The sequence below is a fragment of the Flavobacterium flevense genome (assembly GCF_900142775.1).
GTDB classification, from domain to species: domain Bacteria; phylum Bacteroidota; class Bacteroidia; order Flavobacteriales; family Flavobacteriaceae; genus Flavobacterium; species Flavobacterium flevense.
This window is the reverse complement of record NZ_FRCC01000008.1, coordinates 115344-173014: the sequence shown is the minus strand read 5'-3', so window position 1 is coordinate 173014 and position 57671 is coordinate 115344. Positions and strand designations below refer to the sequence as shown.

General features: G+C 31.7%; 56 protein-coding genes (2 of these 56 cut by a window edge). 1 reads left to right on the top strand and 55 read right to left on the bottom strand.

The window, feature by feature from the left end; translation table 11 throughout:
* The 27 genes from BUB89_RS14020 to BUB89_RS13885 all read right to left on the bottom strand — a co-directional run.
* Positions 1–230 carry the 5' portion of a glycosyltransferase family 4 protein gene (locus BUB89_RS14020; protein ID WP_073246084.1) on the bottom strand. Its footprint begins 892 nt before the window's first position, so only the first 230 of its 1122 coding nucleotides appear in the window; its start codon is at positions 228–230; its stop codon lies off the left edge, out of view.
* Positions 227–1228, bottom strand: coding sequence for a glycosyltransferase family 2 protein (locus BUB89_RS14015; RefSeq protein WP_073246082.1), 1002 nt, complete (start codon positions 1226–1228; stop codon positions 227–229). Before BUB89_RS14015 ends, BUB89_RS14020 begins: the two co-directional genes overlap by 4 nt.
* A complete protein-coding gene (locus BUB89_RS14010) occupies positions 1225–2247 on the bottom strand; it encodes a hypothetical protein (protein WP_073246080.1) in 1023 nt (340 codons plus the stop codon). The genes BUB89_RS14015 and BUB89_RS14010 overlap by 4 nt, the downstream gene beginning before the upstream one ends.
* Positions 2241–3098, bottom strand: coding sequence for an FkbM family methyltransferase (locus BUB89_RS14005; protein WP_073246078.1), 858 nt, complete (start codon positions 3096–3098; stop codon positions 2241–2243). Before BUB89_RS14005 ends, BUB89_RS14010 begins: the two co-directional genes overlap by 7 nt.
* A complete protein-coding gene (locus tag BUB89_RS14000) occupies positions 3088–4635 on the bottom strand; it encodes a glycosyltransferase family 2 protein (RefSeq protein ID WP_073246076.1) in 1548 nt (515 codons plus the stop codon). Before BUB89_RS14000 ends, BUB89_RS14005 begins: the two co-directional genes overlap by 11 nt.
* Before the next feature lie 81 nt (positions 4636–4716).
* Positions 4717–5868 carry a glycosyltransferase family 4 protein gene (locus BUB89_RS13990; RefSeq protein WP_073246073.1) on the bottom strand — a complete coding sequence of 384 codons (1152 nt, stop codon included), beginning with the start codon at positions 5866–5868 and terminating at the stop codon, positions 4717–4719.
* A 135-nt stretch (positions 5869–6003) separates the two neighbouring features.
* Positions 6004–6903 (bottom strand): hypothetical protein, encoded by a 900-nt coding sequence (locus tag BUB89_RS13985; protein ID WP_073246071.1) that lies wholly within the window; start codon positions 6901–6903, stop codon positions 6004–6006.
* Positions 6904–7201: 298 nt separating this feature from the next.
* A complete protein-coding gene (locus BUB89_RS13980; protein ID WP_073246070.1) occupies positions 7202–8635 on the bottom strand; it encodes an MBOAT family O-acyltransferase in 1434 nt (477 codons plus the stop codon).
* Between the two features lie 230 nt (positions 8636–8865).
* A complete protein-coding gene (locus BUB89_RS13975) occupies positions 8866–10275 on the bottom strand; it encodes a CDP-glycerol glycerophosphotransferase family protein (RefSeq protein ID WP_073246068.1) in 1410 nt (469 codons plus the stop codon).
* A 189-nt stretch (positions 10276–10464) separates the two neighbouring features.
* Positions 10465–10812 (bottom strand): GIY-YIG nuclease family protein, encoded by a 348-nt coding sequence (locus BUB89_RS13970; protein WP_073246066.1) that lies wholly within the window; start codon positions 10810–10812, stop codon positions 10465–10467.
* Between the two features lie 432 nt (positions 10813–11244).
* Positions 11245–12120 carry an N-acetylneuraminate synthase family protein gene (locus BUB89_RS13965; RefSeq protein WP_073246064.1) on the bottom strand — a complete coding sequence of 292 codons (876 nt, stop codon included), beginning with the start codon at positions 12118–12120 and terminating at the stop codon, positions 11245–11247.
* A 921-nt stretch (positions 12121–13041) separates the two neighbouring features.
* Positions 13042–13368 carry a GIY-YIG nuclease family protein gene (locus tag BUB89_RS13960; protein WP_073246063.1) on the bottom strand — a complete coding sequence of 109 codons (327 nt, stop codon included), beginning with the start codon at positions 13366–13368 and terminating at the stop codon, positions 13042–13044.
* A gap of 333 nt (positions 13369–13701) precedes the next feature.
* The gene (locus BUB89_RS13955; protein WP_073246061.1) at positions 13702–14859 is read right to left on the bottom strand and encodes an acylneuraminate cytidylyltransferase; all 1158 of its coding nucleotides are present in this window, start codon (positions 14857–14859) and stop codon (positions 13702–13704) included.
* A gap of 313 nt (positions 14860–15172) precedes the next feature.
* Complete coding sequence (locus BUB89_RS13950; RefSeq protein ID WP_073246060.1) at positions 15173–15997, bottom strand: polysaccharide pyruvyl transferase family protein; 825 nt, start codon at positions 15995–15997, stop codon at positions 15173–15175.
* A complete protein-coding gene (locus BUB89_RS13945) occupies positions 15997–17202 on the bottom strand; it encodes a hypothetical protein (RefSeq protein WP_073246058.1) in 1206 nt (401 codons plus the stop codon). The genes BUB89_RS13950 and BUB89_RS13945 overlap by 1 nt, the downstream gene beginning before the upstream one ends.
* A gap of 1 nt (position 17203) precedes the next feature.
* Positions 17204–18334: a glycosyltransferase gene (locus BUB89_RS13940; RefSeq protein ID WP_073246056.1), complete on the bottom strand. Its 1131-nt coding sequence runs from the start codon at positions 18332–18334 to the stop codon at positions 17204–17206.
* Between the two features lie 103 nt (positions 18335–18437).
* On the bottom strand, positions 18438–19511 hold the full coding sequence (locus BUB89_RS13935; RefSeq protein ID WP_073246054.1) for a glycosyltransferase family 2 protein: 1074 nt from the start codon (positions 19509–19511) through the stop codon (positions 18438–18440).
* Complete coding sequence (locus BUB89_RS13930) at positions 19512–20987, bottom strand: hypothetical protein (RefSeq protein ID WP_073246052.1); 1476 nt, start codon at positions 20985–20987, stop codon at positions 19512–19514. It abuts the gene before it with no gap.
* A 2-nt stretch (positions 20988–20989) separates the two neighbouring features.
* A complete protein-coding gene (locus BUB89_RS13925; RefSeq protein WP_073246050.1) occupies positions 20990–21769 on the bottom strand; it encodes a glycosyltransferase family 2 protein in 780 nt (259 codons plus the stop codon).
* Between the two features lie 4 nt (positions 21770–21773).
* On the bottom strand, positions 21774–22802 hold the full coding sequence (locus BUB89_RS13920) for a glycosyltransferase family A protein (protein ID WP_073246048.1): 1029 nt from the start codon (positions 22800–22802) through the stop codon (positions 21774–21776).
* Entirely contained in the window at positions 22803–23699 is an 897-nt protein-coding gene (locus tag BUB89_RS13915; protein WP_073246046.1) for a glycosyltransferase family 2 protein, read from the bottom strand.
* A complete protein-coding gene (locus tag BUB89_RS13910; protein ID WP_159434580.1) occupies positions 23693–24541 on the bottom strand; it encodes a glycosyltransferase in 849 nt (282 codons plus the stop codon). Before BUB89_RS13910 ends, BUB89_RS13915 begins: the two co-directional genes overlap by 7 nt.
* A gap of 5 nt (positions 24542–24546) precedes the next feature.
* Entirely contained in the window at positions 24547–25548 is a 1002-nt protein-coding gene (locus tag BUB89_RS13905; RefSeq protein WP_073246042.1) for a glycosyltransferase, read from the bottom strand.
* Positions 25538–26398 (bottom strand): class I SAM-dependent methyltransferase, encoded by an 861-nt coding sequence (locus BUB89_RS13900; RefSeq protein WP_083552804.1) that lies wholly within the window; start codon positions 26396–26398, stop codon positions 25538–25540. Before BUB89_RS13900 ends, BUB89_RS13905 begins: the two co-directional genes overlap by 11 nt.
* A gap of 20 nt (positions 26399–26418) precedes the next feature.
* Positions 26419–27054: a CmcI family methyltransferase gene (locus BUB89_RS13895; RefSeq protein WP_073246038.1), complete on the bottom strand. Its 636-nt coding sequence runs from the start codon at positions 27052–27054 to the stop codon at positions 26419–26421.
* Positions 27055–27057: 3 nt separating this feature from the next.
* Positions 27058–28353 (bottom strand): ABC transporter ATP-binding protein, encoded by a 1296-nt coding sequence (locus BUB89_RS13890; protein WP_073246036.1) that lies wholly within the window; start codon positions 28351–28353, stop codon positions 27058–27060.
* A gap of 394 nt (positions 28354–28747) precedes the next feature.
* A complete protein-coding gene (locus tag BUB89_RS13885; RefSeq protein ID WP_073246034.1) occupies positions 28748–29617 on the bottom strand; it encodes an ABC transporter permease in 870 nt (289 codons plus the stop codon).
* Between the two features lie 703 nt (positions 29618–30320).
* Here BUB89_RS13885 and BUB89_RS13880 point away from each other — a divergent pair.
* Positions 30321–31061 carry a tyrosine-protein phosphatase gene (locus tag BUB89_RS13880; protein ID WP_073246033.1) on the top strand — a complete coding sequence of 247 codons (741 nt, stop codon included), beginning with the start codon at positions 30321–30323 and terminating at the stop codon, positions 31059–31061.
* Positions 31062–31668: 607 nt separating this feature from the next.
* Here the strand turns inward: BUB89_RS13880 and BUB89_RS13875 are convergent.
* The 28 genes from BUB89_RS13875 to BUB89_RS13740 form a co-directional block, all read right to left on the bottom strand.
* On the bottom strand, positions 31669–33603 hold the full coding sequence (locus BUB89_RS13875; RefSeq protein ID WP_073246031.1) for a polysaccharide biosynthesis protein: 1935 nt from the start codon (positions 33601–33603) through the stop codon (positions 31669–31671).
* 99 nt (positions 33604–33702) lie between these two features.
* Positions 33703–34854: a DegT/DnrJ/EryC1/StrS family aminotransferase gene (locus BUB89_RS13870; RefSeq protein ID WP_141384556.1), complete on the bottom strand. Its 1152-nt coding sequence runs from the start codon at positions 34852–34854 to the stop codon at positions 33703–33705.
* An 18-nt stretch (positions 34855–34872) separates the two neighbouring features.
* On the bottom strand, positions 34873–35826 hold the full coding sequence (locus BUB89_RS13865; RefSeq protein ID WP_073246029.1) for an MraY family glycosyltransferase: 954 nt from the start codon (positions 35824–35826) through the stop codon (positions 34873–34875).
* A gap of 65 nt (positions 35827–35891) precedes the next feature.
* Positions 35892–36764: a glucose-1-phosphate thymidylyltransferase RfbA gene (gene rfbA, locus BUB89_RS13860; protein WP_073246027.1), complete on the bottom strand. Its 873-nt coding sequence runs from the start codon at positions 36762–36764 to the stop codon at positions 35892–35894.
* A gap of 38 nt (positions 36765–36802) precedes the next feature.
* Positions 36803–37192, bottom strand: coding sequence for a GxxExxY protein (locus BUB89_RS13855; RefSeq protein WP_073246150.1), 390 nt, complete (start codon positions 37190–37192; stop codon positions 36803–36805).
* A gap of 37 nt (positions 37193–37229) precedes the next feature.
* Complete coding sequence (gene rfbB, locus BUB89_RS13850; protein WP_073246025.1) at positions 37230–38276, bottom strand: dTDP-glucose 4,6-dehydratase; 1047 nt, start codon at positions 38274–38276, stop codon at positions 37230–37232.
* 46 nt (positions 38277–38322) lie between these two features.
* Positions 38323–38715 carry a GxxExxY protein gene (locus BUB89_RS13845; RefSeq protein ID WP_073246024.1) on the bottom strand — a complete coding sequence of 131 codons (393 nt, stop codon included), beginning with the start codon at positions 38713–38715 and terminating at the stop codon, positions 38323–38325.
* Positions 38716–38729: 14 nt separating this feature from the next.
* Positions 38730–39596, bottom strand: a complete 867-nt coding sequence (gene rfbD / locus BUB89_RS13840) for a dTDP-4-dehydrorhamnose reductase (RefSeq protein ID WP_073246023.1) — start codon at positions 39594–39596, stop codon at positions 38730–38732.
* Between the two features lie 463 nt (positions 39597–40059).
* On the bottom strand, positions 40060–40608 hold the full coding sequence (rfbC, locus tag BUB89_RS13835) for a dTDP-4-dehydrorhamnose 3,5-epimerase (RefSeq protein ID WP_073246022.1): 549 nt from the start codon (positions 40606–40608) through the stop codon (positions 40060–40062).
* Between the two features lie 2 nt (positions 40609–40610).
* The gene (locus tag BUB89_RS13830; RefSeq protein WP_073246021.1) at positions 40611–41507 is read right to left on the bottom strand and encodes an NAD-dependent epimerase/dehydratase family protein; all 897 of its coding nucleotides are present in this window, start codon (positions 41505–41507) and stop codon (positions 40611–40613) included.
* A 14-nt stretch (positions 41508–41521) separates the two neighbouring features.
* Positions 41522–42676 carry a glycosyltransferase gene (locus BUB89_RS13825; protein ID WP_141384559.1) on the bottom strand — a complete coding sequence of 385 codons (1155 nt, stop codon included), beginning with the start codon at positions 42674–42676 and terminating at the stop codon, positions 41522–41524.
* 126 nt (positions 42677–42802) lie between these two features.
* On the bottom strand, positions 42803–43669 hold the full coding sequence (locus BUB89_RS13820) for a glycosyltransferase family 2 protein (protein WP_073246018.1): 867 nt from the start codon (positions 43667–43669) through the stop codon (positions 42803–42805).
* Positions 43670–43689: 20 nt separating this feature from the next.
* Entirely contained in the window at positions 43690–44574 is an 885-nt protein-coding gene (locus BUB89_RS13815) for a glycosyltransferase family 2 protein (protein ID WP_073246016.1), read from the bottom strand.
* Between the two features lie 34 nt (positions 44575–44608).
* The gene (locus BUB89_RS13810) at positions 44609–45730 is read right to left on the bottom strand and encodes a hypothetical protein (protein ID WP_141384561.1); all 1122 of its coding nucleotides are present in this window, start codon (positions 45728–45730) and stop codon (positions 44609–44611) included.
* 46 nt (positions 45731–45776) lie between these two features.
* Positions 45777–46751 (bottom strand): UDP-glucuronic acid decarboxylase family protein, encoded by a 975-nt coding sequence (locus tag BUB89_RS13805; protein ID WP_073246012.1) that lies wholly within the window; start codon positions 46749–46751, stop codon positions 45777–45779.
* A 33-nt stretch (positions 46752–46784) separates the two neighbouring features.
* Positions 46785–47747 carry a glycosyltransferase gene (locus BUB89_RS13800; protein ID WP_073246010.1) on the bottom strand — a complete coding sequence of 321 codons (963 nt, stop codon included), beginning with the start codon at positions 47745–47747 and terminating at the stop codon, positions 46785–46787.
* On the bottom strand, positions 47740–48888 hold the full coding sequence (locus BUB89_RS13795) for an NAD-dependent epimerase/dehydratase family protein (protein WP_073246009.1): 1149 nt from the start codon (positions 48886–48888) through the stop codon (positions 47740–47742). Before BUB89_RS13795 ends, BUB89_RS13800 begins: the two co-directional genes overlap by 8 nt.
* Positions 48873–49448, bottom strand: a complete 576-nt coding sequence (locus BUB89_RS13790; RefSeq protein ID WP_073246007.1) for an acyltransferase — start codon at positions 49446–49448, stop codon at positions 48873–48875. Before BUB89_RS13790 ends, BUB89_RS13795 begins: the two co-directional genes overlap by 16 nt.
* Positions 49429–50124, bottom strand: coding sequence for a CatB-related O-acetyltransferase (locus tag BUB89_RS13785; protein ID WP_083552801.1), 696 nt, complete (start codon positions 50122–50124; stop codon positions 49429–49431). Before BUB89_RS13785 ends, BUB89_RS13790 begins: the two co-directional genes overlap by 20 nt.
* Positions 50121–51290, bottom strand: coding sequence for a hypothetical protein (locus BUB89_RS13780; RefSeq protein WP_141384564.1), 1170 nt, complete (start codon positions 51288–51290; stop codon positions 50121–50123). Before BUB89_RS13780 ends, BUB89_RS13785 begins: the two co-directional genes overlap by 4 nt.
* Positions 51280–52827: a lipopolysaccharide biosynthesis protein gene (locus BUB89_RS13775; RefSeq protein WP_083552798.1), complete on the bottom strand. Its 1548-nt coding sequence runs from the start codon at positions 52825–52827 to the stop codon at positions 51280–51282. Before BUB89_RS13775 ends, BUB89_RS13780 begins: the two co-directional genes overlap by 11 nt.
* A gap of 6 nt (positions 52828–52833) precedes the next feature.
* Positions 52834–53388, bottom strand: a complete 555-nt coding sequence (locus tag BUB89_RS18350; protein ID WP_073246003.1) for an acyltransferase — start codon at positions 53386–53388, stop codon at positions 52834–52836.
* The gene (locus tag BUB89_RS13765) at positions 53375–54154 is read right to left on the bottom strand and encodes a HisA/HisF-related TIM barrel protein (protein WP_073246001.1); all 780 of its coding nucleotides are present in this window, start codon (positions 54152–54154) and stop codon (positions 53375–53377) included. The genes BUB89_RS18350 and BUB89_RS13765 overlap by 14 nt, the downstream gene beginning before the upstream one ends.
* On the bottom strand, positions 54154–54765 hold the full coding sequence (hisH, locus tag BUB89_RS13760) for an imidazole glycerol phosphate synthase subunit HisH (protein WP_073245999.1): 612 nt from the start codon (positions 54763–54765) through the stop codon (positions 54154–54156). The genes BUB89_RS13765 and hisH overlap by 1 nt, the downstream gene beginning before the upstream one ends.
* Positions 54762–55907, bottom strand: a complete 1146-nt coding sequence (locus BUB89_RS13755; RefSeq protein WP_073245997.1) for an N-acetyl sugar amidotransferase — start codon at positions 55905–55907, stop codon at positions 54762–54764. Before BUB89_RS13755 ends, hisH begins: the two co-directional genes overlap by 4 nt.
* 34 nt (positions 55908–55941) lie before the next feature.
* Positions 55942–56685: an oxidoreductase gene (locus tag BUB89_RS13750; protein ID WP_073245995.1), complete on the bottom strand. Its 744-nt coding sequence runs from the start codon at positions 56683–56685 to the stop codon at positions 55942–55944.
* The gene (locus BUB89_RS13745; RefSeq protein ID WP_073245993.1) at positions 56678–57601 is read right to left on the bottom strand and encodes a Gfo/Idh/MocA family protein; all 924 of its coding nucleotides are present in this window, start codon (positions 57599–57601) and stop codon (positions 56678–56680) included. Before BUB89_RS13745 ends, BUB89_RS13750 begins: the two co-directional genes overlap by 8 nt.
* Positions 57598–57671: the 3' portion of an acylneuraminate cytidylyltransferase family protein gene (locus BUB89_RS13740; RefSeq protein WP_073245991.1), read on the bottom strand. It continues 649 nt past the right edge of the window; only the last 74 of its 723 coding nucleotides appear in the window; the start codon falls outside the window, past its right edge; the stop codon is at positions 57598–57600. The genes BUB89_RS13745 and BUB89_RS13740 overlap by 4 nt, the downstream gene beginning before the upstream one ends.

The following is a 57671-nucleotide window of genomic DNA, read 5'->3' as shown; positions in this document are numbered from 1 at the left end:
CCGTTTTTAAAACTCGTCATGCTAAAATTAGAAACCTTTCTAAAATCAATATTCTGGTGTTTGTAAAAATCATCAATTGCAGTTGATGCATCAGGAATTATTGGGGCTACCACGATTAACTCATCCGCATATTTCAACCACATGTTCATTTCGCGCACATAAGGTGCATAAGCAAAATACCTGTTATCGCTCTTAGTATGTACAACATGGGTAATAATTGCAATTTTCATTCTTTAACCTTTGGTTTACTAAAAAACAAACTCATTACACCAATAGTTCTTCCTAACGCTTCTGTAAACGCTTTCATTTTATCAATTCCTGTAAATATATTACTAAATCGGATGATTGTCAAAAGTAGTGTAATAGCGTACCACTTAATTTTATCTTTTAATACCGGATTGGGATTTTTAACCCGCCACACATACCATCCATTTCTAACAACCATTTTCCCATACTGATACTGATTAGGTCTTCCTGATGCTGCATGAAAATGAGAAAGTTGCGCGTTCGTATTGCAATAATTTTTCCCAAAACTTAAAGCTCTTAAAGAAAAATCTGCATCTTCATATAGACCATAGCCTTCAAAAAATTTAGAAAATTGAATATTTTTAAAAACTGATTTCCTAAATGCCATAGACATTCCTATTAACAAATCGACTTCGTATGTCTTTCCTGTCATAGGAAAACCAGAGGTTCTTCCGTGTGAAAAGTCAGGCATTCGTCCAGAGGGAAGATTTGATGCTAAACCCAAATAATTTCGGACAACATTACGTAACCCTTCTTTGTATACATGGTTTTCAAAACAATAGTATCGATTTTTATTATATAAAACAGTTGGATTCTGTAACTTCCATTTGTATCCATTAATAGCTATGCCTCCAACACCTATAGCTTCATTTTTTATTTTAAAAGTTTTTATAATTTCTTCAAAATAATCTGTTTCTAAAACTGTATCGTCATCCAGAAAGCAAACAATTTCAGAAGAATCAGCTACCTTAGTTATTCCAAAATTTCGTTGTTTAGTCAAACCTCTATTTTCTTTCGAAACCAAAAAATAATATAAATTTTGAAATCTATTCTGTTCTAAAACTAGTGTTGTATCGTTATTTATTGAACCATCAACGATTAAAATTTCATTGGGATAAAGTGTTTGCTCCTGAACCGATTGTAACAATCGAAGTAAAGATTCGGGACGCATATAGGTACAGATAATTAACGAAAATCTCATTCGGATGCTGTATTAAAAATGGAATAGATTTTTAAAAAGTAGGCTTCTCTCTCTAAATAAATTTGCCATAATTTTCGGTTATTTTGCTGCATGAATTCAAAATCTTCGGCACTGATTTTTTGATGAAAGTCGATTAAAGCTTTTTCTATCTGCTGTTCTTTAGCAATGATACAATGCTGAGACCAGTTAATATTTTTGTCTAAAGGTAATCTAAAATCGGTATCCACAACTAAAGGAATACGTCCCATTGCTAATGTTTCATAAAACCGAACCGAAAAATTTCCCGCTCCTCGCATACAAAAAGTATAAGGATTGCGTGCTATATTTTCCAGAAAGACTATTGCTGTTTTATTCTTTTCTTCCTCAGTTTTAGAACCTGCTCTGTATTGCTTTCTGAAAATAAAATCGGTTTGTACATCAGGGCTTTTTTGTAATACTGACAACAACCGAAAACGTTTTATAGCAGAAGGATAAAAAGGTTGGTAATCGGTATCGACTTTCTTAGTCCAACGCTTGTAATTATAGATGATATAACCTAAATATTCTTTTATTTTTTTACTCCATCCATTAGAAGCATGCCCTACAAAGCCTATTCGAGGCTGTTCTTCCTTAACCAACGAACTAAAACTTTGTGGGATTTTTGTATAGGGATCTGTAATAAATGAAGGCAGGATAAAAGTATTAGCATTCAGTTTTGAATCGAAACCTCCTAACCTAAAGGTATAAACTGCATTATCACTGGTTTTGCCATAATCTCCTGCTGAGTATTGCCATACTTTTTTATTATGATTCAATGCTCCTGTTATAAAATTATTTAATTCTTGATGTTTATTATTTCGATGAAAAAAAGCTATATCAACTGGGACAATTACTATATCTGCATCTTCGATATCTGTAACTAGCTCATATTTTTCTAACAGATTTTGGTTTGGCGAATACCATAAATCAAATAGCAAAGGAAAAACAATTCTTCTGTTTTCAGGAATTAGATAGTTTTGATCTGTGTAGAGTTTTAGCATTTAAAAAAATCTTTCTTAACAAAAATAGTATTGAATTTATTTGAATTAAAACTTTCTAACCGTATCATTTCTTTATTTTTAGTATCATAAGAAATAGGGATAAAACCAAATGATGATAAATATCTAAAAATTTCTTCACTTGTATGTCCAAATTTCAAGGTGGAAAAATTTAACTCGATTATTATAAATTTCAGTTCCTCACTTTTTAATACTTTTGATGCTCCTTTAAGGACAAAAAATTCATATCCTTCTACATCTATTTTTAAAAAAGTCGCATTTTTAACTGTTGGAATATCATCTAATTTTTTTACTTCAACACTTACTACCTCTGTTTCATATTCCATTGCAACACCATTCATCACATCTTTTGTTGTTGTAAAATTTAAAAGGGAGTTTTCTTCTCCAATACCAATTTTAAAAAGACTAACTTTTTCTGATAATTTATTTAAATCTATATTTTTCTTTAATTTATTAAAAGTTAAAGGAATAGGTTCAAAAGCAATAACCTGAGCTTTACAAATTCCTGCAGCTAATAATGAAAAATGCCCAACATTGGCTCCAATATCTACAAATAATTCATTTTCTTTTAAATTATGAATCAAAAACATTGATTCTTCATAATCAAAAAGTCTAAAATATATATTCGCTACAATGCCGGCATCACCTTTTTGTGCATAAAATTTTAGTCCATCGATCCAATCGTAAACTCTTGGTTTATTGTATATATATTGAATAAAATTAAACTTAACATATCTAAATAAAGCTTTTGAAGGATTCTGCTTTGTAAGTGGATGATGTTTAAAACTTATAAATCTTTTACTTATTTTATCAAAAACATACTTAACTTTCATTTTGCTTTTTTGTTATTTTATCTACCCAGTAAACACTCCTATCCCATTTTTTTTGAAAGTTTTTATAAAAAATAAAATAATTGGCTAAAGATTCGTGTTTTAATAATTTTAAAAACAATACTAATTTATAACTTCTTAATTGTGGGGCTGTATAATGCTTTTGCAATACATACAAAATAGTTGGTGATGGTTTCGGCTGAATCGCATCATCCTCCCATTGTTTTTTAATTTTGATTCTGAAACCGCCCATGGGTGCCTTTAGATGAGTGATTCTTAAATCAGGGAAATAAATCACATCAAATCCCTGATTGCGCAGCTGCAACCCAAAATCAGTATCCTCACCATAACCAAACTCCAATGCTTTATCAAAACTTACGGCTGACAAAGAAGTTGCTTTAACAAAACTATTCCCTGAACCAAAAATCCCAGACTGATGAACCATTTTATAGTGTTGAATTTCATCAGGTTGCAAACAAGAAGTAGTCAAAACTGAAATTCCGTATTTATTTATCTTATTAATTACTTTTTTAAAAAAATCAATATCAAACCTAATATCATCATCTGCTAAAAACACCCATTCACTTTCAACTTCAGCCAATGCTACATTACGGGCATTACAGGCTCCTGCCTGATGGGTAAAGATATGTTTAATGGTAAACGGCCAGGTTTCCGTTGTAAGATAATCTAATTCGGAAATACTTTCTGCTAAAGGATTTTGCTCTACAATGATGACCTTTTCGGGCAAATGCGTTTGTTTCGCTAAATCTTGTAAAACATCATAGAGGTATTTTTTTCTTCCAATGGTGGGAATAATTACATCAATTGTCTTTTTATCTGTAATTTTTAATGTCGAATGTACCTTAACAACATCTAAATTTAATTTGATTTTTTTTCTGCTTCTAAAAAACAGAGTATAGCCCAAAGGAAGTATTAGAAATCGTTTTTCAAAAAGGAACAGATTTAGAAACAACAACAGCAACCAGCGTTTTTTGTAATGCTGTTTTACAAAACGAAACAAGCTATAATTGTTTGCCCATTTACGTTGTATTTCTTGTTGATTGTGTTTTAACAGCCGTGGTTCTGAATAACAAAAAAGCCCTTCCGGCATTCCTGATTTGGCCACAGAATTCAAAAAATATTCAAAATTAGCTTCCGGCTTTATTTTGCTCCCCAAACTATTTAGAACCGAAGCATAAATTCCGCCAGCATCACTACTCATGAGCCATGTGGGATAACTTACTTTTTTATTTACTTTAATAAAAGGAGATTCTTCAACATAACCAATAGCATCCGGAATATAATTGCGTGTGCCATTACTGTAAGAAGCCATGATTTTATGATGATGAAAAATGGATTCAAAATTAGACAAATCTAAATAGGGGTGTAAGTCCAAATGACACCATACCAGCCAATCCTGAGGAAAAGACTGAGAAAGTCTTAGCAAAACCGATGCAATAGTATCAGATGAAAAAGATAAATCTTCCTGATTCCTCATCACTTTCAGAATTTTATTGCTTTTATGGTAAACTACAATCATAATGGATTAGTCCTTTGTTTTTTAGTTGCAATTTATTCTTTATTCTTTATTCTTTATTCTTTATTCTTTATTCTTTATTCTTTATTCTTTATTAATCATTTGCTGATAGAATTCGATATTTTCTTTTACGATATTTTTTATATCAAATTTTGCTTCGATTCTTGTCCTCGCCTGCGTTCCTATCTGGTGGCATAAACTATTATTTTGTAACAACTCAATAATTTTATCTGCATACAATTGATGATTAGTCGGATGCACTAAAAAGCCACTTTCACCATCTGTAATTAATTCTTTTGACCAGCCAATATTAGAATTCACAACCGCTTTTTGCATTGCCATTGCCTCTATAGTTACCATACCTAAAGTTTCAGCAAAGGTAGGAAACACGCAAACATGCGCTTTTTTGATATACTCCTGCACTTCTGCATAGGGTTTCTTTCCTAAATAGCTTACGTTCTTCATATCATCTCTCGAAAAAAGTGCTGCTACTAAATTCCAGGTAGAAGAGGAATGTGTCTGAATATCCGCCGAATCATTACCTATTAAGACTAATTGAGCATTTGGATTTTTTTGACGTACTGCTGCAAAAATAGCCGGTAATTCAAACACCCCTTTTTTTCGGATTATTGTTCCCACATAGAGTATCAATCCGGTCTCAAATTGTGCCGGAGTTTTGTTGTCAAATTGCGCTAAATCCAGTCCGTGATGTATGGTTCGGATCGTTTTATTTTTTATTTTAAAAAGTTGCTTCGATACTTCGCCTGCAAAAGTGGTAGGAGCTATAAAAGCATCAGCTGCGGAGATTGCTAACTTTTCGAACCAAAAATTTTTTATTTTCTGTGGACGTTCTTCCAAATGGCAAAAATAAGTGTCACTACCATGAAAACGGATTATCAGTGGAATTTTGAACTTCATAAAAGCTGTAATACCTGTCCAGTCGGGAGCTTCAAGCAAATCAACTTTCTCTTTTTTTATGATCGAATTACAATAACTTTCGATATATTTTCGATGAAAATACCAGCCTAAAAAGCTGTACTTTTTATTTTTAATTAAATGGATGCTAATGCCATTTTCGTTAATTATTTCCTGAGTTTTTTGACCGTAAATGAATACTGTAACAGCAATTCCTTCAGTAACTAATGCAGTAGTCAGGTTTTTGATACTGGTACCAATACCCGCTGCATGCGTTACTTGAGTATGAGGATATTCAGGAGTTAAAAAGGCAATATGCATAAGAGTTATTTTTCTGTAACAAGTATATGAAACTTAGTTGTAAAAGAAGAATTAAGCTAATAAACTTTAAATTCACTTTTAACCCAGCTCAATTTTTTCTTTCCAAAAGAAAATTCGACTATAAGTATTCGATTCTTAAAATGAGGTTTGGATATTTGACTGCTTATTAAAAAAATCTTCTATAATTTTAGCTGTAAACATTCTTGCTCCTGCATCATTCATATGCCCACAGGAAGAGAAATACTTATCTTCAATTACTGTGTTTTCATAATTGTGAATTTCGGGATAGCTTTTTTTAACTTTGTCGAAATAATTCATCCCTTTGGTATTCTCACACATGGGCGTCATTACTGCAATTAAGTTAATATTATGCTGCCTGCAGAGTTGCTTGATTTCTTCGTAATATTTATTTTTTAAGGGCTTTAAGGTGCTGATGTCGTTTTTCATATTCCCTTTTTTATTGCCTAATGAATAATATCCTCCATGATCTAATAACTTTGATTTTTTATTAATCAAACCAAAAAATACTTCTCTAAAGCCAATTCTCGTTTCGTATTTTATATAACGATAAAAAGGTATGTAATAGAGTTCTTTGAAATCAGATTCTTTTTCGAAATGTTTTCTTACTGTTTCGGAAACATGAAAATAAGGTAAATATCTTGCAGCCACACCTTCGGCCTGATGCTCATTGGACAAATTCAAATCGGTTTCTAAAATGATATTCTTTATTTTATAATTACGTTCCAGCATTAATTTTAACATTAAAGAAGCTTCAAATAAATGTCCCCCACTCATGCCATAATTATAAGTTTTCAAGCCTTTTTGTTCAAACATTTCACTTACAAAATGGTTATTAGCACGTGAAGATCCCAGAATTACTACATCGTAATTTTGTGGTTGAGAGTTGTAAACATATTCTATTTTGTTGCGATTACTGCTTTTTAAGTAAATGGAGGTATAGCTGTAATCCAGCAATACTGCAAGCAGAATTATTATAAAGATTGTTTTTATTGTGAAGAGTAAAAATTTTTTCATTTTTTAAATTTCAATTTTTAATGGATGTTGTCTTAAATTTGCAAACCCTCTTTCTTTTTTGCTTGATCAAAAAAGAAACAAAAAAATATTCATGCATTCTTATTGTTTTTCGGTATTCATGAATCTTCGATTTCAAGTCTAACACTTCTTCGTCGGTCAAATAAGTTTTCGAATACTAAAAGAAAAGAACTCGCTACGCTCAAACAGCTTTTCTTTTTACGTATTCTTCAAACATTTGACACTCGACTGCAGAAGCTAAGGACAATACAAAATACACGTGACGAAACTTATGATCATCTTAAAACTGAAAATAAATAAATTCCTTGTAATCTGAATAGGTTCCCAAGGTTATTATGGCCGCTAAGCAAAAAGCTAATTTGATAGTTTGATATTTGCCTGAGATCGGTTCTACTTTAGTGCGATTGTTCCATTCGACAATAACAAATACTAATACCAAGATAATTAATTCGTAATTGTATCTTTCATTTGTTAGATATTGCGAGGTATAATGATTGTTTGTAAACATATTATTGATATACAAAACGGCATCGGTGATGGTTTTTGCCCTGAAAAAAATCCAGGCCAGACAAGTCAGTACAAAAGTGATTAAGATACTTGTTATTGTCTTAACGGAATTCCAGCTTTTATCTAAAACAACGGTATCCAAATTATTTCGGTTGGATTTGCTTAAAAGTAAGGGTAAAAAATACAGCGCGTTGATGAATCCCCAGGCAACATACGTCCAATTAGCACCATGCCAAAAACCACTGACTAAAAAGATAATAAATGTGTTTCTGATTTTCATCCAGAGTCCGCCCTTGCTTCCTCCCAGCGGAATATATAAATAATCACGAAACCAGGAAGACAAAGAAATATGCCAACGACGCCAGAATTCGGCTATATCTCGAGAGAAATACGGGTAATTAAAGTTTTTAAGTAAATCGATTCCGAAGAGTTTTGACATTCCCAAAGCCATATCTGAATAACCTGAAAAATCACCATAAATTTGGAAAGCAAAATATACAGAACCTAAAACTAATGAAAGCGAATTCATTGTTTCATAATGATCAAAAATGGCATTGGCATAAGTGGCACAGGTATCTGCAATTACTACTTTTTTAAATAAGCCCCAGAGCATTTGGTAAATTCCTTCTTTGGCTCTGCCAAAATCAAATTCTCGTTTTACTTTGACCTGAGGTAATAAATGAGTTGCTCTTTCGATAGGTCCTGCTACCAAAAGCGGAAAATAACTCACAAACAGTGAATAATCTACAAAATTATATTCGGCTTTGATTCTTTTGTAATAAATATCAATTACATAAGACAGACCGTGAAAAGTATAGAACGAAATACCAACCGGTAACACCACATCCAATAAAAACGGAGAAGTTTTCAAACCAAAACCCTGCATTAGCTCAGCAAAAGAAGCAGCGAAGAAATTGTAGTATTTGAACAATCCTAAAAAGCCCAAATTGATTCCAATACTCAGCCAAAACCAGAATTTGCGACCGCTTTCTTTCCGGCTTTTTTCAATTCGGATTCCCGTGTAATAATCTAAAAATGTGGAAAAAACCAATAAAAATAAAAATCGCCAGTCCCAACAGGAATAGAAATAATAACTGGCAATTATTAATAAAGTGTTTTGTGTGGTTTTGTTTTTATTGCACACAAACCAATATAAGACAAATACTATGGGCAGGAATATGGCAAAGCTTAAGGAATTGAAGAACATTTTTGAAGTTAGAAGTTAGAAGTTAGAGGTTAGAGGTTAGAGGTTAGAGGTTAGAGGTTAGAGGTTAGAGGTTAGAGGTTAGAGGTTAGAGGTTAGAGGTTAGAGGTTAGAGGTTAGAGGTTTATCCCTCGACAAGCTCGGGATAACAGTATTGAAAATATTACTCTAATGTCAGTCTGAGCCTGTCGAAGACCATTATAATGAAATTGTTTCTCAGATAAAGAAACCTTTTAATAATTATTTTGATTAACAATCTTATCAATAGCATTCCAAATTTTTTCTGAAGCCTGAATTGGAGTTTCGCCAGCCACAATTTTATACCATTTTTTTCCTTCGGGAACATTCGACAAATTACCTTTAAGGACAGCTTCAATCTGACTTTCTAAGTGGTTTTTATCGGTACAAAAAATAGCCGCTTCCGAACTTGGCATACTTCTAAAATGAACATAGTTGTAATTTTGTCCTATATCCCGAATTCCCTTTTTTAATTGAGGCTGCTCATAATTATAATATATACAAGGTTTATTATGTGCCACAAAATCAAATACGGTGGACGAACAAACATTGGTAACCAACTCCGAATGTGCACAGACATTGTGCAATAATTTCAAATCGGCTTTAGTTGGAAAAACTTCGTTCCATTGTTTGCCCATCGCCTTCCATAGCGGATCAATAACTGTAATCATATCTTTATGGGCTTCGATTACTTCATCATACCTGTGAGTTGTATCTACAGGACATTTTCTATAAATGATGCCTAAATTATATCCTTTAGAATTCAAAACCCGAACAGCATTTGCTAAATCTTCCAGATAATATTGGTCCAAAGGAGAAGTGGTCTCGTCATCACCCGAAAAACAAATGTATTTTTTTCCGGTGTCTAAATTATATTCAGAGCAAAATTCAGCTCTGCTTTGCAATAAAGAAGTATCGTAATGCGGTTCAAACTGAGGTGTTCCGGTAACAATTAATTGATTTTCTTTGATGAAAGGATAGTATTGCAGCATTTCCTTTTTCATTAAATCGCTCCAAACACAATAGTAATCGGTTTCTACCAGCTGCATCGCCTTAGGCACATTGTCCCAGGAATACACAAAAGTAAGCGTGGGAATCCCTAAATCCTGAGCTGCCAGTAAGGCTCCTATAGACTGAGTAGCACGCTGGGTTGTACAAAAAACCAAATCGGGTTTGATTTCTTGCAATTGGGCTTTACAATATCGGTATTTTGCAGTGGACCGTTCGAGTTTATTAATGCGCTTTCGGATACGGAGAATTCCTTTTTCGGAAGAATTAAAACTTATTAACAATCTGATAAAAAGCGTCATCTGCGTGTTTTTTATTCCGTTATAATTAAATGGGAATTTATAGGTTTGGTAAACAGCATCAGCAAGCTTTTTAGTTGCTACATTCAGTTCAATGTGTTTTCTAATCCGGCAAAATAATGGTGTCAACGGGTGAATCCTTTGAGTTCGAATTTTGATCTCTTCAAACCCTAGCTCTTCTTTTAATTGAAAAGCAGTATTATTCCAATATATAATTTGGTTTCCTCTTTGTTCGCCAATTTCCTTAAACTTTGTAAAAGCAAAATTGCGTAGTCCTACACCGTCAGGAAAAAAAACGAGGATTTTTTTGTTTGTCATTTACTATGAAAAGTGTTTTAAAAAATTGGAACAAAAATAAGGGTATTGGGGATATATTGGTTTTTATTTTTAGAAAAAAACAAAATAACAAAATGTAATATGATAGCGTTCTAAAATAATAGGAACACCATGGCCTCTACTTTATGTGATTTCTCCGTTTGGTCTAAATGACAAAACCCTCCTAGTGTGTCATTCCGACGCAGGAGGAATCGCATCCCTACTTTTAAATCTATCATTTAAAAACTCAAAATCTGAATTGAAAGACCGTATCAATTCTAATTTCTTTTCTCTTCTCCAACTTTTTAATTCTTTCTCTCGAAGAATTGCTTGATGTACCCAAGTATGTTTTTCATAATAAACTAGAAATTCAATATTATATTTAGCGGCAAAAGTTTTATTACTGTCTACTATATTCTGATGATGTTGTTGTAGTCGTTGTTTCAAATTATTGGTCATTCCAATATAAAAAGTACTTCTATAACTATTTGTAATTATATAGACATAATAAGTATGGTATCCCTGGTTTAGCTCATACATAGACCAATTAACTTTTAATACATTGAAAATAAATCGAATATACTAAAATTACTTTCCAGTAGGGAATTTTTCTTGTTTTATAAAATATTTTATGTGATTTCTCCGTGTACTCTAAATAAAAAAACATCTAGGTGTCATTCCGACGCAGGAGGAATCGCATCCTGCATTTCATTTCGATGATTATATTTAATACAATAAATTGTAAATACTTTTATCTTCTCTCTTTGTGGAATATCTTTATGTGATTTCTCCCTCTGGTCGAAATGACAAAACTCTCCCAGTGTGTCATTCCGACGCAGGAGGAATCACATCCTGCATTTCATTTCGATGATTATATTAAATACAACGAATTGTAAATACTTTTATCTTCTCTCTTTGTGGAATATCTTTATGTTATTTCTCCCTGTGGTCGAAATGACACTATTTGACTATTTACCCTTTCTGATTCTTCAACTTCTCTCTTTGTACCTGCTCAATGGGTAAAATATCTGTAGATTTGAATGTCAAAGCCGAATAAACGGCACTTAAATCGCGACTTAATTTACGCAAGCCCATAGGTTCTAAGGAAGCGGCATGATCAGTTCCTTTCCAGGTTCTGTCTAAGGTATAATGTCTTTCGATGATATTTGCTCCTAAAGTATAAGCAGCTATATCTATTGCGATACCCAAATGATGCCCTGAGAAACCAATGTGCTTCACTTTGTCGGCATATTTTTGTTGTAACAAATTGATATCTAACAGGCAAACATCTTCAAAAGGTACCGGATAACCCGAAGTACAATTGTACAATACCAAATCCTGATTCCGTTTCTTTTCAATAAAAAAACGCACTAAATCTTCGGTTTCCTCTTTGGTAGTCATTCCTGTGGAAATATGAATTTCGCCCTGATAATTTTCGCAAAGCCAGGACAGCATTTGATAATTATTATTACAGGCCGAAGGTATTTTAATAAACTCCGGATTCAAAGAAGCAATTTCTCTTGCTGAGGTTGTGTCCCAAACTGAAGTTGAATAAGTTATTCCTATTGACTCACAGTATTTTTTTAATTCACTGTGTTGTTGAATATCAAATTCCAGATATTCACGATGTTCACCATAAGTTGCGCCATAAGCATTAGAACTGTTGGGATGAGGGGCATTGTATTGTGCTTCAGTCAATAATTCTTTATTGTTTCTTTTTTGGAATTTCACAGCATCCGCATTGCAGAATATCTTAGCTATTTTGATCAATTCTTTAGCTATTTCCATCTCTCCTTTGTGATTACATCCGATTTCGGCAATGACATAAGGTTTTTTATAGTGGTTCATTTAGTTCATTTTGGTACAACAAATAAAATTAAATTTATTTTATAAAAATAATATAAAGCGATATTATTCGATTTACTTCTTTCACTACTTATTCTGGACTTCTTAAAGACATTGGAAAGTTGCACAAGCACTTCGACAGGCTCAGTGTGACAATGGTGGAATTTCTTATTCTACTCACTACTTGTACTGTTGTCAGTCTAAGCTTGTCAAAAACATTGGGAAGTTATAAATGCACTTCGACAGGTTCAGTGTGACAATAGTGGAATTTCTTACTCTATTAGCCATTTGTACTGTTGTCAGTCTAAGCTTGTCAAAGACATTGGGAAGTTATAAATGCACTTCGACAGGCTCAGTGTGACAATGGTGGAATTTCTTATACTATTCACTACTTATACAACTGTCAGTCTGAGCTTGTCGAAGACATTGGAATATTACAAAAGCACTTAGACAGGCTCAGTGTGACAATAGTGGATTACATATTCTATTCGCTACTTATGCAGCTGTCAATCTGAGCTTGTCGAAGACATTGGGAAGTTATAAATGCACTTCGACAGGTTCAGTATGACAATAGCGAAATTTCTTACTCTATTAGCTATTTGTACTGTTGTCAGTCTGAGCTTGTCGAAGACATTGGAAAGTTGCAAAAGCACTTCGACAGGCTCAGTGTGACAATAGTGGAATTTCTTATTCTATTCGCTACTTGCCCTGTTGTCAGTCTGAGATTGTCAAAGACATTGAAATGTTCCAAAAACACTTTTCGACAGGCTCAGTGTGACAATGGTGGAATTTCTTATACTATTCACTACTTATACAACTGTCAGTCTGAGCTTGTCGAAGACATTGGAATATTACAAAAGCACTTCTACAGGCTCCGTGTGACAATGGTGGAATTTCTTGTTCTATTCACTACTTGTCCTGTTGTCAGTCTGAGCTTGTCGAAGACTCGTCATCTTTTCCATACTCAGTGTAATTTTTTGAATATCTTACTAATTTATCCCAATCTTCATCAATTAATGCTTGTTTTTTTCTTCTACTCCAACCTTTTATTTTCTTTTCAATTACAATAGCTTGCGTAGGATCAGTAAACATTTCAAACCAAACTAACTCTACTGGTCTTCTCTTAAAAGTATAGGCCTCGATATCAATCCCTATATTGTGTTCATAGCATCTTCTTTCTAAATTATTTGTCATTCCTGTATAAAAGGATTCATCCGCACATTTTAAAATATAGACAAAATATGTTTTCATTTGTTTGGAGTTTAGGGCTACATATTTACACTATGTTAGTTTTAACAAGCACTTCGACAGGCTCAGTGTGACAATGGTGGAATTTCTTATTCTATTCACTACTTATACAACTGTCAGTCTGAGCTTGTCGAAGACATTGGAATGTTATAAAAACACTTCGACAGGCTCAGTGTGACAGTTGGATTACATTTTAGGAGACTTCGACAGGCTCAGTTTGAAAACAGTATGATTTCTTATACTATTCACTACTTATACAACTGTCAGTCTGAGCTTGTCGAAGACATTGGAATGTTACAAAAGCACTTCGACAAGCTCAGTGTGACAATGGTGAGATCAATACCTTTCATTATATTTGATAATCCATTCGCAGGCTTCCCGGATGGCTCCTTCAGCGGATTTATTTGTCAGCAGATAATCTGCATTTTGTCTGGCTATTTCAGTGGCATTTGCGGGTGCGAAAGACCAACCTACACTGCAAATATTAGCCAAATCATTGACATCGTCTCCTATGTATGCCATTGCTGCAAAACTGGTATTTCTATCCTTAGCAAAATATTGCAGAAAAGCATATTTGTCTTTTACTACTAAAAAAGTATATTCTATTTGGAGTTTTTGCATCCTTTGGGCAACCAGAGCTGAATTTTCAGAGGTGATTACTACTACTTCTACCTGATTCTGACGTAGTATTTCCAGTCCCATTCCGTCCCGCATGTCAAATACTTTCGTTAATTCACCTTCAGTCGAGTAGGCTACTTTTCCATCCGTAAAAACGCCATCTACATCTAAAACCAAATAATCTATCCGCTGGTGTTTTTTAGCTTTTTTAAGACGGGCAGCCAGGAGTTCTTCTACTATTTTCCAATCGGTCACCGAATCTATTTCTACTAAAGTACTTTCGCCCATGGGTACCAGACCAATCTTTCCGCTCACACGGTTTTTTGTTTCCACAAAAGCTGGTGTGGTGGTTGCATATACGGCTCCGTTTTCAATTAGCAGCCCTTCAAAATCCTGGCGTCTGGGGCGATTAAACACATCATAATTTTGCGGAGTTCCATCGGTATTCCAAGTAAAACGGTGGCTATTGACTACGGTGAGTGCCGAGTCGTATTTTTCAATCTCTATTTTATCTAAAACTGCATTGATATCTGCAGCTATAGTCATAGGCGAAGTGGCCTGCAATAAGCAAAGGATTTCAAAACTATTTTGAAGCTGTGCTGTAAATTCCAGCATCGCACTTTCGGTAGAAGCGGTATCTGTAGCATTTTCTGCTGAACGCAAAAGTGTTTTTACTTTAGATGTCCAATGGTATTCTTTATGGATGTAGTCTATAATTTCCTGATCATCTGTAAATACATATACTTCATCCAGATTTGAAAAAACAGCTTCAGTTAGTACCCACGAAAACAAAGGTCGTCCCAACATTTTCTTTTTGTTTTTCCCGGGAATTCCTTTGGATTCTTTTCGTAGTGGTATGATGGCTGTTTTTTTCATTTTTTTATTTTATCGAACTTAAAACAAATATAGTATTTTGAAGTAGCTAATTCACTTTTTTTTTACCGCAGATCACACTGATTTTCACAGATTATTTAACTTAACTCGAGATTTCAAAACTAAATAACATCTTTTAAGAAAGCAGGACTTTCTGTCTCAACTTGCCGAAGGCTATTTAGATATATTAATTTAAAAAAGATATACAGTACTTCGACGAGCTCAGTCTGACAATAGGGTAATTGTCATTTAAAAACAGAAATTGTTTCAATAAAACACACCTTTAAGAAATCAGACATCCACAATCAAGCTTATTTTAGATTGCTTTAAAAGGACAAACCTTCATCAATCCGTTTCTTAATGATTCCAGTACTTCCGGTTTGGGTAAATCAGGATAAATTACAAACAATTGTTCTAATTGTTCTTTTGTATAAACCACTTCTTGTATTTCCGGTTTATAAAAATCCAGTTGTACCGATTCCAGATAATCCTGGTACTTGATATCGTCACCAAAAACTTTATTGGAAAATTTTTGCCATACTGCCGGTATTCCATACGCATGAGCTACAATGATTCCGTGTAAGGAGGAGGAAACTATCCTTTCGCATTGTAAGAATTCAATCGTTTTAGATTCAACATCTGTAGTCATCATATCTATCAAATGGATTTCGGGATTATCCTGAAACCAATTTGACACGATTTTATAATCATTATAATGAGGTACAATCCCATACTTATATTTCTTTTCTGTTTTTGGCGCAAAATATCGCGGTAATAATAAGGCGGGATCTCCATAAATTTCAGGAACATCATAGCCTGATTCTACTAAAAATTTTCGGGTTTGCGGTCCTCTTACTGCCAAAAATGTTGCTCTTTTTATTGGATAGTCTTTACTAATAATCCCACTACCCCACACAATACACTTGTGATTTACATGGGTTAAAATACTTCCAACAGTTACATAAATGGATATAAAATAATCTAAAACAGACCACTTTTTAGGCCAGGCAAAAACCACAATTTTTCCCGATATTTTTTCTACAAGATACTTACCTAACAAGTCTCCATAATTCTCTTTAGCTTTACCTTGTATTATTTTTTCATTCCACCAAAACAGGCGGATTGTATTTGAGAATTTCATTATTTGAATGTTTTATATTTCTTTTTTTTCAATAACAAACTTTTAACAAATTTCTTCAAATTGTTTGTTTTTTCTTCTAATATTATCATCCAAGCAACTGCAAAATGAAGAAAAGTAATCTTATAGTTATTTTGAACCAATAAATTCCAAACATTTTTATCCATTTTGCTCCGCTTTTTATTTACTATCAAGCCGCTGATGTATTTATTCTTGTGTCTTTGATAAACCTCCATATCAAAAACATTATTGAAAAAATTTAAACTTCCAAAAACATCTAAGGTAATTTGAGTTCGCATACATTTAGAACATTTAGAACAATTTATTTTCCCCTTAGCTGATTTTGGATCAACGCAAACATCCAAGTAATCAAAAGCTATCTGGTATTTTGAAATTAATCTTGTTCTTTCTTCTCTTGTTTTATCCGAAAGACTAGAATAAAACCGAACAGACTCTGTACTAACCATTTGCAAAGTCAATAAATCATACAAATCTGAAATTCTACTATTAATTTCAAATTGATCAAACCTAAAAGCCGAAGCATAATAATAGGATTTGAAAAGCTTCTGTAAATTAAGAATACAAGAAATATTTCTTAAAGTATGACTTGTAATAAACCGCATTTGTAGCAATTCACTCAAATTAGTGTCAATCTTAATGACTGATTTATTTATCTCTTTTCCAAATTCTACAATTTTCCTATATTTTTCATCAAATAATTCTCGTCCAAATACACTGCCAAAATCACTATGAGAACCTGCATTCAAATAGGTCAAATGAGAAATAGCTAGCAGCCCTTTCATTTTTTCATGTTCCATTAAAGTTGCCAAAGAATCAACACCACAAGAAATTCCAGTTGCAGACTGACAATTGTCATTTGAAAGAATTAATTCACTCTCTTCTTCTGAAAAAACTTGAATCTTATTAAACTCTTTAAATGCAATGCACAAAGCTGGGATTAAATAATAATTTAATTGGTACTTCAATCTTGCAGAAATGGAGCCTTCTATGTAAATATCCTCTTTTAATTTGAAAGCTAATAACAATAATCCAACTACAAAAGCATCCGATTGCTCTGTTACTAGATGTTTTTTATATTCTATATCAAATTCATACCAAAGTGAATTGGAATAAGTATCGGTTTCGAAATCAGAAATCAGGATTATTTTATTTCCAACTTCTTTTAATTTTGGCGGATAGATTTTCATACTAAACTTTGATGATTTCTTTATACGCAATACAAACCTTTGTTTTTATAAAATCAAAGGTTAATTTAGGTGTTAACACTTCCTCATTAAATTTCAACCCTTTGCTAAAATCTATTGTATGTAAAGCTTCTAAAATTTGATTTTTCATTTGATCTAGTTCTAGTAAAATACCATTAAACTTATCTGTGATTACTTCTGCCGTAGCCCCTCCCGGATTAGACTGTAACGGAATACAACCTGCTACTATGGCTTCAAGTAGTGTATTAGGAATACCGTCTGATTCACTATAACCAATGTAAAATTTAGCAGCTCCCATTAAAGCCAAAACTTCTTGATGATTAATTCGTTCTTTGATTAGAATATCAAGACCATCATATAAAAATAACTCTTCTTTTATATGTGTAACAACTTCATTATCTGCTCCAAAAACAACCACTTGATAGTTTAATAAATCTTTTTTTATTAAAGCTAATATATTCAATACTTCTATACATTTCCCATGCTTTCCTTGATATCCTTTAACCAAAATTATTTTTCTATTTTCAAAAGGAATAGCATTCAATTTGAACATTTTTACATCATAACCACCACCTCCAGGGAAAACGCCTAGAAAACTTCCCTGAAACCCGTGTTGTTTGGCTATTTCATAATCTCTATTGCAATCTGTAAACAGATAATCAATTAAAGGTAGTACTTGTTCAATAACTTTTTTCCCATTTATATTTTCTCTTCTTGCATATAAATCACTTCCCCATGAAGAATAAATCCATTTGACTTTCTTATATCTTTTCATCACCTCAACAATGGGTTTACAAGATATATGCAAAGCAAAACTATGCACTACATCAGGTTTGATTTCGTTAAGATACTCTTCAAATACTTTAGCGGTATTCCTTTCATTTATACTTTGAATCCAATGATAAATTTTAGGAATTTTGGATTTAACAAAAATACGTCCCGGATAATTCCATCTCAATTTCCATGCAGTTTTTTGTTTTACCCAATGGATTCGTTCTACTGGCGTACTCATTCCGGTAATATCAAACCAGTAGACTTCATGACCGGAGCCCTGAAGTTGGCTTGTCCATCTAAAGAAATGAAGTGATGGCATAGAAACCATTAGTATTTTCATATATAGCTGCTAATTGTTGTTTTTTGATAAAATAGTTCTAAATAAATTTTCTAAAACCCCACTGGAACTAAAGCCTGAACAATAATACTTTTGTACCTTCCTTTCAGGATTGAAAATACATTTTGAATTGAATAATATTTTTTTGACGATTAAAACTATAGTCATAGGGATTATTTCTGTACTGCTTGATAATAGTTTCTAATAACAGATTATTGACTGTATCCATATCATAAACAGGCTGATATTTTTTTCCTACTATTATTTTTAATTGGTTTTTTACTTTTTCCACTCCTGACACGGCTGTTATTTCTAAGTAGATTAACTCATCCCTAAAATTAGCCATTTGGGCTAGCACCGCATTGACTTCGAGTACTGTGGCTTTCAATTGCAACACATAATCTACTTTAGTAAGTATTTCATAATCGCTCAAAAGGGCTATTTTACCCCAATCCTGATTTTGATTCACTACAGTTCTTTTTGTGCTTTGCGTTTGCAACATATAGACGTGATTAATACGTTCTAAAAGCGAGTGAAAAGGATGTGTACTTTGCTTGCTTCGATACACTTTAGGATGCCATTGGTGTTTGAGCAGAATTTCCTTGTCATAAAAAATTACTTTTAAGCCTGCATTTTTCATACGGATATGAACATCAGTATCCTCAGCTCCCCAACCATGATAAAACTCATCATATCCTCGTAATTCTTTTAACTTTACGGTAGGAAATAAAGTCGTTCCTGTAACCTCTTCATTTCCTTTAAAGGCAATTTGATACGAATTAAAATCCTTATTTAAAAAAGACTCTTGTTGCGATAAAAAACCATACTGAAAATAATGTACTGTATCTGGTTTTGCCAATTCAGTAGCTTTTTTAATGAAGTCAGGAGCAAAAATTAAATCGATATCGCCCACAATAAAATAAGGTGTGGTTGTTTGTTGCAAAGCCATATTGATAGCACGACATTTGTGCCAAAGCTGCCCCTGAACCGGACATTCGATATACTGAATTTGAGGATACTCCTGTACTAATTGTACTAATTGCAATTGATAGGCTGTATCCGAACCATAATCTACCAAAAACACTACGAAATTATTATTCGTTTGTTGCTGCAACGATTGGAGGCAGTTTTTGACGATTCGTAAATCGCGATTGCGATTGGTTAAGACTAGGGTTATCATTTATGTTAAAATTGGATTTACAATACTATTCCTTGCAATTACTAAAATAGTCATATCATTTTTTTCTATTAATTTATAAAAATTATCTTTAAAATCGATTTCATCTTGATTTAGATAAAAAACTAATTCATTGTCAATATAATCTTTATAAATTTCTTTACCTACCCTATTAATAATCACAGAAGGAATCCCCATCATTTTAGCTTCTATTAAACAACCTGAAAACGCAGTAACATGAAGATGTGTTGTAGTCAAAACCTCTGGAAGTGGACATTCCTTTGAGTCATGAATACTATATGATGAGCGTTTAACTCCTTTTGAATCCAAGTATTCTTCAATATCCCTTTTATCAAACTCATTTCTGGGATGCAATCTAATTTTCCAATGTTTAGGAGAATTAATAATTAATGCTATTATAATATCACTTAACATTTGTGTAAGAGGCATTAATTGTAAACTATATAACACTATCTTTTTTTCTTCAACAAGATCTTTGTTTTTTTGCTTCCAATATTCCAAATAGGGTTGCCCAACTATTTTTGAAATAACATTTGAAGTTTTCTGAGCCCATTTATCAATATTTATCTTTGAATTTTCATCCCATGTCCAATATTCAGTTGGCATTATACCATAGCCTCTATCAGGAATTTTTGTCCATGAAGAAAAAACCATATGCACATTTGTTTGGGGACCATGCTGGAAATCAATAGTCCTTATTTTTAACTTATTCGCTGTAAAAACAGCTGCATATAAATTATCCCAAGCATAATAACCCGGAAAAATAATTTTTTCAGGTTTAACCTTAGAAAACATTCTGGTATAAAAAACATCTAACGTCTTAATCTTTTTAGTCCATCGTATCATATCATTTTCTGATATACTCAATGATTGAACATTAGGAATCTCTTTACTTAATAGCTCTAAAAAAACATTATAATCCTCTAAATAAACATCAAGATTCTTTTTTTTAAATCTATCTTTAAGCTTCTGTATCATCGTAAAATCTTTAAGCTTTTGTACTAAAGAAATAATTGCTTTTTGATTAAAATTGACATCATAAACTTTTTGATGCTCTACCATATATACCAAGTCTTGTAAATTATGAGAATCCACCATTGAATCAAAAAAACGATTAAAATAATATTCTTTATGTTTCACCCGATGAATATGTGAACCAAAAAAAATTACTTTTTTAGGCATTAATCTAAAGAAAAAAAGTTCATTTTTAAAAAAACAAATAATTAAACTAAAAACAAGTTGAACTTTTTTTAATACATAAAAAGACCTTCTTTTTACAACTGAAGATTGCTCTTGGCATTTTATTTTATCTTCATCATTTAGATTTGTTAATAAAAGAAAGTATAATTTAATTCGAATATAAGGCCATATATGAATACCATTTACATTCCATTTATCAACATCAAAACTTTGTTCTAAAAACAAAATTTTTTGCTTAATGAGTAAATGTGTATTCATAGTTATTTTTGCAAGAGTTTATTAATCTCAATTTTAACTTTTAATAATTTCATTTCATAAACCATCTTTCCCATAAAATTTATTGGTAAGATCCAAAATAATGTTTTAATAAATGATAGTAGAATTTTAAAGACATTAGGATACTTTAATTGATGTAATTGATAATGTGCAATTGTTTCATTTTTATATCGATTTAAAATTCCTTCTTTATTTCGTTGAACATGATAAAAAAAGGTTTCATTAAAATCTAAAATTCCATATCCTGCTTTTAATACTCTATCTGACCATTCTTTATCTTCACTGAAAACAAGATTTTCATCAAACTTAAATTTATTCCACACTTTTTTATTTACCATGGCACAGGCTGTCATTAAACCAAAACTTAAGCCATCTTTTACCTGAAAATCATTTTCAATAGCTCTCAAATAATTAGCATACGAATTAATGTAACGTATTCCTGCTAATGATGGATTAGACTCAAATGTTTGTATTGAATTTTTAAAAAAAGAATTCCCAATGGGAACAGCATGAGCACTTAAAAGCAATACCAAATTATTTTTTGCTTTACTGATTCCTAAATTTGTTGCCTTCCCATAAGTAAAACTATCAATGTTTATAATTTTACAATTAAATCTACTTGCTACTTTAATACTGTGGTCTGTAGAATTATTATCGACTACAATAATTTCATCAATATCATGTGCGTAAACTTTATGTAAAATATTCAAAATAGATTCTAAAGATTGAACTTCATTTTTATTTCGTATAACAACTGAAATCATAAATTCATTTTAGATAGTTTCTAATTTGCTTTTTAGTCAATCCTTTCCTTTTTAAAACAAACTTATAAAAGCTTTTTATAGTAAATAATTTTTTAAACAATTTCTCTGTTATAAAATAATTGAATTTAGCTCGTTTGAGTGAGTTTAAATACTCATAACTTATTATTTTTTTATCTATCGTTTTTAAATCATTAAATTTCTCTTTCATCCAATCTTCAAGAACATTTCCCACATGAAAGGCATAATTATCATAGGTAGCTAATCGATAACCACCCATTTTTAAAACAGGTTCATCAGTGTATAAAAACTCGCTATCTCCTCCTAATTGGTATTTAGTATTTTCTTTAGGCAAAGCATCAAATACTTCTCGCTTATAAGTAACCACAAAATGAGAACAGCCTAAAACTGCTATTGTTCCGTTTTTAGCCTGCAAAGTTCCTATTACATCTTTATATTTGATATCAAGCCATGGCCAACCAATGCTGTTAGCAAACTTGGTCATGGCTTCGGGATTTTTCACGGCACGGAATTGTAATTTATCTGAAAAAAAATAGCGAAACCAGACGTTAGCTGTTAATCGAAGGTGTGTTCTGAAAACAGGTACCGGACTTACCGATCCCGCCTTTGGAAAGGCTTCAAACACTTCCATTACAGCTCGCTCCCAGCCATTATCAAAAAGCACATCGGCATCGGTAATGGTTATTAAGCGTTCCTGAGCAGTACGTAAGACTTTTAGAATGCTGTTGATTTTACCTATTGGTTCTTTTTCAATAATCAATTCGTCAATAAGTCCTTGCTGCTGTAAATCTAGTAATTTAGTATTTACGGCATCACAAGAGCCATTGCTAATTACCGATACTTTTATATGAGAAATTGCCGTTTTTTGGACAGATTTCAAACAATAATTAAAAATAACAAAGGCATCCTTATAATAATCTACCTCATGAGGAATATACAAAGGAATAATAACTCTATGATGAGATTCAGTCGTTTGTAATAAATTGTCTTTAGATGGATTTTTACCTTTTCTCATTTATACGATTCTATTCTTTTTAGTAAACACTATTTGTTTTATAAAAAAAACATATTCTTTAAATAGCATTTTATGAAGGTAGATTTTTGAAATTTTCAAAAAAAAAGCATATTGTTTCTTATTATTGATATAACATTTATTTAACCGATAATACAACTCTTCTAATTCTATGATTGAAAAAAAATTACTCTTTTTACTTACTAAGTAACAATAAAATTCAAATCTAGCCTGCAATTTTAATTGATTATTTAAAATACTTCCTGAAATACTCAATTTAGAAATACGAACATAAACAACAGCCGTATTTACTGAAAAAATGACAGTAAAATTTGAAAATTCTAAAACAGCTAAAACATCTGAATACCAAGCTAAAGGAAAGTTTTTAAATCTAATTTTTACAACTTGTGATTTTCTAAAAACATATTCACTCAAAGAACTTCTGGTCTTATCAAATAAAAACTGAACGGCTTTTTCAATTTTAGGGTGTTCATAGATTTTAGAAGTTACTTTTCCTTTTCCGCCTATTTTTTGAGAAGCAAAACGAATTACATTAATCCCTTTTTGTTCTACTTCTTCTATATTATTATAAAATTCTTCTACAATATTAACTTCTAATACATCATCGTCTCCTAAGATCATTAACCATTCTTCATTAGCTGTCATTTTAATACAGCGTTCCCATTGTTGAGTTAATGAAATTGTTCCTAAATTACTTTTAAAACGATGGTAAACAAAATTAAATTTATCATTGTATTTTTCTAATAATGTAAATGGATTTTCCGGGCTGGCATCATCTCCAATATAAACTTTAAATCGTTTATTTGTTTGGTTAGCCAAAGACTTCAAAGTGGCTTCAAAAAAAGATAGTTTATAATATGGGATGACTACAGCTAACATTTATTAAAAAGTATTCTTAAAAATTTTAAATGAAATTTAGATATTGTTTTAATACCAATTAAACGCACCCAATATCTCATAATAACTTTTCTATCAATATGACCTAGTGAAAAAGTAATAAATTTAGAACCATTCTTAAATTCCAAACCTCTTATATTTTCTGAATGATTATTTAATTGAAAAGGTAAAATTTCAGAGTATAAATCATGTATTTTCACTGCTGATTGACACCATGAAGCATTAAGTACTCCTTTTGAAAAGTGTTCAATTAAAATTTCTTTATTAACAACTATTCTGTACCCCTGTTTCTTATAGCCAAAAGACAAATTCAAATCATAATTATGAAATCCTTTTAATGAATCTGAAAATCGCATTTTATCTATTCTACGTGCAGCCATAAAAACACCATCTACAACAACTACTTCCTCAATATTATTTTCGTTCCATCCTTGTTGCAAATGCTTTACTTTTCCAAATTTAAAATGCTGAATTATATTAATAATTTTAAATTGTTCAGGACAATCCCACCAAGCTGACGGCATTTTAGTTTTTAACTTTGCCCCAGCAATACCAATAAGTCCTATTTTGTTATCTTGTTCAAAAACTGACCTTACAACTTCTCCCCAACCAACCGTATGAAAAAGAATATCATCATGAATAAAACACCAATAATCACCAGTGCTTTTTTCAATACCCAAATTATAGGCTTCAAAAATAGAATATTTATTTTCAGAGTTATCGATAATAATTAATTCATAGATATAACCAATTGTATTTTCAATATTAGTAATAAACACTTCATTGATTACTTTCTTTCTTGAACAAATAATTACTGATATCATTTGCATTAAGGCTTTTTAAATATTTTTTTAATTTTAACTTTAAGATTTTTTATTAATTTATATTTTTTAAAAAAAACATCTATCACAGTCATTAACAGCATATATCCTCGAAAATAATATCCGATTCTAACTAATAAAAAAGCTTTTTCGTAAGTTAAATAATTTCTTTTTGTGAATCTATTTTTTCTTTTAATTCTACTGAAATTTTGAATGTTTTGTCTTTTCAAATACTTCATTAAAAGCTTTCTTACTTTATAATCTATTTCAATTATAGTCAATCTGTTTTCAGTTTGTTTTGCCCTTGCAATAACACTTGCAGAATGAAATCTAAAACTATTTAAGGTCTCACTAACAAATGCTACTTTTTTATTTGCGATTAGTTTAAAATAAAATATCCAATCACCACAATACTTAAATTCTGGTTCTAAATCAAAATGCTTATTAATATCAATTGCTTCTTTTTTTATAAGCACAGCGCTAGCATTCGGTATAACATTTTTATAAATAAGAAAGTCCTCTATAAATGCAGAACCATCCATTACAAAATCATTCAAAAATAAAATTCCTTTATCTAATTTTCGTGTATGATCTAACCAACTCCCTTTAATTTCATTACATTCATTTACCCGATTTGATTGACAATAAGACAAAACAACATCCTTATTATCAAACAATGACTTAGAAACTTTTTCCAAAAAATTCAACTCACAAAAATCATCCGATTCAGCAATCCAAATTAAATCACCTTTTGCTAATAGAATTCCTTTTTGCCATTGAATAAAAGTATTTCCTGCATTAATCTCGTTAAAAACACAATGGCTTACTTTAGGATGATTAACATACTCCGAAAGAACATCACGACTATTATCAGTACTACAATCGTCTAATAAAATTACTTCAAAATTGGAGTAACTTTGATTAAAAACACTTTCTAAACGTTGTTTTAAAAAACGTTCGTGATTGTAATTGGGAACTATAACTGAAATTAAAGGTGTTTTAGAAATCATTAAAAAATCTTTTTAGCTTCTTTTTTATTATATAAAAAGGAAAAATAATTAAGTGACCAATCTTATAAGTATTAGACCTCTTCCATTCTAAAACTAAGTCACTTTTGATTTTTTTTTCACATCTGTTTTCTATCCTTTTAGCAATCTGAATCCCATTAAAAAAAGAATCATCCACGCCAAAACCATTTATTTCAGAAGCTATTACGACATTATAAACTGGTAAAATTGAATTATCATTAATACTATTCTCATCTCCTGTATAAATTTTAAATTTATCAATACTTTCAAAAGATCCAATAAAAGAATTTAAATTAAAGGAATTTTGACAATAATAATTTGTAAATTGAAAAAATTGGTCTACTAATGCTTTAAAATCTTGAAAATATAGTTCTTTCACATGGAATGGATTTTTCTGTCCTGCCAAATCTGAATAATATTTTTTATCCGGAGAGGACATTATTAAAATGCCATCATGTTTTAAAACTCTTTTTATTTCTAATAGCATTTCTTCATGCTTATCATGATGTTCAATAGTTTCAAAACTAACTACAACATCTATAGAGTTTGATTCAACAGGAATATTATCAGCACTCCCAACAAAAAATTTTAAATTATTTTTTGAATATTTTTTTATTGAATTTTCAATCGTTTCAACATCTATGTCAACTCCAATAACTTCTAAAGCCTTTTCTGATAAAATATAAGAGCCATAACCCTCACCAGATGCTATATCTAACACTACTTTTCCTGAGACAAAATCATTAGCAATAGCATATCTATGCAAATGTTCTACCGTCACCTCAGAAAAATCATAAAACTCCAGTCTTTCTCCAGTTGATATTTTCATCATAAATTTATCTAAAAAATTGATTATTTTTTTTTTAAATAACCATTTACATTGAAAGTTGCATTTATACCAAACATATCACACCACTTTCTATCTACAAAAAACTCGGGATGATTAGGTAAAAATTCTCTTAAAGCTTTTAAAGGTCCTCCTTTATAATCTTTCTCTAAACCTAATTCATTTATTATTCCATCTTCAACAATAAAATAAGAGTCTTTACTAACTACATTATGAAATTTATTTAAAATACCTATAGAATCTTGGTAAAAATGAGATGCGTCTTCAATTACCAATATATTATTAAACCCTTTGGTGAGTTCCAAATCATAATCTAGCCAACCTTTTGTAAAAAATTCAATTCTATTATGCTCTCTAACTTTAGCATCTACCATATCAACTATATCTATTGTATGAATTACCCCTTTACCATTCATATCTAATAAATCAGCAATATATAATGCTCCTCCACCAATATTTGTCCCAATTTCAATAACTAAATCTGGTTTTACTTCATTAATTATCATTTGATATATTACATAATCAAAAGGACACCTTATTGCTTTAATTCCTTTATATGTAACTTCATGATGTCCTCTATAAATAGAATCAATTGAAAATTGAACTTGTTCTTCTTTAATAATTCTATTTTTTTTAAACATTTTTTAAATTTTGTTTTTTGAATCCCATTTCATTAACGGTCTTATTATTCCTGGTAAATTACCAACATATTCCCCACGTGTAGGGCTAATTATTTGATCATCTATCATATTAAATGCGATACAATCTCTTTCATGGAAATGTACTTGGAATGGATTATGGGTAACTATAGCAACTCCTACCAAAATCACACCTTCTGCTAATAAATTTTCTGGAATCCAAACAGTTGTTTCATACTTACCACAACTTTTCAAATCATAATAATTACTTGTATTATTTTCATGAGAGTCGAAAATGTTAATACCATTTCTATCGTAAAAATTAAAAGCTACATGTATTTTATTTCCTTCTTTAATTACTTCATAACTCACACTTATCCCAACAAATTCAGTGATTTTAAAATTATTTTTAATCTCATATTGCAAATTATGAGCTTTAACATCATATATCCTAACTAAATCATTACCAATATATTGATCAACCCAACTCTTATATGAAGTAGTTTGATATTCACATTTCAAATAATTATCAATAACCTTTGAAGTGATATCATAATCAATTATTCTACCATTTTTTAAAAGTATAGATTTACTACATAATCTCATAATTGAGTCCATATTATGACTCACAAACAACACCGTCCTTCCTTCACCTTTAGAAATATCCTGCATTTTCCCTATCGCTTTTTTCTGGAATTCGGCATCTCCTACAGCTAAAACCTCATCAATCACTAAAATTTCAGGTTCCAGAAATGCCGCTACTGCAAAAGCTAGTCGAACGGTCATTCCGCTACTGTAACGCTTAACAGGTGTGTCAATATAACGCTGGCAGCCGGAGAAATCGATAATTTCGTCCAGTTTAGCCGTTATTTCTTTTTTGGTCATACCAAGGATTGCACCATTGAGGTACACGTTTTCACGTCCTGTGAGTTCGCCATTAAAGCCGGTTCCTACTTCTAATAAAGAGGCAATCCTGCCTCTGGATTTAATCGTTCCTGTTGTGGGTGCGGTAACCTTAGAGAGGATTTTCAATAACGTTGATTTTCCTGCTCCGTTTTTTCCAATAATGCCCAAAACTTCTCCACGCTCGACTTCAAAACTAATATCCTGCAATGCCCATACATAATCACTTTCGCCTTTGGTCGAACGATCATTGGTATCTCCTATTTTTAAATACGGATCTTCTTTCCCACGGATACGATGCCACCAACGATTGATATCGTGCTTTAAAGTGCCCGTCCCAACAGTACCCAAACGGTATTGCTTGGAAATATTTTCAGCTTTTAAAATTATATCTTTCATTTATTTAGTATGAGATGTCGGTTGTTCAACATTTCTCAAATTTCTTTTATTAACCCTTCCTGAAATACGTTATCCAATTTCTTTCTTACCCTTACCCTAAAGGGGAAAGAAATTTATCAGATGATTATTAATCCTGTACGTTATCATTTTCGGCTTCCTTTAGGGCTGGGGAAAAACGAAAATTTATTTTTCTTACCCCTCCCTAAATACGTTATCCAATTTCTTTCTTACCCCTGCCCCTAAAGGGGAAAGAAATTTATCAGATGATTATTAACCCTGTACGTTATCATTTTCGGCTCCCTTTAGGGCTGGGGAAAACGAAAATTATTTCCTTCCAACTTCCCTCTTCTAACTTCTAACTTCCCTCTTCTAACTTCTAACTTCCCACTTCCCACTACACTGTATCTATAAAATTTCTCTCTGTTCGATTAAAAATAAGCAATCCTGTGAAAAATAACAAAATGATGAGTATAAAGGTATATAACAATCCTTTGATCGAAATTTTTCCCACATCCAGCAACAAATACCGGGTGGTTTCAATAATATAGGCTAGAGGGTTGTATTCTACTAACCATGCATATTCCGGCATTTTTTGCTGGATTAATGCCATGGGATATACTACGGCAGAAAGATACATCAGCAACTGGACACCAAATCCTATCAGGTAGCTAAAATCACGGTATTTAGTCACTAATGACGAAATAATCATTCCTAAAGCTAAGCCCAGCACTCCCATCATAACTATTAAAAAAGGAAAAAACAAAACCAGAGAATTAATATGAACAGCTGCTCCGTTATAATAAAAATAAAGATAGAAAACGACGAATATAAAAAACTGGATTCCGAATTTTAAAAGATTAGAAACCACTACAGAAAGTGGTACAATTAATCTCGGGAAATAGACTTTGCCAAAAATACCGGCATTAGATGCAAAGGTATTGGACGTTCCATTAAGACAGGCCGTGAAATAATTCCAAACCGTAATTCCGGCCAGATTAAATAAAAAAGGCGGTACCGTTCCTGTTTCGATTCCTGCTACGGTATTAAAAATAATAGTGAATGTAATGGACGTAAACAAAGGCTGAATGAGATACCAAAGTGGTCCTAAAACGGTTTGTTTATAAACAGTAACTACATCTCTCTTTACAAAAAGAAACAGTAAATCCCGATATTGCCAGACTTCTTTAAGATTGAGCGAAAAGAATTTATTTTTTGGTGTAATTTCAAACAACCAATTTTCGTTGTTATTATCCGTAAGATTCATGTATGCTATTTATCTTTTCTTTTAAGGTAAATATACTAACAAGCGATTTGTTTCTCCAAATATAACCGACTACTTGCATAAAAAAGGGCTTAAAAAAGCAGTTCCCACAGAAAATTCTTGTTTGTTGTAAACTACTAGTTGTCATTTACTTTTAACTCCTATCCTATTTCTGAAATGAGTTGTGGTTTCTAATTTCTTTCTTACCCCTGCCCCTAAAGGGGAAAGAAATTTATAACGTGAGTACTAATCTTGTACGTCGTCATTTTCGGCTCCCTTTAGGGATGGGGAAAAACGAGAATCTCTTTTTCTTGCCTCTTTCTGCAATAAGTTGTAGGTGCTAATTTCTTTCTTACCCCTGCCCCTAAAGGGGAAAGAAATTTATCAGGTGAGTACTAATCTTGTACGTTATCATTTTCGGCTCCCTTTAGGATTGGGGAAAAACGAAAATTTCTTTTTCTTGCCCCTTCCTGCAATAAGTTGTAGGTGCTAATTTCTTTCTTACCCCTGCCCCTAAAGGGGAAAGAAATTTATCAGATGAGTACTAATCTTGTACGTTATCATTTTCGGCTCCCTTTAGGGATGGGAAAACGAAAATTATTCTTTTCTAACTCCTGACTTCCAACTCCTAACTTCTAACTTTCAACTTCTTTTAATTTCTTATTTCCGACATTAATTTCTGACTTCTTTTTCTTATATTTGCAGCATGTTTACAATATTCAAATCCAAGCCGGTTCTAAAAGATTTAATTCCGGATAATCATATTGATATTCACTCTCATCTTTTACCCGGAATAGATGATGGAGCAAAGGTTTTTGAAGATTCATTGCAGTTAATCCGGGCTTTACAAAGCTTTGGAATACAACAATTTATTACCACTCCTCATATTATTCAGCACATTTGGGAAAACACGAAGGAACAGATTATTGTAAATAAAAATAATACCCTAGCCGAACTGAGAAAAAATGATATCCATCTTCCTTTTCAGACTGCAGCAGAATATATGATGGATGATCAATTTGTACGTTTGTTTCAGTCTCAGGATTTACTGACACTGAAAGACAATTACGTTTTAGTAGAAATGTCATACATCAATGCACCTATTCAGTTGTATTCCATTTTATTTGACTTGCAGGTTGCAGGATACATTCCTGTTTTAGCACATCCGGAGCGTTATTTATTTTATCATAAAAATGTGGATGAATATACAAAACTCAAAAAAGCAGGTTGCCTGTTCCAACTCAATTTATTAGCAGTCACGGGCTATTATGGTGATGGTATTACCAAAATCGCGGAACAACTACTCCAAAAAGGAATGTATGATTTTGTAGGTTCCGATGTACATCATGATAATCATATTGCTGCTTTTAATCAAAAAATAAAATTAAAAGACTGGAGTCCGCTGAAAGAAGTTATTGGGAATAATCAGTTTTTTAAATTGGATTAAAATATTTTACCGCAGATTCACAGATTATTTTTTATAATCTTTGGGGATAAACTTTGCGGTTAAAACGCCACGAATTGCTTCGCCTGTTCGCTATCGCTCGGGTCACAAATTAAAATATTTTTACCGCTAATTGCTTCGCCTGTTCGCTATCGCTCGGGTCGCAGATTATTTTTATAATCTTTGGGGATAAACTTTGCGGTTAAAATCGCAATGAATTGCTTTGCCTGTTCGCTATCGCTCGGGTCACGAATTATTTTAAATCTTTGTGGTTAAACTTTGTGACTTATGTGTTAAAAAATTACCGCAGATTAACAGATTATTTTTTATAATCTTAGGGGTTAAACTTTGCAGTTAAAATCGCCACGAATTGCTTCACCAGTTCGCTATCGTTCGGGTTCGGAATTATTTTAAAATCTTTGTGGTTGAATATCTTACCGCAGATTGCTTTGTCTGTTCGCTATCACTCGGGTAGCAGATTTTCTTTTAATCTTGCATATAGCTGCAATCATTTTCACTATATAAGTAAGTTTTTATTGCGATTAATTAAATTCTTTATTCTTTATTCTTTATTCTTTATTCTTTATTCTTTATTCTTTATTCTTTATTCTTATTTATCCAATGCTTCATAAGTAGAATTCATACTTTTGAACTCAGGCACAATTTTTTTCATTTTAGATACAATAGCGTCTTTTTTATGAAAATTAGCAATGGTAATCAATTCTTCAATTTCATCATGAAGGACTTCAAACTCTTCCTGAATTTCTTCGGCGATCATAATTTTGTGATGATGAGTCGGAATTGTTTTGGAAGTATCGTTCAGTAATTCTTCGTATAATTTTTCTCCTGGTCGTAAGCCTACAATCTTAATTTTGATATCCTGATCCGGTATAAATCCGGCCAGTTTGATCATTTTTCGAGCTAAATCAATAATTTTGACCGGTTTCCCCATGTCAAAAATATAAATCTCACCTCCTTTACCCATAGCTCCTGCTTCTAACACCAGCTGACAGGCCTCGGGTATCGTCATAAAATATCGGATAATCTCAGGATGCGTAATGGTGATAGGTCCTCCGGCTGCAATTTGTTTGGTAAACAAAGGCACTACAGATCCATTAGAACCTAAAACATTTCCAAAACGGGTTGTAATAAATTTAGTGCTTTTTGCATCTCTCTCTGCATTCGCTTTTAGCTGTAAAGACTGAACGTACTTTTCGGCGATGCGCTTGCTCGCTCCCATAACATTACTGGGATTAACCGCTTTATCAGTTGAAACCATGACGAAATTCTTTACCTTAAACATACACGATAAATCGGCTATGTTTTTAGTACCCTCTACATTTGTCAAAATAGCCTGAGAAGGATTCTCTTCCATTAAAGGGACATGCTTATAAGCAGCTGCATGGAATACTACTTCCGGTTTATGGTTTTTAAAGACGGAATTCATCATGTCTTTATTTCGTATATCAGCAACTACAGTAATTATTTTTTCGTCAGCCCCCAGATTTATCAATTCCAGACTTAAATTATGCAGCGGCGTTTCTGCCTGATCTAAAGCGATAATCGTTTTTGGTTTAAAAAGCAATACCTGTCTGACAATTTCGCTGCCTATAGAACCTGCGGCTCCTGTTATCAGAATGGTTTTATCTTTTAATTGTTTAGAAATAGCTTTACCATCGAGCACAATTGGTTTTCTGTCCAATAAGTCTTCAATCTGGATGCTCTTTACCTTTTGGGAAATTTCTTTTTGGTTCTCCCAGTCGGTAATTAAAGGGACAATATATACTTTATAATTAAATTCTAAACATTGTTCTACTATTACCAAACGCTCTTCTTTAGACAAACTTTTATCGGCAATAATGACCCCTTCAGCATTTACAGAACGCATGAGTGTAGGCAATTTTTTCTTTAAAATTAAAATAGGTAAATCCATCATTCTCTTCGAAGAATTTTGGCTGTTCTTATCAACAAAACCTACAATTTTAAATCGGCTGGGAACTTCAAGTTTTAAAGCCTTAGCTACAGAAAGTGCATTAGCATCTGTTCCGTAAATTAAAGTGCGAGGTAATTTTAAGTCGTTTTTTTCAGAAAAAAAGTGTTCGAAAACCTGTTTTACAACTACCCGATACAGAAACAGTCCACAAAAAGAAAGCACCATATTTATAAAAAGTGCTGTGTTTAAATAAATTTTGTATCCGTATGAAAACTCAAATACAGAATTTAAAACAACGAAAAAAACAAGTACTGAAATTTGGGAAAAAAGAAGTTTGATGGCATCTGTATAAGAAGAATGCCTGATAATTCCTGAATATGTCCTGAATATCCAGAATGAAAGTACATTTATTCCTAACAAAAAACAGATGTAAGGTGCTTTATTCTCAAAGAATATATAATGTAAGCCAACTCCGTTAATGATAAGTTTGGTAAATAGAAAACTAATAATCAAGACCATCAAGTCTATTCCTACCACAATCCATCTTGGCAGATAACTTAAATTGCGGACAGTAGACAACAAATCTTTTCTGGAAAGAAAGTTCAAAAACATACTTGTTACATCCTGTTTGGTATACTTATTCAAAATATCTTCTTTTTATTACTTTTTCAACAGCAAAAATAGCACATAAAAACATTTAAAAAGTTTTTTTTATGCTACTTCTTTAAATAAAGCTAAAATTACTGTTTTTATTCTCTCACATTCTTCTTTAGAAAGATTAGAACCGGAAGGCAAACACAATCCATTTTCAAAAAGCTTACTGGCAATATTTCCGCCATAATAAGGGAACTTTTTAAAAAGTGGCTGTAAATGCATCGGTTTCATAACCGGACGGGATTCTATATTCTCTTCCAGTAATGCCAGTCTTACATCTTCTCTGGATATTCCTCTAGTTAAACTTGTTTCGATCACTATGGTTGTTAACCAGTAATTAGAACAATAATCATCCGTAGGTGCATCAAAAACAGTTACCCCGGTAATATCCTTAAACAAATTTATATAAAATTGATGTATCTTTTTTCGTAAAGCTAAATTTATATTCAGCACTTCCATTTGTCCCCGGCCAATACCGGCACTAATGTTACTCATTCTGTAATTATAACCTATTTCGGAATGCTGATAATGAGGCACTCCTTTATCCTGTGATTGTGTGGCTAAAAATAGCGCTTTTTCTTTTAAACTCTTTTCCTTTGTGATTATTACTCCACCTCCTGAAGTGGTTATTATTTTACTTCCGTTAAAGGAAAAAACAGCAATATCTCCAAAAGTACCGCACTTTTTCCCTTTATAAGTACTCCCTAAAGCTTCTGCACTATCCTCTAAAATTGGAATTGAATATTTGTCAGCAACGGTTCTGACAGCTTCAACCTGATAAGGCATTCCGTATAAATCTACCGCTATGATTGCTTTTGGTTTTTTCCCCTTACTAATTCGGTCAACAATAGCTTCTTCTAACGCTATTGGACACAGATTCCAAGTCTCCAATTCACTGTCTATAAACACAGGAATTGCTTTCAGATACAAAATAGGATTTGCGGAAGCAGAAAAGGTAAGCGATTGGCAAATAACCTCATCTCCGGCTTGTACACCTAAAAGTACTAATCCCAAATGGATCGCTGCAGTTCCCGAATTCAATAGCGTAACCTGGGCCGATGATTGTAAATACTGCTCTAAATCCTGCTCTAACTCAAGAAGATTATTCCCTACAGGAGCAATCCAGTTGGTATCAAATGCCTGTTGAATGTATTTGATTTCATTTCCTCCCATATGAGGAGTCGAGAGCCAGATCTTTTTTTTATTCACATTTAAAATCAAAATAAATTAAGAATTATTCAAAACCATCCGGCGAACAATCAACTGACGGCAAATCATGTAAATAATGGACAAAATGATTAAAATTCCAATAGCTATAGTCAGCGTCAGCTTTCCATTGGCATAACTATAAACAAGAAAAATATTCAATCCCATTTGGAATACTGCATAAATACAGGAAACTAAAATATGAGACAGTCCCATTTCGTTAGCCAAATATTGGTACAAATGGGAACGGTGCGGTTGAAATATATTCTCTCTTTTTTTTATACGGGTTAAGATGGTAATTCCGGCATCAATACCGTAAACAGAAAAAAACAAAATAAAAGCCGGTTGTCCGGACTCTATAATTGTTTTTATCATAAAATAACCTAAAAAAAGCGCCATACTAATACTACCGACATCTCCGGCAAAGGTTTTGGCTTTTTTTCGAATATTAAAAATTCCGAACACTATACAGGATAAAGCCATGGTGATTAATAATGGCAAATAATCCTGATTAAATTCCAGTAATGAAAACCCTGCAATCGCTGAAAGTGCATACAATACCGTAATACCGTTGATACCATCCATAAAATTAAATGCGTTTACCCAACCAATGAGTAACACCAAAAGTATTGGGAGTAACCACAGTGGTTCTGAAAATAAATTTAATTCATAGAAAATCAAAACAGCTGCTATGACATGCGAAAGAAACCGTGGCAGCTGAGATAACGGTTTGATATCGTCTATAAAACTGACTACTGCTACTAACACCACTGCAAGCATTACTGACCAGTCAACATATCCCATTAAAAAGGCGATAATGATAGCAATAGGAAAAATGATTCCTCCACCACGCAAAGTAATGGAAGTATGAGACGACCGACTGTTGGGTTTGTCTATAATATTGTATTGATCTGCTATTTTAAAATAAAGCAGCTCCAAAACTAAAAACAATAAAAATAATATAAGGTATTGCATACTAAAAATGAATAGGGTTTTTCCGTTTTAACGAAAATTGATAACTTACAAGCAACAACTAAAAGCTAATATGTTTTATGCTTTAACAAGCTTAAAAGATAGTCACCATATCCTGATTTCTTTAAAGGTTCGGCTAAATCTTTTAGTTGTTGTGTGCTAATAAATCCCTGTCTCCAAGCAATTTCTTCGATGCAACCCACTTTCAAACCCTGACGCTCTTCCAGCACCTGAACAAATTGTCCTGCCTGCATCAGGCTGTTAAAAGTTCCTGTATCCAGCCAGGCTGTCCCTCTGCTTAAAATACCTACTTTTAACTTTCCTTTTTCTAAATATACTTTATTCACATCGGTGATTTCATATTCACCACGTGCACTTGGTTTGATATTCTTAGCTATTTCCACCACTGAATTATCATAAAAATACAATCCCGGTACAGCGTAATTTGACTTAGGTTCTAATGGCTTTTCTTCGATAGAAATAGCCGTTAAGTCTTTATCAAATTCTACTACGCCATAGCGTTCCGGATCGGAAACATGGTATGCAAATACTACCCCTCCATCCGGATTTCTATTCGATTGTAATAATTGGTGCATATTAGATCCAAAGAAAATATTATCTCCTAAAACCAGTGCCACACTGTCCTCTCCAATAAATTCTTCTCCAATTACAAAAGCCTGAGCCAAACCATTAGGTACAGCCTGCTCGGCATACGTAAATTGGCAGCCGATGTTAGAACCATCCCCCAATAATTTTTTAAAATTAGGCAAATCATGTGGTGTAGAAATAATCAAAACCTCATTAATCCCAGCCATCATCAATGTTGACAAAGGATAATAAATCATAGGTTTATCATAAACAGGCATCATTTGTTTACTCATGGCCAGTGTTAACGGATGCAAACGGGTACCGGATCCACCGGCTAATATAATTCCTTTCATAGTTTTTTATTTTACAAATTGACACGAATTAAAACGAATCAATGCGAATTTATAATCCTTTTGTACATTAGTGAAGACGTACCAAAATTGATTAGCAATCCTAATTCTGTCTTTGTGCATTTTAAATAATTTCTCAGTTGTGCATAAAAGATGTCCGGAATGTGGGACACAGCTTTTATCTCTAAAATAATAGCATCATAACAAACAAAATCAGCTCCATATTGTTTTTTCAACTTTTGATTGTCATAATATAATTCTAATTTTACTTGTCTACTAAAAGGAATTTGTTGAGCTTGAAATTCTTTTTCTAATGCTTCTTCATAAACTGCTTCCAAAAAACCAGCACCTAATGAACGATGCACTTTCATACAGGCACCAATAATTTTAAAGCTCTCTTCCTTAAAAACTATTTTCCCATCTGAATCCATTCGTACAATTCGCTTTTTAATTCGTTTAAAATTCTTGTTAAGAATATTGTTTCTCATAATAGGACGCATAAGCACCTGAAGTTACATTATTCAGCCAGGTTTGATTTTCCAGATACCAATTAATAGTTCTTTCTAATCCCTGTTCAAAAGTAACGGAAGGTTTCCACCCCAACTCCTTGTTTATTTTATTTGCATCTATCGCATAACGCAAATCATGACCCGGACGGTCTTTGACATATGAAATCAATTGCTCTGAAGTGCCTGCTGCTCTTCCTAGTTTTTCATCCATGATTTTGCAAAGCAACTTCACCAAATCAATGTTCTGCCATTCATTAAAACCGCCAATATTATACGTATCATGGTTTGTACCTTCATGAAAAACCAAATCAATCGCCACGGCATGATCTTCTACAAAAAGCCAGTCACGCGTATATTTTCCATCCCCATAAACAGGTAAAGGTTTATTATGAATGATATTGTTGATGAATAACGGAATCAGTTTTTCAGGAAAATGAAACGGACCGTAATTATTCGAACAATTCGTCAGCACATACGGTAATCCGTAAGTCTCACCATAAGCTCTTACAAAATGATCTGAACTGGCTTTAGAAGCCGAATAAGGTGAATTAGGATCATAAGCGGTTGTTTCGGTAAACAATCCTTCAGCTCCTAAACTTCCATAAACCTCATCAGTACTAATATGGTAAAAACGCTTGCCTTCGTAATTTCCATTCCAGATAGCTTTAGCAGCATTCAGCAAGTTCACAGTTCCGATAACGTTTGTTTTTACAAAAGCTAACGGATCAGTTATCGAACGATCTACATGTGATTCAGCTGCTAAATGTAATACGCCGTCAAACTGATGTTCAGCAAACAAGGCATCTATAAAAGGAGCATCCGTAATATCCCCTTTGATAAAAGTATAATTAGGTGCTTTTTCAATATCAGCTATATTTTCTAAATTTCCGGCATAAGTCAATGCATCCAGATTAAAAATCTGATAGTCCGGATATTGATTTACAAATCGTCTCACAACATGCGAACCGATAAATCCGGCACCACCTGTAATTACTATTTTTTTCATTTATTTTTTTGTTTTTCGAATTAATTCGAATTGACACGAATTAATCCTAATTTTTTAAATTAATTATTCTTTTATAAGTTAATGAGGTCGTACCAAAATTAATCAACATACCTAACTCCATTTGTGTACATTTCAAATAATTTTTCAACTGTGCATAAAAAATATCCGGAATATGAGTTACCGCTTTTATTTCTAAAATAATACTATCATAACAGACAAAATCAGCTCGATAATACTTATTCAATTTCTGATTATCATAATATAATTCTAATTTCAGCTGCCTTTTAAAAGGAATATTTTGGATTAGAAATTCTTTCATTAAGGCTTCCTCATATACTGCCTCCAGAAATCCAGCTCCTAACGAACGATGCACTTTCATACATGCTCCAATAATTTTAAAGCTTTCTTCTTTGTAAAGAATTTTATTATTGGAATCCATTCGTATAATTCGTTTTAATTCGCTTTAATTCGTAATAAATCCATGCAGGTTTTCAAACTTTCCTTATAGTCAGGAACTTCAACACCAAAAGTTGTTTTGATTTTAGTCTTATCCAGTAAAGAGTATTGTGGACGTTTGGCTGGTGTAGGGTAAGCAGATGATGGGATACCACTGATCGCACAGTCAAAACCACCAATTTCCTGAATGGCCAATGCAAATTCGTACCAACTGATTTCGCCTTCGTTAGAGAAATTATAAATGCCGGCTTGCCAGTTTTTGTGTATCAATATGGTCATAATCGCCCTTGCCAGATCAGCTGCATACGTAGGACTTCCTATCTGGTCGTTCACCACATTTAAGCTGTCGCGTTCCTGCATCAGGCGGGACATTGTTTTTACAAAGTTGTTACCAAAACTGGAATACACCCACGAAGTTCTGATAATAATAGCATTGGGATTGTTTTGTAAGCAAATCTGTTCACCCGCTAATTTCGTAACTCCGTAAACATTAATCGGATTAGGTAATGCCGTTTCAGTCAGTGCTGTTGATGCGGTGCCATCAAACACATAATCCGTAGAAACATGAATCATTCGGCAATTGTTGGCATGGCTCCATTTGGCCAAAACAGCTACCGAACGATGATTCAGCACATCCGATAATTCCGTTTCCGTTTCTGCTTTATCCACAGCAGTATGTGCCGCACAATTAATAATAATCTTTGGATTAATGGTATTTAATGCAATTTCTAAATTTTCAAGATCACACAAATCCAGTTCCTGATAATCCGTAAAAACCCATTCAAACTGCGTATATACTTTTGACAAAACCCGCAATTCAGAGCCTAACTGACCATTTCCTCCTGTTATAAGTATTTTTTTCATTTTTTTCTTTTCTAATTTTACGAATTAACACGAATTGAAACGAATTAACCCAAATTACATTCTTTTTTGTTTTCCGCAACTATCCGAAGCTTGCATTTTCAAACCGTGACAATTTGTCTCGATTTCATTTCCTTGATGTTTCAATCTTTGTTTCAATTTACGCCAATATGCAGAAGGATCAACTCTTTGAGTTAAAATCATTATGGTATCCACAATAGAGAAATACCATTTTTATTCTTCCATATCCCAAAGGGTATGTATCTTTTTATCTTCAAACAACTGTATTTCATAATCGAAATTTTTAACGATTTTTAATACCGATTTATTCATCAACTATAAATCATATCCAACTTATAAAATATAGATAAAAACAAAACTCATAACCCACAACTGACAACCCAATATAAAGCTAATTCTCGATGTAGATTAGATAAATTCGTCATAATTCGTGACAATTCGTATTTTAAAACTCCCAGTCAATATCGTTAAAAGCTGACAATACTACATCTTTTTCAGATACAATAACTTCATCAGGACTTACTTTCCAATCAATATTTAGAACTGGGTCATCGTAGCGAATTCCCCTTTCACTGTCTTTGTGATATACCTGATCTACTTTATACAATACCGATGCCGTTTCACTCAACACCGAAAAACCATGGGCAAAACCATGAGGCACCATCAATTGTTTTTTATTTTCGGCACTCAGCACCACGCTTACATGCTGCCCGTATGTTGGAGAATTTTTTCGCAAATCAACAGCTACATCCAGAATCTCTCCTTCTAAAACACGTACTAATTTTGCCTGTGCAAAAGGATTAATTTGTAAATGCAAACCACGGATTACGCCTCTTTTAGAAAAAGACTGATTGTCCTGAATGAAATTGTAATGGATTCCGTTTTCTGCAAATTTCGCCTGATTGTAGGCTTCAAAAAAATAACCGCGTTCGTCAGGAAACACGGTTGGGTTAATGATAACTAAATCTTGTATGGCAGTTTTTTCAATTGTCATATTTATTTTTGTTTAAAAGATTCAAATGTTTTTAATAATCCTGCCTTAGCATCTATAGGCAAAGGTTTTCCTATTGCAGCTACAATCTTTTGATTACTAACCATATAACTTTCTGTTAATTTTTGCAATCGTTCCGAATTAAGTGGCAATTTTAATACATCCCCAACTGATGCTATTTTCTTAATTAAAGATGTTGGAATTTTCAAAATTTTATTCCGTTTTCCTAAACTTTCCCCCAACAATTCAATTAATTCATTGGTTGACAAAAATTCATCATCAGCCACATTATAAATACCTGAAGAAATACTTTTATTTTGCAATAATTCCTTAATCACAAAACACAAATTTTCAATACTTGAAAAAGAACGCTGATTTTCGAAAGCTCCCAAAGGCCAAGGCAAGCCTTTTGCCACCAATTGATACAATAAATTCAAATTCCCTTTATTACCTGGACCATGAATCATACATGGTCTAATAATGAAAACCCTTTTACCTTCAGGTAAGTTTTTAGATAAAATATACTCTTCTGCTTGCAATTTAGATTTCCCGTATGGTGTTTTGGGACTTCCAACAACGTCTTCATTTAAAATACTGGAAACCTCATCAGCAACAGCTTTTACACTGCTGAAATAAATAAAATCTTGAATATCACTTTGTAAAAAAGCATCAAACAAATCTTTAGTTAAATCTGTATTTATATTAAAATATTCAGACGCATCACTTGTTTTTTTAGTATCATGAGCCTTACCTGCTAAGTGTATAATTGCATCACCATCTAAAACTCCTTTCCAAGTCGAATTTCTTAAAGAAACGGCATCTACACTAAATAATTTTTCAGATAGATAACTAGAAAGATTCTGTCCTACAAAACCCGAAATTCCAGTAATTATAACTTTCATTCTAATAAGCTTATTTATTTTAATAAAGATTTGTAAAATTTATTTTGTAATGAATATATCACATCTGCAGAAAAATACTTTATCACTCTTTCTCTCGCGTTACTTTTTAGTCTCTGAAGATATTCCTTATCTTCATAAAACTTTATCATTGTTTCAGAAAATTTATCCGTATCTTTTAATGGCACTAAAACTCCTGAATATCCATTTTCTATCGAATCAGATAAACCAACAATGTCAAACCCAATTGAAGGCACCTCTAACGCTGCTGCTTCTATAACAATTGTACCAAATCCTTCACTACTGCTTGGTAAACATAATACATCACTAACAGCAAGGTATCTTTCATGGTTTTTCACAATGTCTAAATTGATAATCTTACTACTAATATTCTGATGTTCTGCCAAAAGCACATCTAAATAACCGTTTGACTCATCAGGACCTATGAAAAGTAGTTTTACATTAGGTAAATGCGCAACTTTTGCAAAACTTTCTATTAATTCTTTAATTCCTTTTACAATAGATTTTCTAGCTAAAAATACATATACAAAATCATTTTCATCTATTCCAAGTTCAGATCGTAGTGCATTTCTTTTTTTAACAAGATCAACATCAAATACATCTAAGTTTACTCCCGATAAAGATCCTTTACCTATATACTCTATAGGTTTCCCTTTTACTAAAAAACCGTTATCTGCTAAAAAATTGGATTGAGATGGACTATCAGTAAGACAAGAAGTTGCTGTATTAAAAATTAATTTATCAATGAATTTATAAAATTTTCTGGAAAACCCCTCCTTTGTTGCCCAAACTTGCCCTGTAAAAGTATGAATACGAATTGGGACAAATGAAAGCAATCCAGCTACAGGAGCTAACAATCCAGCTTTAGGCATTATAGAGTGAATAATTTCTGGCTTAATTTTAAAACAAATTATTATTAATTTTATTAACGCTATCAGGTCGTAAAAAATCGATGTTTTTCTTACTATCTCGTTATCTATAAAAACTACATATGGATATTGGTTTTTAAACCTACTTACGCCATTTCCAACAATAAATAATTCATAGTCATCCTTAGATCTTTCTATAAAATTATTCAAATGCCATGGAACTACTTCTGCCTGCGTAACAACTCTCAATAATTTAATCTTTCGATTAAACTTACTTTCCATATTATATTTTTTAATTATTTTTTTTTTTAGAAATGAACTATTTTTCAATTTTTATTATACGCTTACAACATTTTCATGTCTAAGTCCATTATTTAATTTAATCTATTATTTTTCCCACACTAGTTATTAAAATAAGGAAGTTTTTATTTCATTCAATATTTTGCTTAACTCTTTTCTCTGTTCGATTGTAAGTGAATTATTTCTTCTTTTTGTAATATAGTGATGAATATTCAATAACCCTGTTAATTCAATTATAAAGGTTTTTAAATATGTTTTCAAAAGTTCTTTCTTAAGTTCTTTTTTTGAAAAAATACCCGGCCCGTAAGTCCTCAGAATTTTTCTTACGGTCTTAACACTTTGAACATAATTTCGAATATTTACTTTTCCTTCTCTAACAATATATAGAGGTTCTTTTACCCTCGCAAATTTGGAATATTTATAAGTTCTTAGCCATAATTCTCTATCTTCTGCACGAACATAGATTTTATCATATTGGTTATTAAGAAACCATTCTTTTTTTCCAATAATACTAGCGTGTAAAAGCATCGCATTATTAATAATGAATTTTTCATCATATTTTATAGCGACAAGTCCTCTAATTCCTGCAGGTTCACCTTCTTCATCTATCGAATAAGCTCCTGTATCAACCAAATCTAATTTATCATCATTTAAAAAAAACGCCATTTGCTTTTCAATCCTCTGTGGATGCATTAAATCATCAGCATCCATCCTTGCAATATAATTACCCTGAGCTAAAGATGGCGATTGATTTAATCGATAAACTAGTCCTCTATTATTTCCATCACTAACAACTCTAACCCTTTTATCTTTTATGCTGTTTGCTATTTCCAAACTCTTATCTGTAGATCCATCATTCAATAATATCAACTCCCAATTCTTATATGTTTGTATAAAAACGGATTTTATTGTATCCAATAATGTAGCTTCATTATTATAAAAAGGAACTACTACACTTACTAAAGGTTCTTTCATCAATATTTCCTTTATTTTAATTAAAACTTAATTCCTTTTCTTAACATATTTAAGGACCTCATTTTTATGGCAAAAGATCCGAAAATTAAAGATCTAAATAGAAAACTAAAAGCTTCTTTTGCCTGAGAATTATTAACCAAAATCCAACCCGTTTGATAGTTTAAAGCTGCTGAAATTTTATTTTTAAAGCTCCGATTTACATCTTGATTAATAAATTCTGTATAAAGAGCTCTAAATCTATTAATTTGCCTTTGATCATGTAATGTTAAATTATCACCGCCGATAAAATAAAATCCCAAAACTTCTGGTATGTACTTGAAGCGGGCATTAGATTTTGCAATTCTTATCCACAAATGAAAATCCTCGAGACCAACTATATCCTTATTGGTACTAAAGCCTTTTGCTTCTACTAAAAATGATTTTCTTACACAGGTTGATGATGTTGGAATTGCATTAAGATTGCAAAGTAAATCTCTGTAAGGATTCGTAGTATTTAAATTTCTGGAAGTATTTCTTCTGATAATATTACCATTTTGAATAACATTTAAATCATGATATAAAAAGTCAAATTCCTCTAAATCTAACTTGGAAATAAATTCCAATCTGTTTTCTGAATACCAATCATCAGAATCCAAAAAACAAATCCAATTTGCCTGCGAGTTTTCAATTCCAACATTTCTAGGCCCTGCCGGCCCTCCTGTGTTTTCATTGTAAAAGTATTTCAAATTTAATATGTCTTTAAAATCTTCAACAATATCTTTAGTATGGTCTGTTGAACCATCATCACATACTAAAACCTCAAAATTTTTATAGGTCTGTTTTTCCAGAGAAACAAGACATCTTTTTAAATCATCTGCTCTGTTGTGAGTTGGTATTACAATGGTAAATAAATATTGGTTATTCATTATGTTTATTTAAATCTAATTCTAGATAATTTGTTTATAAATTATTTAACATCTCATTATTCTTAAATTTCGTCGACATAAAGTATCCGCCTAAAAGTTGACCCGGTAACGAGTAAATCGCTCCATAATGTATAGCTCCAATCAAAAAAACTAAAATTGGAATATAATTATAGCGATTGGTTTTGAATATAAAAATTAAGACGGTCAAATACAATCCAACATATCCTGTACACTCAAACAAATTTAACCATGCAAAGTCACTCCATATCACAAGGTCTTTTGCATCTTCAAATGTTCTTCCAATATAGAATTGATTAGGTGCAGACTTTAGAGTGTATATGACATCTTCTATTTGGGTGGCTTTAAAATCATATAGGAATTCAAGGTAGAATGCTGAAATTTTATCTAATCCATCAAGAGATCCTATATCTAATACAAAAATTAAATAATATATAAAAAACATTGTACTAAAAGAACAGATTGCTGAGATTTTACCTTTGAAAGGTCCTATTTTATAAACTATGAACATAAGTAATAATGCGTATCCAGTACCCGATCCCAAAATAATGACGGTAAAAATACTAAATGCTAAAAGCTTATTTGATTTTTCTATATACTGATCTTTAGATAACCCAAATACATAAAAAATCAAGACCATTACCAAGGTACTTGTTATCGTAGAACTTGTTCCAATACTATAAGGTCTTTGATAAAAACCTAAAATTTTTGTTTCAGCTAAAAAATCACCCATTCCGTCCTTTGGGTAATTTGGTAAATTTTGGACTGGTAATATGGTATTAATTAAAAAAGCCTCTAAAAAAATAAAAAAACAAATTATCCATAACAGCTTATCTAGCTTTAAAGAAGTTTTGATATTATTAAAAAATAAGTAGAAAACATAAAATCCAAAATAATATCGAAATAAAATTGTACACGCTTTTAGCTCAGATTGCTGTGCCTTAAACAAAAACCAAAGAACAATCACTGATAAAAAAAACAAATCCTGAATTTTAAATTTTAAATTCGTTATCTTAATAAGCAAAAAGCCAATTGCTAATATATAAGCCGGCACACTTGTTCCCAGTAGTGGAAGCAAAAATAATGAATACAAAAAATATTCATTCAGATTTTGCTTTGTAAAAATTATATTTCTCAATTTAATAATAGCCTAATGTATTTCTTTTTTATTAGAAAGTCTTTTTTCAAAACTCTTTATTGTTTTTTGTAGCTTCTAACTCCTCTTTCGTAAAATTTTTAAAGTATCCGTAGGTAATTTTTAATCCATCCTGGCGAGAAATTTTTGGACTCCAGTCTAGAAGTTTTCGTGCTTTACTTATATCTGGCTGTCTTTGTTTTGGATCATCCTGTGGTAATGGATGATAAATAATTTTTTGAGAAGTTCCTGTTAACTTTATAATTTCTTCTGCAAAGTCACGAATTGTAATTTCATCAGGATTTCCAATATTTACAGGATCAACACAATCTGACAAAAGGAGTCTATAAATCCCCTCAACTAAATCGTCTACGTAACAAAACGCACGTGTTTGCGAGCCGTCCCCAAAAATAGTTAAATCTTCACCTCGTAACGCTTGTCCAATAAATGCAGGCAATACTCTACCATCATTAAGTCTCATTCTCGGACCATAAGTGTTGAATATTCTTACAATCCTTGTTTCTATTCCATGAAATGTATGATAAGCCATTGTTATTGCTTCTTGAAATCTTTTCGCTTCATCATAAACACTTCTTGGCCCAACTGGATTTACATTCCCCCAATAATCTTCAGTTTGCGGATGTACAGTCGGATCTCCATAAACCTCTGAAGTTGATGCAATCAAAAATCTTGCTTTTTTTTCTTTAGCTAATCCTAATAAATTATGAGTTCCTAACGATCCTACCTTTAAAGTTTGAATTGGAATTTTTAAGTAATCAATTGGGCTTGCTGGTGATGCGAAGTGAAGGATATAATCCAGTTTACCACTTACATGTACAAAATTAGACACATCATGATTGTAAAACTCAAAATTTTCTAATGGAAATAAGTGTTCTATATTTTTCAAATCTCCTGTAATCAGATTATCCATTCCAACTACTCTATATCCTTCTGCAATAAAACGATCACATAAGTGTGACCCCAAAAAACCCGCTGCACCTGTAATTAAAACTCTTTTACTCATTAATTTTTATAATTCTATTAGTTTATTTAATTTTTATCTCCTTTTATTCAGGTACACGATTACATGCTTTTTTACGCCAAGAAACAAATAATAAAGATTGTTCCTTTCTGTCGCATTTATTTCATTACGTACTAGAGAAAAACATTCTCTCCATGTTTTTTTATTTTCCAGGTAATATGAAAACCACACCGCTCCAGCTCCTATTTTAAGTTTCTGCACTTGAGAAGGTGTTAAATTATTTTTTGAAATGTGATTATAAAACATTTTGAACATTTCTATAATCTGTGTTTTCATCTTGATACTACTTCTAATTGTAGTAGCATGTTGCCTAAAATAATTTAGTGGCATTGATACATAAACGAAATCTGTCAGCTCAGTCATATCTAACCAGAATTCCCAATCTGCTACAACTAAATAGCGATCAGATAATCCATTTACTTTTGTAAATAATTCGCGTTTTATTAAAGCTGCACTTAAATTAGGGATAACACATGAAAAGGACAGAAATTCTTTCATTTCTTTTCCTGAGATCAAGCTCTTTTTACTTACAGCATTTTTAAAACTTTTCTCCCTTCCAATAAAATCGTCTGAGAAAGCAATCCCTTTTTCATCTACAAGTTTACTTGTTGAAAAAACTACACCTGCAGAGGGGTTCTTTTCAAATTGCTCCATTAGAACCTCAATCTGATTGGATTCTGCAAAGTCATCACATTGTGCGAATAAAATATATTCACCATTTGCAAAAGAAGCTCCATAATTACTTGCTTTTACATAACTTCCAGAATTTTCAGTTTGGAGTTTTAGGTTTATGTTCGGATAGTGGCTATACTCTTTTAAAATTTCTTGACTTCCATCGGTAGAACAATCGTCTATAATTATGATTTCCAGATTTGGATAAGTTTGACCAACCAAGCTGTCTAATGCTTGTCTTAAATATTCTTTATGATTATAGCTGGTAAAGACAATGCTTACCAAAGCCTTATTTGATTTATCCATTTAACAATCCTTTTTCTTTAAGTTCTCCCAACGATTTTTTATAATCGGCTGTATCTTTTGGAATATCATTTTGATCTAATGCCCAATCTATAAAGCTATGCAATCCTTCTTTAAAATTCCATTTTGGTTCAAAACCCGTAATCTCATTGATTAATTTTAAATCGGCAAAATTATGTCTGATATCTCCTTCTCTAAAAGCTCCTGATATTTTTATTTTAGATTTACTTTTTAAGTAAGTTACTATTTCATTTGCAACTTCAATAACACTTACTGGTACACCACTTCCAACATTTAAAATGTGTTGTCCCTTTTCTTCTAATTTTAAACAACTGATAGTTGCGCTAACAACATCTTGAATGTGAACAAAATCTCTGCTTTCCAAACCATCTTCAAAAATGTTAATTTCTTCATTTTGCAAAGCTAAACGAGTAAAAATTGATAAGATTCCGGTATATGGATTTTTTAATGACTGCCCTGGTCCATAAACATTTTGATATCTCAAAGCATAACCGTTAATATTTTTTAATTTTGCCGCCAAAATTATCATCTGCTCCTGAACCTGTTTTGTAATTCCATAAAAAGAAGATGGATGAATTTTAGAAGATTCGTCGGTTGATTCTAACTTTAAGTTATTTTTACCGGAGATCGGACAACGAACTTCAAAACTTTCTTTTACATTTTGGAATGTTCTCGAATTAGGATAAACAGTCCCATAATCAGGTGAAGTATATTTTCCTTCTCCATATATAGATCGGGATGAAGCTACAATTACAGACTGTAAATTATGAGGTTCATTTATAATATAATCACATAAATCCGCCGTCGCTTGAATATTAACATTAGTGTAGTGTGAAACAGCGTACATTGATTGCCCAGTCCCCGTTTCTGCAGCATAATGAATAACTGCATCTTGTCCTTCTAAAGCTTTATAAAGTAGTTTTTTATCAGATACATCTCCGACAATTAGTCTTACTTTATCTTTAAGGTCATCAGTCAATTCATTCTTGTCTCCATGAATTTGAGGCAGAAAATTATCTAAAATAGTAATTTCATATCCATCATTTAATAAAACTCTGGCAACATTTGAACCTATAAAACCTGCACCTCCCGTAATTAAAACTTTATTTATACTTTTTCCCATTTTTGTAATGTTATATTATATTTTTTTATAATTCTTGCTGGCGAACCTACAGCTACACAATAATCTGGTATATCTTTGGTAACTACCGAATTTGCTCCTATGATGCAATTTCTCCCAATGCTTGCTCCCATCACGCAAACATTTTCACCAATCCATGATCCATCACCTATCTTTACTTTCGACAATTGCCTAATACCCTGATGCATAACAGGAATATTTACATCCTCATATTTATGAAGATTATCAGAAATATACACTTTATCAGCAGTCAGTACATTTTTACCTATAATAATTTCTCCCGTCGCATATATATGATTTAAATGTCCTATGATAGTTCCCTCCCCAATTATCAAATTGCAATTTGATTCATTTGTTAATGGCAGTGCTGCTATCCAGGTCATCTTTTGGATAATTACATTTTTCTGAATAGAAATATTTTCCCTTCCCTCTACCCTCAATAGCTTTTGAACAACGGCAGAGGAAGATAAGAACTTATACTTTTTACTGTTAAAAATATAAAATGTCTTTCTGTATAGATAATTAAATATTCTGTTTGTCATTCTTTAAATATTCTTTGAAACCGTCAATATCCAACATCAAATCTGCATTTTTCTCAAACCATTCGTCAGAAAAGTTCCACCATTCACTTTTTTGTAAAAGGTCTATGGTTTCCTGATCAAACCGATATTTTATATGCTTTGCCGGTACGCCTCCAACGATGGAATAAGGATCTACATCTTTGATAACAACTGCGCCTGATGCCACAACCGCTCCATTTCCAATTTTCACACCATCAAGAATTATTGCTTTTTCTCCAATCCATACATCATTTTGAATAAAAACTTTTTTATAGGTGACTATGTTATCTTTTTTACCAAATACTTTAGGTAGAGGTGCCGATTTTTGAACTAGAACAGGATGTGTTGTAACGTTATTAAGATCATGAATACCTGGAGCAATGGAAACATTACTTGCAATTGAACAAAATTTTCCAATTTCACAATTAAAGATTCGGCTCCCCATTTGTATATAAGAATATGAATCTACCTTTGAATTATAAATATTGTTATTATCAAAAATGACTACTGATTTTCCAAAATTACTCTCTAAAATTTCTGAAGAGGAAGAAAACCTACAAGAAGTATTTTTTAATCTTAGGTCAGCAAGCCTAATTCTTTTGTAAAACTTCGATACAAAATCAATAATAAGTCCTTTAATAAAAACAACTAATATCATAAATCTTTCGTCAAAAAATCAATAAATATTTCTCTTGTTGTTTTATTTTCAGTTTCTTTTGAAGTCTGAAAACTGTATTTATAGTTTTCGTATTTTTTAACGGAAATTTGATCTATTAAATTAATTGCATTGTTATCATCAATGAACTGATAATTACAACCTAAATAGTCTGCAAAATGCAATACATTTCTATGTACCATTTCAATACCCTTCAATATATTTTTAGAAGTAATAAAATGAATTTTTTTACCAAACGCAATAGGATAATTTATTGAGGTACTATCATGGGCAATAACAAAAGTAGACTCTTTTGTTAATTGAACTGTTTGATTAAATACAACTTTTCTACCATTAAAAAAATCTTCTGTTTTATAACACATGGCCTTAGGATGAGCAGCAATTACAACAGGAAGATTAAATTGTTTCTCAACACGATCAAAATAATCGTTTAGCTCAGGATAATAATTTTCAGCTTTAACATTTTTTATATTAAATAAAACGGTATCTGGATGTAATGGTAAATATTCATCTAAAAAAAGAATATAATTATCAGAGTTATTACTTTCTTGATTTTTTAACAATAAATAATTGTCATAATCATCGCTATTGACTTTTATTTGTTCTGCGTCTTTAAGATAATTCAAGTCAATAGCCCCAATACCTTGCCAGCCCAAAGAACCACCTAAAAATACAATATCGTACTTTTTTATTTTTCCATTATTCACTAATTTCTGAAGTTTTTTTAGTTTTAATCTATTCAAAACTGCGGAAGGACTTATCTTATTTAATTTCTGAAAAAAAGATTTAGACGGCGCTAAAGGAAACATATTGCGTCCAAAAACTGCTAACTTACAATTATATTTCGTAAAAAGCTGATATAATTTTTTTATCCTTCCTTCAAACGTCATTATTGATATAAAAAGGACCTTGGCTAAAGCTGGTTCATCTTTTATCGCTTTTTCCAGTTCTCCATATGACTTAAATACTTTTGTTTTTACTAGATTAGATGCATCTTCCATTGCAAAATTGCTCTTAAAAAACATCTGTGTTAAATCCCAATATTCCACTTCCAAGCCGGCATTTTGTACTTCTTCCATATAAAAATCGGTATATATTTTCTTAGTAAGAGGCATATATCGAATATAAATTATTTTATCAAATCTCATTTTTTATAGGTTTAAGCATTTTCAGTGTTTTAGTAAAATAATCTCGTAGGGTTTTAACCGTCAGAATACTAATTCCAAAGGAAATTAAAAGTACTGTAGCAATTATTCCGCAATTAAGCATCATGTTCAATTTATTCTTATCAGTAACATAATAATCATCAAAAATAAATAAGGCAATACAAAGAAATAAAATTGAGGGTATAAATGGTATAATTTGCTTTACGAAAAAATTAATTAAGGAAATTTTTAAAAATGATATGGAATACCAAAGATATACTAAGCCGCTAAAAAAGAATGCTAAGAATTTAAAAAAGGCAAAAGACTTTACTCCAAAAAAATCTAGTGTAAAATAGATTCCTACCCAATAAATTATTGGCATTAATGCACTTACAATATACATTTCTTTTAATCTTTCATTTGCAATCATAAGCATCCCGGCTGGATAACTAAGAAAAGCAAGAATATTACAGGCAATAAGTAATTGAACAATTTTTATTGATTCGACATACTCTAAACCTACCCATGAAATTACAAATGGTCTTGCAAAAATTATGATCGCAATTATTGGAAATACTACTATCGGAAAGGAAATTGAGATTACATGAAGATAAAAATACTTTAATTCATTTGTTTTCTCACTTCCTATAAAGTGATTAAATCGCGCAGAAAATGGGGAGAAAAAAACACCTAAAAGTGATCTGAAAAAACTTAGGATTGTTAAACCAATCGCATAAATAGCAACTTCTTTTGCGCCTAATAATTTACCTATTGCAAAAGAATCCAATTCATAATATAAAATCCATGAAAAAGTTACAAATAAACTTGAAAATGCTAAGTGCTTCGTTTTAAGAAACATTACATTATTAAATTTAAATTTTCTTATCAATTTTTTAAAATCATATCCAAAATTCTTATGCGCGCTAAAAATTGCAAATAAAGAACATGCTAAATTTACAATTTGAACAAACAGAAAATAACCTACTATATCATACTGCTCCAAACCAAAAAAATAAAATACTGAAATAATTTTAAGTATATTCCCAACAATATTTATTTTCTGCAAAATGAAATCTTGTAATCTGATTCCAAATATCATTTGCATCATTCGCTGTAAAATTATGGTCGGTGAAAATAATGCTAATATTAAAAGTAAGTTACGGGCAATACTGATCTGACTTTCTATTTTTATGTCCTTAATAAGTAACTGAGGATTAAAGCTTAAATATAAAAAAACAGATGAAAGTAAGATTAAGAACACCAATAAAACAAAATGTGAAAATCCTACTACTTCTATTTCTTCGTCTATATCCCCCCGTGAAAAACTTTCTGCTGCATATTTCATCCCTGCACCTAAAAAACCAAGATCAGCATAAGATAAAAAAATTGAAATTGAGATACAGACAGTGTAAATTCCGTATGTTGCCTTATCACTGCTTAGAAAAGGAACCACAACAAATAAAGATGCGAAACCTAAAACAATGGATAAAATTTGGTAAAAGTAAATTTTTAAATAATTTTTTGAAAATGATTTTTGCATTTACTTTTATTTAGCAATTTTTTTAATTATTCTTGCAGGACTACCTACAGCCACAACTCCATCAGGTATAGAATTAGTAACTATTGATCCCGCACCAACAACAGAGTTTTTTCCTATCGTAACACCGGGTAATAAGATTGAATTAGCTCCAATCCAACAGCCGTTTTTTAGAATTACGGCTTCATCTGGATAATATCCCTGATCGATAAGAGGAACATTAATTTGATCAAACTTGTGATTATTTATGTATATGTGTACTCCACATCCCATCATAACGTTATCTTCAATTATAATTGATGTGTCTAAACTCTCAGATTCTCCAAATAACATAACCCCAGGTCTAATTACAACCCTATTTCCAATTTTTATTTTAGAGCACCCGACAGCATAAGCACCTGCTCTAAAATCAGCAGTATCGGAAAAATACTTGAATTTCTTTTTGCAAAGAGACAGCATTTGTTTTTTATAGTATAATCTCCAATGAGTAAAAGGATGATCAGGACCAATTCTATCAGCTCCAATATTATACTTTATTTTTTTTATTACATCAATTATTAACATTCCAATTTGCTAAATTTTCACCAGATTCAATTAATTTTAATCTTGCTTTTGGGAGACCATCTCCAATGAAATTAAATAAATTTGCAGTAGCAACAGCACTAACATTTTTATATTTTAATCCATCCATAAAATGAGATTCATTACCAGCACCTCCAGCAATTATAAGAGGTATTTTAATTTTTGATTCGAACTTTTCAATTGTGTCAAAATCGTATCCAAATCCGGTACCATCTTGTTCAATAGAATTTAAATAAATTTCTCCTACTTCAAGTCTCTCCAAATAGTTTAGGTAATCTTCTAAATTAAGATCTATCTTAGTGCCTCCGTCATTAATATATACTTCAAAATTTCCATCGTTTTTCTTATAATCAATTGAAGCTACAATACTTTGTGATCCATATTTTTTCACCAATGCTTCTACTAATTCTGGATTTGTATGTAAGGCTGTATTCAAAACAATCTTATCAGCCCCACTCTTAAAAAGTAATTCTGCATCTTCCACTGATCTAATCCCTCCACCAGCTGCAATTGGAATAAAAACATCGTTTACCAAGTTTTCGATAGTTTTTGCAAAACCTGTAATTGATTTGTTTTGACGAGTTGCATTTAAGACCACTAATTCATCTAAGGAAAAGGCAATATTTTGAAATTTGTAATTTTTCTCAAGCCAATTTAAGTTACCTACTTTCTGCAATCTAAAGTTACGGCTTTGCATAAAAAAACCATCACTATAAATTAATGCGAATATTATTCTTTTTCTTAACATTAGAATTTTTCAATAAAATTTTTCAACAATCTTAAGCCATTTTTTTGGCTAAGTTCAGGATGAAATTGTACACCCACAATATTATTGTATTCAAAACTTGCAATAAAGTCAGAACCATAATGACAGTAAGATTGGTTTATTTCGTTCTCACTAACCATTTTGTAGCTGTGGGTAAAATAAAAGTCCGATTCATTTGGTAATCCAGCATACAGTTTTGATTCGGAATCTGTTTTCAATTGATTAAATCCTACATGAGGAACTTTTAAATCGGTATTATCAAACTTTATACAATGTGCATTCACAAATCCAAGTCCCTCTGTAAAACCATCCTCTGTACTTGAAGTTCCTAAAAGCTGCATTCCCAGACAAATTCCAATTAAAGGTTTATTATTTTCTACTGCTAGTTCTTCGAGATATTTATCGAGATTATTCTCCCTAATTTGAATCATTGCTTTTCTAAATGATCCAACGCCTGGAAGAATTATTTTGTCAGCAATTTTAAGCGTTTCATAATCTGCAGAGACTACAATATTATCAGCACCTAGATAGTTCAAGGCACTGATAATGGATTTTATATTTCCCATGCCGTAATCGGCTATCACAATTTTCATATCGTAAAATCTTCTCCTGGTGTAAATTTAGGTGACCAAATTCCATCTATTTTCTCAAATAAATCTTTGTTTGCATATTTATCTAAAACCGCATCAAATTCTTCTTTAGTCATTTTATAATAATCTAAAAATACATCTATTAAATCATGAGGATAAGCATTATCATACATTTTTACTAAATTCAATGCCTGATCTCTTGTCATTGATCCTCTTCTGATTTCTATACCAGCATCTTGAGTTGCACGCCCAAATCCAAATTTTAAATACATCAAATAAGCATGTAAAGTATATAATGCCTGATCATTTTGTGAAAAGTTAGTAAAAGTATCTACACTTCCTTCTTCTTTTTCAATTAATCCACAATGTTCTTTTGCTACAACATAATTTCTATAAGAATCCCAAGCTTCAAAATAAGACCAATGTGTAAAAGAAAGTCCAATTTTTGAAACTTCTTCATCAGTAGGAAATTTAAAAAAAGCTAAATCAGCTTCAGAAATATCACCATCTGCTCTAATTCTATCAAAAACTATTTGATGTCCTCCTTCTAAATATATCTTTTTCATATATTCGATATCATAAAGGGGATTATTTTTACTCTCTGTAGAACCACCATACTCAACTTCACCATCTTCACCATAAAACATTAATGGTATCTTAAAATTAGCCGCAGTTTTTATACAAGCAGTCATAATAGCAATTAACCATCCATAATAAGGAAATCCTTTTTCGATAAAACCGTACTTATTAAGTCTGTCTAACACAACTGGATTGGGAGAAATATGAATATGATCATATCCTGATTGGATAAAATTAAAAAGATTTTGATCTCCAATTGGTAACGATAAAGCAGGACGCACTGTAACCGCCAGAGGATTCATACCATATTTATGCTTTAACATATATGCAACATATGAACCGTCTTTACCACCACTTACAGGTACAATACAATCAAAATTTCCGTTTGTAGACTTATATTTAATAATTAATTCATCCAGTTGTTTTTGTCTTTGTGACCAATCTATTTGTTTTTTTTCTTCCATCCACTGACAAGCATTACACCATCCCCTATCATCAAACGAAATTCTAGGTCTAGTAGACATATTTAAACAATTCTTACACCAAGTTATTTTCTTTTCGCTCATTACACTATTTATTTTTTATATACTTTAATTTATATTAAATGGCTGTCCAGCCTCCATCGACAATTAAGTTCTGCCCTGTGATATATTGTGAATCATCAGATAGTAAAAAAGCAACTGTAGGAGCAATATCTTCAGGGGTTCCCAATCTTCTCATTGGTACTTTCTTACAATAATTATTGACAAAAATTTCGTTTTGATTATCAAAAATTCCACCCGGAGAAACAGCATTTACCCTAACTTGCTGTGGTCCAAAGTAAGATGCCACATATCTTGTAAAATTCACCAATGCTCCCTTTATAGCTGAATAAGCTGCCGGCATAGTCATCGTAGTTCCTTCATAAACACCGAAGTCGGGCCCAACAACTCCATAAATAGAGGACATATTAATGATACTTCCCGTTTTTTGACTAGCCATTTTTGAAGCAACTTTCTGTGTTAAATAAAAATAACTATTCAGTTGCCAATCAACATTTTGCTTCCAAGATTCAAAAACAATATCTTCAAATTTATTTCCCCAGTCTTTTGTCCTAGGATAAGCATTGTTTACAAGCCCATCAATTTTTTTATATTTCTTTAAGACTATTTCTAATGCAGTATCGATTGATTCAGTATCAGTTATATCACAATAAACATTTGACAAATCTTCGTTTGTATCGTGATTAATTTCAAAATTAATACAAAAGGCACCTTCAGAAATTAATCTGCTAATAATTGCTTTACCTAAAAGACCATTTCCTCCTGTTATAACAATTATCTTATTTTTTAATCTATTATTCATCTTTCAATACAATTTTTAATATTTCAACAGATTCTCTAAGAGAATTCATTGGTGCTATATTTTCTTTTAAACAATTTATAAAATAATCTAGCTGATAATTGTATGTATTTCTTATGTCAAAATTTGGAGTCTCAAAAATAATTTCATCATTATTATCAACAATTTTACTGTTAATTAAATCAACTTCTAGAATCTCATTATCAAAAACTACTTCAATTACTCTTTTTGCTTTCTTTCTATAATAATTTAGAACAATGTTCGCTGTAAATGTACTATACTCTAATATATAGTTAGCATAATCAATGGCATTAATCTGCAAACTTGAAACATTTCTTAAAGTAGAATTAGTTTGATTTGGTGTCCCAAACAACCAATTAACATAGTCTAATTCATGGAATAAATCTAAATGTACACCACCGCCCATCGATGCATTTGCGCTGTATACTTTTCTAAAATCTACGTTAGGCCTCCAATCTGGTAAATATGAGCCACAATAAACATTTACTTCATTAATTTTTAAATACTCATCACTTAATTTATTTTTTAAATATCCAATACAAGGATGAAATCTTAAATTACAAGCAACATAAGTAATAAGTCGTTTACTCTCAATTAACTTAATTAATTCACCAATATCTTTTAAATTATGCACTGCAGGTTTTTCAATAAATAAAGGAATATTTAGTTTTGCTAATTTTTCAATAAACTCAAAATGCAAATGAGTGGGATTTGAGATTATAGCAAAATCAAAAGAAATTTCTAAATTATCAAGATTATAAATATTTTCAATTTTTTTTTCGATTTCTGAATTTATATTTGATCTTAATGCGTATATATTAATATCTAAACTTAAACTTTGTAAAGCATAGATATGTTTTCTAGCAATTGAACCTAGTCCTATGATCAGTATGTTCATATTTTAAAATCAAGTTTATTGTTTTGAAGAAGATATTCCATAAATAGAAAATCAACAGGATGATCTAAGT

What these genes read in the sequence shown, in the direction of transcription:
- BUB89_RS13925 (WP_073246050.1), bottom strand. Translation starts at nt 21,769, where the DNA reads ATGATTTCAGTTGTTATACGAAATAAAAATGAAGTTCAATCTTTAGAA.
- BUB89_RS13990 (WP_073246073.1), bottom strand. Translation starts at nt 5,868, where the DNA reads ATGCATATTGCCTTTTTAACTCCTGAATATCCTCATACTCAAGTAACG.
- BUB89_RS13945 (WP_073246058.1), bottom strand. Translation starts at nt 17,202, where the DNA reads ATGAAAATCTATCCGCCAAAATTAAAAGAAGTTGGAAATAAAATAATC.
- BUB89_RS13960 (WP_073246063.1), bottom strand. Translation starts at nt 13,368, where the DNA reads ATGAAAACATATTTTGTCTATATTTTAAAATGTGCGGATGAATCCTTT.
- BUB89_RS13880 (WP_073246033.1), top strand. Translation starts at nt 30,321, where the DNA reads ATGTTTACAATATTCAAATCCAAGCCGGTTCTAAAAGATTTAATTCCG.
- BUB89_RS13845 (WP_073246024.1), bottom strand. Translation starts at nt 38,715, where the DNA reads ATGGATTCCAATAATAAAATTCTTTACAAAGAAGAAAGCTTTAAAATT.
- BUB89_RS13965 (WP_073246064.1), bottom strand. Translation starts at nt 12,120, where the DNA reads ATGAACCACTATAAAAAACCTTATGTCATTGCCGAAATCGGATGTAAT.
- BUB89_RS13900 (WP_083552804.1), bottom strand. Translation starts at nt 26,398, where the DNA reads ATGATGAAAATATCAACTGGAGAAAGACTGGAGTTTTATGATTTTTCT.
- BUB89_RS13905 (WP_073246042.1), bottom strand. Translation starts at nt 25,548, where the DNA reads ATGATTTCTAAAACACCTTTAATTTCAGTTATAGTTCCCAATTACAAT.
- BUB89_RS13895 (WP_073246038.1), bottom strand. Translation starts at nt 27,054, where the DNA reads ATGTTTAAAAAAAATAGAATTATTAAAGAAGAACAAGTTCAATTTTCA.
- BUB89_RS13955 (WP_073246061.1), bottom strand. Translation starts at nt 14,859, where the DNA reads ATGAAAAAAACAGCCATCATACCACTACGAAAAGAATCCAAAGGAATT.
- BUB89_RS14015 (WP_073246082.1), bottom strand. Translation starts at nt 1,228, where the DNA reads ATGAGATTTTCGTTAATTATCTGTACCTATATGCGTCCCGAATCTTTA.
- rfbB (WP_073246025.1), bottom strand. Translation starts at nt 38,276, where the DNA reads ATGAAAAAAATAGTAATTACAGGTGGTGCCGGATTTATCGGTTCGCAT.
- BUB89_RS13980 (WP_073246070.1), bottom strand. Translation starts at nt 8,635, where the DNA reads ATGTTCTTCAATTCCTTAAGCTTTGCCATATTCCTGCCCATAGTATTT.
- BUB89_RS13790 (WP_073246007.1), bottom strand. Translation starts at nt 49,448, where the DNA reads ATGACAAACAGAATATTTAATTATCTATACAGAAAGACATTTTATATT.
- BUB89_RS13950 (WP_073246060.1), bottom strand. Translation starts at nt 15,997, where the DNA reads ATGAAATTCTCAAATACAATCCGCCTGTTTTGGTGGAATGAAAAAATA.
- BUB89_RS13825 (WP_141384559.1), bottom strand. Translation starts at nt 42,676, where the DNA reads ATGGAAAGTAAGTTTAATCGAAAGATTAAATTATTGAGAGTTGTTACG.
- BUB89_RS13795 (WP_073246009.1), bottom strand. Translation starts at nt 48,888, where the DNA reads ATGGGAAAAAGTATAAATAAAGTTTTAATTACGGGAGGTGCAGGTTTT.
- BUB89_RS13750 (WP_073245995.1), bottom strand. Translation starts at nt 56,685, where the DNA reads ATGAATAATAGATTAAAAAATAAGATAATTGTTATAACAGGAGGAAAT.
- BUB89_RS13775 (WP_083552798.1), bottom strand. Translation starts at nt 52,827, where the DNA reads ATGCAAAAATCATTTTCAAAAAATTATTTAAAAATTTACTTTTACCAA.
- BUB89_RS13910 (WP_159434580.1), bottom strand. Translation starts at nt 24,541, where the DNA reads ATGATATCAGTAATTATTTGTTCAAGAAAGAAAGTAATCAATGAAGTG.
- BUB89_RS13865 (WP_073246029.1), bottom strand. Translation starts at nt 35,826, where the DNA reads ATGCAATACCTTATATTATTTTTATTGTTTTTAGTTTTGGAGCTGCTT.
- BUB89_RS13940 (WP_073246056.1), bottom strand. Translation starts at nt 18,334, where the DNA reads ATGAAAATACTAATGGTTTCTATGCCATCACTTCATTTCTTTAGATGG.
- BUB89_RS13915 (WP_073246046.1), bottom strand. Translation starts at nt 23,699, where the DNA reads ATGTTAGCTGTAGTCATCCCATATTATAAACTATCTTTTTTTGAAGCC.
- BUB89_RS13755 (WP_073245997.1), bottom strand. Translation starts at nt 55,907, where the DNA reads ATGAGCGAAAAGAAAATAACTTGGTGTAAGAATTGTTTAAATATGTCT.
- BUB89_RS13855 (WP_073246150.1), bottom strand. Translation starts at nt 37,192, where the DNA reads ATGGATTCAGATGGGAAAATAGTTTTTAAGGAAGAGAGCTTTAAAATT.
- BUB89_RS13930 (WP_073246052.1), bottom strand. Translation starts at nt 20,987, where the DNA reads ATGAATACACATTTACTCATTAAGCAAAAAATTTTGTTTTTAGAACAA.
- BUB89_RS13885 (WP_073246034.1), bottom strand. Translation starts at nt 29,617, where the DNA reads ATGAATCTTACGGATAATAACAACGAAAATTGGTTGTTTGAAATTACA.
- BUB89_RS13970 (WP_073246066.1), bottom strand. Translation starts at nt 10,812, where the DNA reads ATGTATGAGCTAAACCAGGGATACCATACTTATTATGTCTATATAATT.
- BUB89_RS13805 (WP_073246012.1), bottom strand. Translation starts at nt 46,751, where the DNA reads ATGAGTAAAAGAGTTTTAATTACAGGTGCAGCGGGTTTTTTGGGGTCA.
- BUB89_RS13920 (WP_073246048.1), bottom strand. Translation starts at nt 22,802, where the DNA reads ATGAGAAAAGGTAAAAATCCATCTAAAGACAATTTATTACAAACGACT.
- rfbD (WP_073246023.1), bottom strand. Translation starts at nt 39,596, where the DNA reads ATGAAAAAAATACTTATAACAGGAGGAAATGGTCAGTTAGGCTCTGAA.
- BUB89_RS13935 (WP_073246054.1), bottom strand. Translation starts at nt 19,511, where the DNA reads ATGATAACCCTAGTCTTAACCAATCGCAATCGCGATTTACGAATCGTC.
- BUB89_RS13765 (WP_073246001.1), bottom strand. Translation starts at nt 54,154, where the DNA reads ATGTTAAGAAAAAGAATAATATTCGCATTAATTTATAGTGATGGTTTT.
- BUB89_RS13800 (WP_073246010.1), bottom strand. Translation starts at nt 47,747, where the DNA reads ATGGATAAATCAAATAAGGCTTTGGTAAGCATTGTCTTTACCAGCTAT.
- BUB89_RS13975 (WP_073246068.1), bottom strand. Translation starts at nt 10,275, where the DNA reads ATGACAAACAAAAAAATCCTCGTTTTTTTTCCTGACGGTGTAGGACTA.
- BUB89_RS13875 (WP_073246031.1), bottom strand. Translation starts at nt 33,603, where the DNA reads ATGTTTTTGAACTTTCTTTCCAGAAAAGATTTGTTGTCTACTGTCCGC.
- BUB89_RS13785 (WP_083552801.1), bottom strand. Translation starts at nt 50,124, where the DNA reads ATGATATTAGTTGTTTTTATTAAAGGACTTATTATTGATTTTGTATCG.
- BUB89_RS13890 (WP_073246036.1), bottom strand. Translation starts at nt 28,353, where the DNA reads ATGAAAGATATAATTTTAAAAGCTGAAAATATTTCCAAGCAATACCGT.
- BUB89_RS13745 (WP_073245993.1), bottom strand. Translation starts at nt 57,601, where the DNA reads ATGAACATACTGATCATAGGACTAGGTTCAATTGCTAGAAAACATATC.
- BUB89_RS13780 (WP_141384564.1), bottom strand. Translation starts at nt 51,290, where the DNA reads ATGAGATTTGATAAAATAATTTATATTCGATATATGCCTCTTACTAAG.
- rfbA (WP_073246027.1), bottom strand. Translation starts at nt 36,764, where the DNA reads ATGAAAGGAATTATATTAGCCGGTGGATCCGGTACCCGTTTGCATCCG.
- BUB89_RS18350 (WP_073246003.1), bottom strand. Translation starts at nt 53,388, where the DNA reads ATGTTAATAATTGATGTAATAAAAAAAATAAAGTATAATATTGGAGCT.
- BUB89_RS13830 (WP_073246021.1), bottom strand. Translation starts at nt 41,507, where the DNA reads ATGAAAGTTATAATTACTGGAATTTCGGGTTTTGTAGGACAGAATCTT.
- BUB89_RS13820 (WP_073246018.1), bottom strand. Translation starts at nt 43,669, where the DNA reads ATGAAAGAACCTTTAGTAAGTGTAGTAGTTCCTTTTTATAATAATGAA.
- BUB89_RS14000 (WP_073246076.1), bottom strand. Translation starts at nt 4,635, where the DNA reads ATGATTGTAGTTTACCATAAAAGCAATAAAATTCTGAAAGTGATGAGG.
- BUB89_RS14010 (WP_073246080.1), bottom strand. Translation starts at nt 2,247, where the DNA reads ATGCTAAAACTCTACACAGATCAAAACTATCTAATTCCTGAAAACAGA.
- hisH (WP_073245999.1), bottom strand. Translation starts at nt 54,765, where the DNA reads ATGAAAATTGTGATAGCCGATTACGGCATGGGAAATATAAAATCCATT.
- BUB89_RS13815 (WP_073246016.1), bottom strand. Translation starts at nt 44,574, where the DNA reads ATGAATAACCAATATTTATTTACCATTGTAATACCAACTCACAACAGA.
- BUB89_RS14005 (WP_073246078.1), bottom strand. Translation starts at nt 3,098, where the DNA reads ATGAAAGTTAAGTATGTTTTTGATAAAATAAGTAAAAGATTTATAAGT.
- BUB89_RS13985 (WP_073246071.1), bottom strand. Translation starts at nt 6,903, where the DNA reads ATGAAAAAATTTTTACTCTTCACAATAAAAACAATCTTTATAATAATT.
- rfbC (WP_073246022.1), bottom strand. Translation starts at nt 40,608, where the DNA reads ATGACAATTGAAAAAACTGCCATACAAGATTTAGTTATCATTAACCCA.